At 44.8% G+C, this 57,671-nt stretch carries 51 protein-coding genes and 2 tRNA genes (2 of these 53 only partly in view); 41 read left to right on the top strand and 12 right to left on the bottom strand.

The genetic code is table 11. The features are described from left to right. The 20 genes from mraZ to mutT form a co-directional block, all read left to right on the top strand. Window positions 1-351: the 3' portion of a division/cell wall cluster transcriptional repressor MraZ gene (mraZ, locus tag HF888_RS13120; protein ID WP_007016767.1), read on the top strand. Its footprint begins 105 nt before the window's first position; 351 of the gene's 456 nt are visible here — the last part of the coding sequence; the start codon falls outside the window, past its left edge; it ends in the stop codon at window positions 349-351. Further along, window positions 348-1,274, top strand: coding sequence for a 16S rRNA (cytosine(1402)-N(4))-methyltransferase RsmH (rsmH, locus tag HF888_RS13115; RefSeq protein ID WP_007016766.1), 927 nt, complete (start codon window positions 348-350; stop codon window positions 1,272-1,274). The genes mraZ and rsmH overlap by 4 nt, the downstream gene beginning before the upstream one ends. A 3-nt stretch (window positions 1,275-1,277) precedes the next feature. Then, the gene (gene ftsL, locus HF888_RS13110) at window positions 1,278-1,544 is read left to right on the top strand and encodes a cell division protein FtsL (RefSeq protein WP_007016765.1); all 267 of its coding nucleotides are present in this window, start codon (window positions 1,278-1,280) and stop codon (window positions 1,542-1,544) included. Continuing rightward, window positions 1,534-3,273: a peptidoglycan D,D-transpeptidase FtsI family protein gene (locus HF888_RS13105; RefSeq protein WP_007016764.1), complete on the top strand. Its 1,740-nt coding sequence runs from the start codon at window positions 1,534-1,536 to the stop codon at window positions 3,271-3,273. The genes ftsL and HF888_RS13105 overlap by 11 nt, the downstream gene beginning before the upstream one ends. Then, a complete protein-coding gene (locus HF888_RS13100; RefSeq protein WP_007016763.1) occupies window positions 3,266-4,738 on the top strand; it encodes a UDP-N-acetylmuramoyl-L-alanyl-D-glutamate--2,6-diaminopimelate ligase in 1,473 nt (490 codons plus the stop codon). The genes HF888_RS13105 and HF888_RS13100 overlap by 8 nt, the downstream gene beginning before the upstream one ends. Then, window positions 4,735-6,093, top strand: a complete 1,359-nt coding sequence (locus tag HF888_RS13095) for a UDP-N-acetylmuramoyl-tripeptide--D-alanyl-D-alanine ligase (protein ID WP_007016762.1) — start codon at window positions 4,735-4,737, stop codon at window positions 6,091-6,093. Before HF888_RS13100 ends, HF888_RS13095 begins: the two co-directional genes overlap by 4 nt. 21 nt (window positions 6,094-6,114) lie before the next feature. Continuing rightward, window positions 6,115-7,197: a phospho-N-acetylmuramoyl-pentapeptide-transferase gene (mraY, locus tag HF888_RS13090; RefSeq protein WP_007016761.1), complete on the top strand. Its 1,083-nt coding sequence runs from the start codon at window positions 6,115-6,117 to the stop codon at window positions 7,195-7,197. A gap of 11 nt (window positions 7,198-7,208) precedes the next feature. After that, window positions 7,209-8,549 carry a UDP-N-acetylmuramoyl-L-alanine--D-glutamate ligase gene (murD, locus tag HF888_RS13085; RefSeq protein ID WP_007016760.1) on the top strand — a complete coding sequence of 447 codons (1,341 nt, stop codon included), beginning with the start codon at window positions 7,209-7,211 and terminating at the stop codon, window positions 8,547-8,549. Beyond that, complete coding sequence (gene ftsW / locus HF888_RS13080; RefSeq protein ID WP_007016759.1) at window positions 8,546-9,727, top strand: putative lipid II flippase FtsW; 1,182 nt, start codon at window positions 8,546-8,548, stop codon at window positions 9,725-9,727. Before murD ends, ftsW begins: the two co-directional genes overlap by 4 nt. Beyond that, window positions 9,714-10,799, top strand: a complete 1,086-nt coding sequence (gene murG, locus HF888_RS13075) for an undecaprenyldiphospho-muramoylpentapeptide beta-N-acetylglucosaminyltransferase (RefSeq protein ID WP_007016758.1) — start codon at window positions 9,714-9,716, stop codon at window positions 10,797-10,799. The genes ftsW and murG overlap by 14 nt, the downstream gene beginning before the upstream one ends. Next, window positions 10,792-12,249 carry a UDP-N-acetylmuramate--L-alanine ligase gene (gene murC, locus HF888_RS13070; RefSeq protein WP_007016757.1) on the top strand — a complete coding sequence of 486 codons (1,458 nt, stop codon included), beginning with the start codon at window positions 10,792-10,794 and terminating at the stop codon, window positions 12,247-12,249. The genes murG and murC overlap by 8 nt, the downstream gene beginning before the upstream one ends. Next, window positions 12,242-13,147 carry a D-alanine--D-alanine ligase gene (locus tag HF888_RS13065; protein ID WP_007016756.1) on the top strand — a complete coding sequence of 302 codons (906 nt, stop codon included), beginning with the start codon at window positions 12,242-12,244 and terminating at the stop codon, window positions 13,145-13,147. Before murC ends, HF888_RS13065 begins: the two co-directional genes overlap by 8 nt. A gap of 1 nt (window position 13,148) precedes the next feature. After that, window positions 13,149-13,871 (top strand): cell division protein FtsQ/DivIB, encoded by a 723-nt coding sequence (locus tag HF888_RS13060; protein ID WP_007016755.1) that lies wholly within the window; start codon window positions 13,149-13,151, stop codon window positions 13,869-13,871. 3 nt (window positions 13,872-13,874) lie between these two features. Then, on the top strand, window positions 13,875-15,110 hold the full coding sequence (ftsA, locus tag HF888_RS13055; RefSeq protein ID WP_007016754.1) for a cell division protein FtsA: 1,236 nt from the start codon (window positions 13,875-13,877) through the stop codon (window positions 15,108-15,110). Window positions 15,111-15,191: 81 nt separating this feature from the next. Then, entirely contained in the window at window positions 15,192-16,346 is a 1,155-nt protein-coding gene (ftsZ, locus tag HF888_RS13050) for a cell division protein FtsZ (protein ID WP_168367086.1), read from the top strand. A gap of 118 nt (window positions 16,347-16,464) precedes the next feature. Then, on the top strand, window positions 16,465-17,376 hold the full coding sequence (lpxC, locus tag HF888_RS13045) for a UDP-3-O-acyl-N-acetylglucosamine deacetylase (protein WP_168367069.1): 912 nt from the start codon (window positions 16,465-16,467) through the stop codon (window positions 17,374-17,376). A 153-nt stretch (window positions 17,377-17,529) separates the two neighbouring features. Next, complete coding sequence (locus tag HF888_RS13040; protein ID WP_168367068.1) at window positions 17,530-18,459, top strand: M23 family metallopeptidase; 930 nt, start codon at window positions 17,530-17,532, stop codon at window positions 18,457-18,459. A gap of 103 nt (window positions 18,460-18,562) precedes the next feature. Next, window positions 18,563-21,292 carry a preprotein translocase subunit SecA gene (gene secA, locus HF888_RS13035; RefSeq protein ID WP_007016588.1) on the top strand — a complete coding sequence of 910 codons (2,730 nt, stop codon included), beginning with the start codon at window positions 18,563-18,565 and terminating at the stop codon, window positions 21,290-21,292. An 89-nt stretch (window positions 21,293-21,381) separates the two neighbouring features. Continuing rightward, complete coding sequence (argJ, locus tag HF888_RS13030; protein WP_007016587.1) at window positions 21,382-22,599, top strand: bifunctional glutamate N-acetyltransferase/amino-acid acetyltransferase ArgJ; 1,218 nt, start codon at window positions 21,382-21,384, stop codon at window positions 22,597-22,599. 12 nt (window positions 22,600-22,611) lie between these two features. Beyond that, the gene (gene mutT / locus HF888_RS13025) at window positions 22,612-23,028 is read left to right on the top strand and encodes an 8-oxo-dGTP diphosphatase MutT (RefSeq protein WP_007016586.1); all 417 of its coding nucleotides are present in this window, start codon (window positions 22,612-22,614) and stop codon (window positions 23,026-23,028) included. A 22-nt stretch (window positions 23,029-23,050) separates the two neighbouring features. On the opposite strand, the gene yacG is transcribed toward mutT, so the two are convergent. The 9 genes from yacG to nadC all read right to left on the bottom strand — a co-directional run bounded on the left by yacG (window position 23,051) and on the right by nadC (window position 32,920). Next, a complete protein-coding gene (yacG, locus tag HF888_RS13020; protein ID WP_007016585.1) occupies window positions 23,051-23,251 on the bottom strand; it encodes a DNA gyrase inhibitor YacG in 201 nt (66 codons plus the stop codon). 10 nt (window positions 23,252-23,261) lie between these two features. Beyond that, window positions 23,262-23,867, bottom strand: a complete 606-nt coding sequence (gene coaE, locus HF888_RS13015) for a dephospho-CoA kinase (protein WP_007016584.1) — start codon at window positions 23,865-23,867, stop codon at window positions 23,262-23,264. Window position 23,868: 1 nt separating this feature from the next. Further along, window positions 23,869-24,729 carry a prepilin peptidase gene (locus tag HF888_RS13010; RefSeq protein WP_007016583.1) on the bottom strand — a complete coding sequence of 287 codons (861 nt, stop codon included), beginning with the start codon at window positions 24,727-24,729 and terminating at the stop codon, window positions 23,869-23,871. 38 nt (window positions 24,730-24,767) lie between these two features. Next, window positions 24,768-25,994: a type II secretion system F family protein gene (locus tag HF888_RS13005; protein WP_007016582.1), complete on the bottom strand. Its 1,227-nt coding sequence runs from the start codon at window positions 25,992-25,994 to the stop codon at window positions 24,768-24,770. Window positions 25,995-26,006: 12 nt separating this feature from the next. Further along, window positions 26,007-27,686 (bottom strand): type IV-A pilus assembly ATPase PilB, encoded by a 1,680-nt coding sequence (pilB, locus tag HF888_RS13000; RefSeq protein ID WP_007016581.1) that lies wholly within the window; start codon window positions 27,684-27,686, stop codon window positions 26,007-26,009. A 138-nt stretch (window positions 27,687-27,824) separates the two neighbouring features. Then, on the bottom strand, window positions 27,825-28,289 hold the full coding sequence (locus HF888_RS16675; protein WP_007016580.1) for a pilin: 465 nt from the start codon (window positions 28,287-28,289) through the stop codon (window positions 27,825-27,827). 311 nt (window positions 28,290-28,600) lie between these two features. Continuing rightward, the gene (locus HF888_RS12990; protein ID WP_165837002.1) at window positions 28,601-30,076 is read right to left on the bottom strand and encodes a sulfatase-like hydrolase/transferase; all 1,476 of its coding nucleotides are present in this window, start codon (window positions 30,074-30,076) and stop codon (window positions 28,601-28,603) included. Window positions 30,077-30,527: 451 nt separating this feature from the next. Further along, window positions 30,528-32,081: an O-antigen ligase family protein gene (locus HF888_RS12985; RefSeq protein ID WP_007016578.1), complete on the bottom strand. Its 1,554-nt coding sequence runs from the start codon at window positions 32,079-32,081 to the stop codon at window positions 30,528-30,530. Beyond that, window positions 32,078-32,920 (bottom strand): carboxylating nicotinate-nucleotide diphosphorylase, encoded by an 843-nt coding sequence (nadC, locus tag HF888_RS12980; protein ID WP_007016577.1) that lies wholly within the window; start codon window positions 32,918-32,920, stop codon window positions 32,078-32,080. Before nadC ends, HF888_RS12985 begins: the two co-directional genes overlap by 4 nt. Window positions 32,921-33,062: 142 nt before the next feature. On the opposite strand from nadC, the gene ampD reads away from it, so the two are divergent. Next, window positions 33,063-33,614, top strand: a complete 552-nt coding sequence (gene ampD, locus HF888_RS12975; RefSeq protein WP_007016576.1) for a 1,6-anhydro-N-acetylmuramyl-L-alanine amidase AmpD — start codon at window positions 33,063-33,065, stop codon at window positions 33,612-33,614. Further along, window positions 33,611-34,453, top strand: coding sequence for a regulatory signaling modulator protein AmpE (ampE, locus tag HF888_RS12970; RefSeq protein WP_007016575.1), 843 nt, complete (start codon window positions 33,611-33,613; stop codon window positions 34,451-34,453). The genes ampD and ampE overlap by 4 nt, the downstream gene beginning before the upstream one ends. Before the next feature lie 17 nt (window positions 34,454-34,470). On the opposite strand, the gene HF888_RS12965 is transcribed toward ampE, so the two are convergent. Beyond that, window positions 34,471-35,448: an ROK family protein gene (locus tag HF888_RS12965; RefSeq protein ID WP_007016574.1), complete on the bottom strand. Its 978-nt coding sequence runs from the start codon at window positions 35,446-35,448 to the stop codon at window positions 34,471-34,473. After that, window positions 35,423-35,821, bottom strand: coding sequence for a PilZ domain-containing protein (locus HF888_RS12960; protein ID WP_007016573.1), 399 nt, complete (start codon window positions 35,819-35,821; stop codon window positions 35,423-35,425). Before HF888_RS12960 ends, HF888_RS12965 begins: the two co-directional genes overlap by 26 nt. Before the next feature lie 89 nt (window positions 35,822-35,910). On the opposite strand from HF888_RS12960, the gene cobU reads away from it, so the two are divergent. The 6 genes from cobU to HF888_RS12930 all read left to right on the top strand — a co-directional run bounded on the left by cobU (window position 35,911) and on the right by HF888_RS12930 (window position 44,672). Beyond that, window positions 35,911-36,423, top strand: coding sequence for a bifunctional adenosylcobinamide kinase/adenosylcobinamide-phosphate guanylyltransferase (gene cobU, locus HF888_RS12955; protein ID WP_007016572.1), 513 nt, complete (start codon window positions 35,911-35,913; stop codon window positions 36,421-36,423). A 21-nt stretch (window positions 36,424-36,444) separates the two neighbouring features. Further along, window positions 36,445-37,488 carry a nicotinate-nucleotide--dimethylbenzimidazole phosphoribosyltransferase gene (gene cobT / locus HF888_RS12950; protein WP_007016571.1) on the top strand — a complete coding sequence of 348 codons (1,044 nt, stop codon included), beginning with the start codon at window positions 36,445-36,447 and terminating at the stop codon, window positions 37,486-37,488. Beyond that, complete coding sequence (locus tag HF888_RS12945; protein WP_007016570.1) at window positions 37,485-38,069, top strand: histidine phosphatase family protein; 585 nt, start codon at window positions 37,485-37,487, stop codon at window positions 38,067-38,069. Before cobT ends, HF888_RS12945 begins: the two co-directional genes overlap by 4 nt. A 192-nt stretch (window positions 38,070-38,261) precedes the next feature. Then, complete coding sequence (aceE, locus tag HF888_RS12940; protein WP_007016569.1) at window positions 38,262-40,937, top strand: pyruvate dehydrogenase (acetyl-transferring), homodimeric type; 2,676 nt, start codon at window positions 38,262-38,264, stop codon at window positions 40,935-40,937. Between the two features lie 9 nt (window positions 40,938-40,946). Beyond that, the gene (aceF, locus tag HF888_RS12935) at window positions 40,947-42,590 is read left to right on the top strand and encodes a dihydrolipoyllysine-residue acetyltransferase (protein WP_040297428.1); all 1,644 of its coding nucleotides are present in this window, start codon (window positions 40,947-40,949) and stop codon (window positions 42,588-42,590) included. Window positions 42,591-42,647: 57 nt separating this feature from the next. Then, window positions 42,648-44,672: a methyl-accepting chemotaxis protein gene (locus HF888_RS12930; protein ID WP_007016567.1), complete on the top strand. Its 2,025-nt coding sequence runs from the start codon at window positions 42,648-42,650 to the stop codon at window positions 44,670-44,672. Window positions 44,673-44,707: 35 nt separating this feature from the next. Here the strand turns inward: HF888_RS12930 and HF888_RS12925 are convergent, their stop codons facing one another. Then, a complete protein-coding gene (locus HF888_RS12925; RefSeq protein ID WP_007016566.1) occupies window positions 44,708-45,013 on the bottom strand; it encodes a YhbY family RNA-binding protein in 306 nt (101 codons plus the stop codon). Window positions 45,014-45,464: 451 nt separating this feature from the next. On the opposite strand from HF888_RS12925, the gene ftsH reads away from it, so the two are divergent. From ftsH to rpsO, 13 genes are all read left to right on the top strand, one after another. Continuing rightward, window positions 45,465-47,399, top strand: coding sequence for an ATP-dependent zinc metalloprotease FtsH (ftsH, locus tag HF888_RS12920; protein WP_007016565.1), 1,935 nt, complete (start codon window positions 45,465-45,467; stop codon window positions 47,397-47,399). A 98-nt stretch (window positions 47,400-47,497) separates the two neighbouring features. Further along, window positions 47,498-48,331, top strand: a complete 834-nt coding sequence (gene folP, locus HF888_RS16555; protein ID WP_007016564.1) for a dihydropteroate synthase — start codon at window positions 47,498-47,500, stop codon at window positions 48,329-48,331. Between the two features lie 30 nt (window positions 48,332-48,361). Continuing rightward, a complete protein-coding gene (gene glmM / locus HF888_RS16550) occupies window positions 48,362-49,693 on the top strand; it encodes a phosphoglucosamine mutase (protein ID WP_007016563.1) in 1,332 nt (443 codons plus the stop codon). Window positions 49,694-49,790: 97 nt separating this feature from the next. Beyond that, entirely contained in the window at window positions 49,791-50,543 is a 753-nt protein-coding gene (gene tpiA, locus HF888_RS12910; protein ID WP_007016562.1) for a triose-phosphate isomerase, read from the top strand. A 9-nt stretch (window positions 50,544-50,552) separates the two neighbouring features. Then, complete coding sequence (gene secG / locus HF888_RS12905) at window positions 50,553-50,915, top strand: preprotein translocase subunit SecG (protein ID WP_007016561.1); 363 nt, start codon at window positions 50,553-50,555, stop codon at window positions 50,913-50,915. Between the two features lie 8 nt (window positions 50,916-50,923). Then, window positions 50,924-51,009: transfer RNA gene (locus HF888_RS12900), tRNA-Leu, on the top strand. A gap of 57 nt (window positions 51,010-51,066) precedes the next feature. After that, window positions 51,067-51,143: transfer RNA gene (locus HF888_RS12895), tRNA-Met, on the top strand. 318 nt (window positions 51,144-51,461) lie between these two features. Next, the gene (gene rimP / locus HF888_RS12890; protein WP_040297437.1) at window positions 51,462-51,932 is read left to right on the top strand and encodes a ribosome maturation factor RimP; all 471 of its coding nucleotides are present in this window, start codon (window positions 51,462-51,464) and stop codon (window positions 51,930-51,932) included. A gap of 19 nt (window positions 51,933-51,951) precedes the next feature. Next, entirely contained in the window at window positions 51,952-53,445 is a 1,494-nt protein-coding gene (gene nusA, locus HF888_RS12885) for a transcription termination factor NusA (RefSeq protein ID WP_007016559.1), read from the top strand. 29 nt (window positions 53,446-53,474) lie between these two features. Continuing rightward, entirely contained in the window at window positions 53,475-55,856 is a 2,382-nt protein-coding gene (gene infB, locus HF888_RS12880; RefSeq protein WP_007016558.1) for a translation initiation factor IF-2, read from the top strand. Between the two features lie 150 nt (window positions 55,857-56,006). Continuing rightward, window positions 56,007-56,396 carry a 30S ribosome-binding factor RbfA gene (gene rbfA / locus HF888_RS12875; RefSeq protein ID WP_007016557.1) on the top strand — a complete coding sequence of 130 codons (390 nt, stop codon included), beginning with the start codon at window positions 56,007-56,009 and terminating at the stop codon, window positions 56,394-56,396. Between the two features lie 12 nt (window positions 56,397-56,408). After that, a complete protein-coding gene (truB, locus tag HF888_RS12870; RefSeq protein ID WP_007016556.1) occupies window positions 56,409-57,392 on the top strand; it encodes a tRNA pseudouridine(55) synthase TruB in 984 nt (327 codons plus the stop codon). A gap of 89 nt (window positions 57,393-57,481) precedes the next feature. After that, on the top strand, window positions 57,482-57,671 hold the 5' portion of the coding sequence (rpsO, locus tag HF888_RS12865) for a 30S ribosomal protein S15 (protein ID WP_007016555.1). It continues 80 nt past the right edge of the window; 190 of the gene's 270 nt are visible here — the first part of the coding sequence; its start codon is at window positions 57,482-57,484; its stop codon lies beyond the right edge, outside the window.

Genomic DNA, 57,671 nt, shown 5'->3' with positions numbered 1-57,671 from the left:
GTTACGATTGATACTGAAGAGCGTTGTTTATTAGTGTATCCACTGCATGAATGGGAGCCTATTCAGGCCAAACTAGAAGCCCTTCCCAGTTTTAATCCTGCTGCTCGACGTATTCAGCGTCTAATCATTGGCCATGCCACGGATGTGGATATGGATACAAATGGCCGCATGCTTTTACCTGGTCCACTACGCGAATATGCCGGCCTAAATAAGAAAGTTGTATTGATGGGGCAAGGCAACAAATTTGAACTATGGGATGAAGATCATTGGAATCAGTGTCGCCAAGAGTACTTGGACGCCATGAAAGATGATGCACAAATGCCCGATGAACTGATGAATTTATCCCTATGAGCAAACATATCACGGTTTTATTGCACGAAGCGGTCGAGGCTCTGAATCAGGACCCGGATGGCTTATATGTGGATTGCACATTTGGGCGTGGTGGGCACACCAAGTTATTGCTTGATCAGCTGAGTGAACAAGGTCGTGTTATTGGTATAGACAAAGACCCAAGAGCTATTGCTACGGGTCAAGAGTTAATGGCACAAGATCAGCGTTTTCAGATCTGCCATGGCTCTTTTGCTCAGTTGCGAGAATTCGTGGAAGCTCATGGTCAAGGTAAGGAATTGTCTGGTGTGTTAATGGACTTAGGGGTGAGTAGTCCTCAATTAGATGAGGCCGAACGCGGCTTTAGCTTTATGCAAGATGGTCCCTTAGATATGCGGATGAATACCGAAGCGGGTATCACTGCTCAAGAATGGATTGCTACCGCCAGTGAAGAAGAAATCGCCAATGTGTTTTACGAGTTTGGTGAAGAGCGTGCTAGTCGCCGCTTGGCGCGTGCCATCGTTGAGCGTCGCGCAATTGAACCCTTTACGCGGACGTTAGATTTAGCAGAAGTCATTAAGCATGCACATCCGCGATGGGAAAAAAATAAGCATCCAGCAACTCGTAGCTTCCAAGGTTTGCGCATTTTTCTTAACAATGAATTAGGTGATTTAGAAAGCGTATTAGATGAGACCGTAGAGATGCTTGCCAAAGGTGGTCGCTTGGTCGTGATTAGTTTCCACTCACTAGAAGACCGGATAGTAAAACGCTTCATTCGAGATAAAGAGAAGGGGCCCCAGCTTCCACCTGATTTACCCATTATGGAACAAGACGCTCCGCGTCCGCTGAAACATATTGGTAAGGCAATAAAAGCAAGTAAAGAAGAAGTAGAGCAAAATGTAAGATCTCGCAGTGCCATTATGCGAGTAGCAGAAAAACGGATATAAGTCGTGCTGAAAACGGGAATTGCAGCATTCGTATTGTTTACCAATGCACTGGCGGTCATCTTGGTGAGTTTTGAAAATCGAGAGCTGGCGCATGAATGGCAAGCTCTTGGCGAAGAGCATGATCAGTTGCAGGAAGAGTATGGTCGCTTGATGTTGGAATACAGCACCTTGGCGGCACCAAGTCGGGTTGAGTATATCGCTCGACAAAAATTGAATATGGAATTCCCAGATAAAAATAACACTCAGGTGATCGAATTAAATGAGCAATAAGAACCAATATGCCAACTCACAAGGAGCGCGTGCTTGGCGTCACTATTTAGTGATGACGCTTGGTTTGCTGCTGTTTGTCGTGTTAGCCGGTCGTTTGGTTCAGTTGCAAACATTTGAGCAAGACTTCCTGCAGAGTGAAGGTGAAAAACGAACAGTTCGCGATCAACTAATCCACGCTTATCGTGGCATGATTGTGGACCGCAATAACGAACCCTTGGCTGTTAGTACTCCTGTTAAAAGTATTTGGATCAATCCTAAACAGTTTCTGCAGGACTCCAAAGATATTGAAGGGGATTTACGTCAACTTGCCTTTCATTTGTCACAAAGCTTTTGGCAGTTGAAAAATCGAGTTTTGCTCAATAAACAAAAAGAGTTTATGTACTTAGAGCGCCAGCAAACTCCTTTGCTTGCTAAGGCGATTCAAGCGCTCGAATTACCCGGTGTAGGAGTGCAGCAAGAGTTTAAACGTTTTTACCCTGCTGGTGAGGTTGCTAGTCATGTAGTGGGTTTTACCAATATTGATGAGAGTGGTATTGAAGGCGTTGAGTTAGCCTTTAATGACTATTTAGAAGGCACGCCTGGGGTTGGGAGAATAGTTAAAGATCGCTTGGGGCGTTTGGTTAAAGACTTAGGCGTGGTTGAACCTGCACAAGCCGGTAAAGAGCTTGTATTAAGTTTAGATTTACGTTTGCAATATCAAGCCTATCGCGAATTGAAGGCGTCAGTAACGCAACACGGCGCAAAAGCCGGATCACTTATTATGGTGGATGTTAAAACAGGTGAGATTTTAGCACTTGTCAATCAACCTGCTTTTAATCCAAATAACCGAGTGGAGTTGGTGGCTGATTCTGTGAGGAATCGAGTTGCTACCGATATTTTTGAACCTGGTTCCACTGTCAAGCCATTCACGGTGGCGGCGGCACTGAGCAATGGCATTGTACAAACTGAAAGCATTGTTAACACTCATCCGGGTTTTATGCGTTTAAAAGGCAAAACTATTCGTGATCATCGCGATTACGGACGTTTGGACATCACTGGCATTTTGACCAAGTCTAGCAACATTGGTGTCAGCAAATTGGCCTTGGAAATGGGCGGTAATGCGTTGTGGCAGTTTTATCAAAGTTTAGGATTGGGCCAGCCTGTTGGTTTAGGATTACCCGGTGAACAGGGAGGTAAGATCTCAATACGAGGGGCTCATTGGGATAATTTGCAAACGGCGACCATGTCTTTTGGTTATGGCTTGGCAGTTACACCTTTGCAGTTGGCGCAAGCTTATCAAGTGTTAGCGAACGGCGGTATTAAAATGCCACTCACATTAGTTAAGCAAAACAAGGTTCGTGGTGAACGCATTATTTCAAATAAGGTGGCCAACGATGTAGTGGCCATGTTAGAGACCGTCGTTGGCCCCAAAGGTACCGCACGTCGCGCCCGAGTAGATGGTTATCGGGTGGCAGGTAAAACGGGTACTGTGCACAAGGTGGGCGCGCAAGGTTATAAAGATGAAAGTTATCTGTCTTTGTTTGCGGGTATAGCCCCTGCGGATAACCCAAGAATCGCTACCATCATCGTTGTCGATGAGCCTGCAGGTCGAGAGTATTATGGGGGTGAAGTTGCTGCGCCTGTTTTCTCTCGCGTAGCGCAAGCCAGTTTGCGTTTGCTAAACATAGCTCCCAATGTTTTTTCAGAGAAGGCGCTCGCACAGAATGCGATTGGGAGGGGACATGATTAATATTGGAACCTCTATCGTCAAGTGGCTTGGTAAGCAATGCCCTGCAGAATTACTGGGTCAAGCACAAACTCTGAATCGCATTGTATTTGATAGTCGAGACGTTGAAGACGGGGATGCTTTAATTGTATTGCCATCAGTGGCCGGCGATGAAGCTGCTTACATTGAGCAGGCGCTCGAAAAACGAGCGGTGTTGGTGATTGGTGAAATAGAATATAGCGCGCACAATTATTGTAGAGTATCAGATGTCATGACGTTTGCAGCCAGCGTGCTGAACCATGAATTAGGCTCGCCTAGTCAACACATGGATGTAATTGGTGTCACGGGAACCAATGGTAAATCTTCCATCGTTTTTTACGTAGCCCAGCTGCTGACAGAATTGCGTCACTCTTGCGCAGTAATGGGGACACTTGGTTATGGCTTTTGGAATGATTTAAAGCCAACAGGCATGACCACCTTACCTTTGCCACGTTTGCATCAAGCGTTAGCGGATGTGAAAAAAGACTGTAAAGCGATAGCTATGGAAGTATCCAGTCATGGATTGCATCAAAAACGTTTATCCGGAGTCGCGTTTAATGGTGCTATTTTTACTAATTTAAGCCGCGATCATTTAGATTATCACGGCACCATGGACGCTTATTTTGATGCAAAGCGCTTACTATTCAAAGAGCCAGGTTTGCAATGGGCCGTCATAAATCAAGATGACGACTACGGAAAAAAATTACTATCCGAACCCGTGTCTTACTCATCTTACTCTTATGGTACAGATGAAAAATCGGATTTACATTTTTGCATCACAAGAACCACTGATACTGGTCAGCAATTAGCGCTTCGTTTTCATGGGCAAGAACAAGAAGTCTTTTTGCCGTTACTGGGTGAGTTCAATGCATACAATGCTGCGGCCTCTGTATTGTCGGTTATCGCCATGGGGTTTGACTTTTCTAGTGCGTGCAAGGCTGTCACAGCATTGCGACCAGTGAGTGGTCGAATGGAGTTAATAGATTCTAATGACTCACAGCCAAATGTTCTTGTTGATTATGCGCACACGCCGGACGCAGTTGAGCAAGTCTTGAAGTCTGCTCGAAAGCATTGCAAAGGTAATTTAGTTTGTTTGGTTGGATGCGGCGGTGATCGAGATCGCGGAAAGCGCCCGCTTATGGCTCAGGCCGCTATAAATTTTGCTGACAGTGTACTGCTTACCAGTGATAACCCTCGAAGTGAATCTCCTGAGCAAATATTGGCCGATATGGTACAAGGTCTCAAAAAAGAAGTTCCTTCGGAACTGGACCGAAAACAAGCTATCCAAAGCGCGATATTAAATGCGAAGTCCGACGATTTAATTGTGATTGTGGGTAAAGGACACGAGGATTATCAAGAAATTCATGGTGTTAAATATCCATTTAGTGATCAAGAAACCGCTCGAGAAGCGTTGCAGATAAGGTCTCAGCTGAGGCAGGAGAATACATGATAGGCGCAATTCGTTTAGCGGACGTGGCCGATTTTTTAGACGCCAAACACAGAGGTGCAAATATACCGTTTCAAAGCGTGAGTACGGACACACGCACCCTGCAACCAGGTGATCTGTTTGTTGCTTTGATAGGCGACCGCTTTGATGGTCATGAGTATGTGCAGCAGGCCATTGAAAAAGGGGCGAGCGCCGTACTCATAAGCAAACGCATGGAGGTGACAGTACCGTTTCTGCAGGTTGCTGATACTACAGAGGCTCTCGGGCGTTTAGGTTTGTACAATCGCTTGCGTTTTGAAAATCCTGTTGTCGCCATTACAGGTAGCAGTGGTAAAACCACAGTAAAAGGCATGATGGCCACGCTATTACGTCAGCAAAACGAGGTTTTGGTTACCCGAGGTAATTTAAATAATCACATCGGCGCGCCACTGACTTTACTGCGTTTGAGTGATAGTGATGATTATGCAGTGATTGAATTGGGTGCAAGTGGACTTGGTGAAATTGCTTACACTGCAGAGTTGGCTCGTCCTACCGTTTCGATTTTGACCAATGCTGGTAACGCACACTTGGAAGGTTTTGGTAGCGTTGAAGGAATCGTTAAGACTAAAGGCGAAATCATTGATGCGTTAGCAGATGATGGCGTCGCTGTGTTGAATGCAGATAGCCCTTATTTCGAGGAATGGCAGAAAAGAGCAGGATCCCGTCGCGTTATTAGTTTCGGCGAGACTCTTTCGGCAGATATTCGTGCCACGGATATCCAAAGTAATGCCAATGGATGCTGTGCATTTACTTTGCATATTAATGATGAGCAATCACAGGTTCAGCTTTCGGTGATGGGAAAGCACAATGTATTTAATGCTCTGGCTTGCGCGGCGGCCTGTGTCGCTTTAGATATGCCACCAAAACTTATTGTTAGTGGGTTGCAATTGTTTGAAGGTGTTGAAGGGCGACTACTTGAAAAACAGGGGTTAAATGGTTCGAGAATCATTGACGATAGTTACAATGCTAACCCGGCTTCCGTGCGAGCGGCAGTGGATGTGTTAGCAAGTCGTAGCAGTCACACGATCTTTGTTTTAGGTGATATGGCTGAACTTGGTGTCGAAACACATTTAGCGCATGCTGAAGTTGGTGCTTATGCACGCGAAGCAGGTATTGATGAATTTTTCGCCCTAGGTGAGTTTAGCCGAAAAGCTGCGGATGCTTTTGGTGACAATGCACACTGGTTTGCCAGTCATGATAACTTAATTCGTTTTTTAACAAAGAAACTTAACAAAGACGTTACGGTTCTTGTAAAGGGCTCTCGTAGTTCTCACATGGACCGAGTTGTAAACGATATTGTTGAACATAATCAAGATTAAAAATTATTTGGGGATACACACATGTTGCTTTGGCTAGCAGAGTTTTTACAACAGTTTCATAGCGGATTTGCTGTTGTAAATTACTTGTCTCTAAGAGCAATTTTAGCCACGTTAACGGCGCTTATTATTGGCCTTTGGGCTGGGCCATACGTGATTAGAAAGTTGCAAGAGAAACAAATTGGTCAGTCGGTGCGTGATGACGGTCCTCAATCGCATTTAAGTAAAGCCGGTACGCCTACGATGGGCGGAACGCTGATTCTTTTGGGTATTGCTGTAAGTACTCTATTGTGGGGTGATTTGACCAATCACTATGTATGGATAGTGCTGCTAGTCACAATGTCGACAGGATTGGTCGGTTTTATTGACGATTATCGAAAGGTTGTTCAAAAGAATTCCCGAGGTTTACCTGCTCGTTGGAAAATGTTCTGGCAGAGTATTATCGCTTTAGTTGCTGGCATATTTTTATACGCCAGCGCAGCTACACCAGCGGAAACCACGTTAATAGTGCCATTTTTCAAAGACATCATTATTGATCTTGGTTGGTTTTACATCGTACTGACCTACTTTGTAATTGTAGGGACAAGCAATGCTGTAAACCTAACCGATGGTTTGGATGGATTGGCAATTTTGCCCACGGTAATGGTTGGTGCGGCATTGGGTGCATGTGCGTATTTAGTCGGTAATGTAAATTTTGCTGATTACTTATTCCTACCATACATCGAAGGGGCAGGAGAAGTGGCAATTTTCTGTGCTGCACTGGTTGGTGCAGGTATAGGCTTTTTATGGTTTAACACGTACCCCGCACAAGTATTCATGGGCGATGTAGGTTCATTAGCCTTGGGTGCTGCCCTAGGTGTTATGGCTGTAATAGTACGTCAGGAAATCTTACTGTTCATTATGGGAGGGATCTTCGTAGCAGAAACGGTGAGCGTTATCTTACAGGTTGCGAGCTTCAAGCTGACCGGAAAACGAATTTTTCGTATGGCGCCTTTGCATCACCACTTTGAATTAAAAGGTTGGCCAGAGCCGCGCGTAATTGTTCGCTTTTGGATTATCACTTTGTTTTTAGTTTTATTGGGTATGGCCACGTTAAAAATACGTTGATTAATAAGCATATGAGTCAAGTAAACGCACTAACAAATTATCATGTTGTTATCGGTTTAGGTAAAACGGGTGACAGTGCTGTGCGCCATTTATTGGCTCAGGGTGAGAACGTGATTGCCATGGATACAAGGGAAGAGGCGCCATTTGCGAGTGAGTTACGAGCTACTTATCCTGATCTTCAACTTATTGAAGGTGGCTTGGATGCCTCGGTTTTAATAAATGCAGCAAGAATCATAGCAAGCCCTGGAATTCCTTTAGCGACTGATGAAATTCAACGTGCTATTGATGCCGGTGTACCAGTCGTCAGTGACATTCAGGTGTTTGCAGAAGCTGCTAATGCCCCGATTATTGCGATAACTGGTTCAAATGCCAAAAGCACTGTGACAACACTTGTGGGTGAAATGGCAAAGCAATGCGGTTTAAAAGCCGCAGTTGGAGGTAATCTAGGGACGCCTGCATTGGAGCTGCTAAACAGCGATATTGATGTTTATGTGATGGAGTTGAGCAGTTTTCAATTGGAGGCCACTGAGCATTTAAATGCAAAAGTCGCGACGGTTTTGAACATCAGTCCAGATCATCTTGATCGTTATGATAGTTATGAGGGCTATTATCAAACCAAGTACAAAATATTTAATGGTTGCGAAAAAGCGGTTATTAACCTGGATGATAATTTAGCCCAACCTAAAACACTTAATTGCCCTGAGCAAATTGGTTTTAGTATAGATGGAAAAGGTGCTGATTTTGTTTTGGATCGTACAGCTCAACCGTGGCAATTAATTGTAGAAGGTGATGCCTTGCTGAGTGTTGATCAGTTAAAAATTAAAGGTTTGCACAATTACAGCAACGCCCTAGCTGCTTTGGCACTTGGTCATGGATTTGGTTTAGATATGGATGGAATGTTAAAAGCGCTGAAATCTTTTCCAGGTTTAGATCATCGTTGTCAATGGATTAAGCAAGTTGATGAGGTTGATTTTTATAATGATTCTAAAGGGACGAATGTTGGTGCTACGGAGGCTGCCCTCAAAGGACTCGGACCAGAATATGCTAAGCGTATCGTATTGATGCTAGGTGGTGTTGGTAAAGATGCGGACTTTAAAGTTCTGCGCCCAGTCATTGATCAATACGTTTCGAAAGTGATCGTTTATGGACAGGACCAAGATATTATTGCCAAGGATTTAAGCGGTGTTGATTTAGACAGAGCAGAAAGTTTCGAACAAGCATTCGAAATGGCATATCGTAACGCTGATCATAAAGGTGCCGTGGTTTTCTCACCTGCTTGTGCGAGCTTCGACATGTTTTCTGGTTTTGAGGCTAGAGGTGAGGCCTTTAAATCGATGGTGGAGGCATTATGAGTTCCGCAACACCATTGAGGACATCAACTCCGATTTGGCAAGAGCTGGAGCTCAGCAAGCCAGCACGCTTGCATCATAGCCTTATTTGGGCGGTTTTAATATTGTCGGCTCTTGGTTGGTTGATGGTGACTTCTGCCAGCATGGATTGGGCACAAAAGAATTTTGACAATCGCTTTCACATTAGTATTCGTCATTTCATTTATTTATCGGTGTCAATTGCTGTTGCTTGGTTTGTAATGCGTACACCTTTGAGCGTATTCAGGCGACTAAGTGGTATTGCGATTATTTTGGCGGTAGTGAGCTTGATTCTAGTTTTAATTCCGGGTGTAGGTCGTGAAATTAATGGCAGCACGCGATGGCTTTCATTAGGTATCATGAATGTACAGCCGAGTGAATTTGCTAAGTTAGCAACGGTTTTGTACATGGCAAGTTTTTTAGAGCGTCGTCGAGACGAAGTGCAAAGCAAATGGTCAGGCTTTATTAAGCCATTATTTATTTTATCCCTGCTTGCTATGCTCCTGCTATTAGAACCTGACTTTGGAGCAGTGGTCGTTTTGATGCTTTCAGCTTTAGCGCTGTTATTTTTAGGGGGTGTTAAAGCAGGGCAGTTCTTTTTAACGGCCATCATAGCAGTTTCTGCTTCTGTGTTTATTCTCGCCGGACAGACTTATCGTTTGAAGCGCTTGACCGGTTTTTGGGAACCATGGACGCCAGAAAATGTATATGGTAGCGGCTATCAATTGACACAGAGCTTGATTGCTTTTGGACGCGGTGAATATACCGGTGTGGGACTTGGCGATAGCATTCAGAAATTATTTTACCTACCAGAAGCCCACACTGACTTTGTTTTTGCAATTTGGGCTGAAGAGACTGGTCTTGTAGGTGCATTGTTGATCATTTCGATTTTTGCCTACTTATTTTATTTAGGGATTAAGATTGCGAGAACGGCTTATCAAAAAGAGTTTTATTTTGCCGCATTTATTGCCTACGGCATTACTCTATTGATTGGTTTCCAAGCGTTTATTAATTTAGGTGTGAATATGGGCCTTTTGCCTACAAAAGGTCTTACTTTACCTTTCGTTAGTTTTGGCGGTTCTAGTTTGTTAGCAAGTTTTATAGGTATCGGTTTGTTGCTACGTGTACATCATGAAACAGGAGATCATCATGAGCAAAGGTAATGTGATGATTATGGCTGGTGGTACTGGTGGCCATGTAATTCCTGCGCTGAGTGTTGCAACAGAGCTACGAGAGAAAGGCTACAAGATTCATTGGTTGGGTAGTGAGCATGGTATAGAGAACGATCTAGTGCCAGATGCGGGTTATTCATTACATCGCATTCAAGTAACAGGATTACGAGGAAATGGACTTGTTCGTAAACTGAAGGCGCCTTTTGCGATAGCAAAAGCCGTCGTTCAAGCATACAAATTATTTAAAGATATCAAGCCTGTTGTGGCTTTGGGTATGGGCGGTTTTGCATCTGGGCCGGGTGGTATTGTAGCACGCCTCAGAGGTGTACCTCTGGTATTGCATGAGCAGAATGCTATTCCAGGTTTGACCAATAAAGTATTGAGTAAATTTAGTCGGCAGCTTTTGCAAGCATTTGACGGTACGTTCCCTCATTCCGCTGGTGTGAAAACAGTTGGGAATCCGGTACGGTCCTCTATTGCCAACTTGCCAGATGCAGAAGACCGAATTAGTCAAAAGGATGAGCCTTTAAATGTCCTTGTGGTTGGCGGGAGCTTGGGAGCGGTAGCCTTAAATGATGCGGTGATTGCGGCTTCTGAAAAACTGGTTGCAGACGGGATTATTCAGTTATGGCATCAGGTTGGTAAGCGAAACTATGAAGCGGTGAAAAACGATTATCACGAGAAGGGCATCAAGCATGTCAGAGTGGCTGCTTTCATTGCAGACATGGCTGAGGCTTATCAGTGGGCTGATATTGTTATCTGTCGCAGTGGTGCGCTTACCGTGTCTGAATTAATGGCAGGCGGTGTTGCTAGCATCTTGGTGCCATTCCCATACGCAGTGGATGATCATCAAACAGCCAACGCTCGATTTTTAAGTGAGCATAATGCGGCAGTGTTATGTCCTCAGGCAGAATTAACAACAGAGTTTCTGCAAAGACAATTAACGCACTTTTTTAGTAATAAGCAAGAATTAATCGCTATGGCAAATGCGGCAAGGGAAAAAGCACAGCCGAACGCAGCCAAGGTAGTAGCAAGTATATGTATTGAGGTTGCCAATGGCTGAAAGTAATAAAGCACTAACAAAATGGGAAATTCCCGAAATGAGGCGTATCCGCCGAATCCATTTTATTGGTATCGGCGGTGTTGGTATGTGTGGCATTGCGGAAGTGCTGCTTAATCAAGGCTATGAAATCTCAGGGTCTGATTTACGTCAGAGTGCAGCGACTGATCGCTTGATGTCTTTGGGTGCTACTATCTTTTTTGGTCATCAATCCGAAAATGTTAAAGAAGCCAACGTCGTCGTAGTGTCCACCGCGATTAATGTGGAAAATCCAGAGATTCAATATGCCCAGCAGAATCGCATCCCCATCGTGCGTCGTGCAGAAATGTTGGCCGAGCTGATGCGTTATCGTCACGGTATTGCAGTGGCCGGTACTCATGGAAAAACAACAACAACATCTTTGGTGGCATCTATTTTAGCCGAGGGTGATAAAGATCCAACGTTTGTGATTGGTGGACGCCTGACCAGTGCGGGAACCAATGCGCAACTAGGTGGAAGTCGCTATTTAGTCGCTGAGGCAGATGAATCCGATGCGTCTTTTTTGCATCTGCAACCCATGGTTTCCATTGTTACCAATATCGAAGCAGATCACATGGATACCTATGGTGGCGATTTTAATAGAGTGAAAAAAACCTTTATAGAATTTCTTCATAATCTTCCCTTTTATGGACTGGCTGTATTGTGTATCGAAGATGAAACAATTCGAGAGATTTTGCCGGAAGTGAGTCGTCCTGTGGTGACATATGGCTTTAGTGATTCAGCGGATTACTATGCACAGGAAATTAAACAAGAAGGTATCTATACGTCTTTTACCGTCAAAAGACCGGGGGATAACAAGGACTTGCAGATACGTTTGCGTATGCCTGGGCGGCACAATGTATTAAATGCGTTGTCTGCTATCGCTGTTGCTACCGATGAAGGCATCGCTGATGATGCGATTATTCGAGCATTGGAAAAATTTCAAGGTGTGGGACGCCGCTTCCAAATTTGTGGTGAATATCCATTACAAGATGATTCTGTCATGTTGGTGGATGATTATGGACATCACCCAACAGAAGTTGCTGTCACCATTGATGCCATTCGCAAAGGCTGGCCAGAAAAACGACTGCTTATGGTATTTCAGCCTCATCGCTACACTCGGACACGAGACTTATATGATGATTTCGTACAGATTCTAAGTGAAGTGGATAGCTTGGTTCTGTTGGATGTTTATTCGGCTGGTGAAGATGAAATTCCAGGGGCTGATGGACGCAGTTTGGCGCGCAGTATTCGCGGTCGCGGTCGAGTTGATCCGATATTTGTTCCGCGCAGTGCCAATGTAGGTGATGTACTAAAAGATATTGTGCAGCCTGGAGACATTTTAATTACACAAGGTGCTGGTGATGTTGGTTCAATGGCGATCGATCTAGCAAAGAATTTACCTGCTATTTTGGAGCAAAGAAACCATGGCTAACTTTGGTAAAGTTGCGGTCATCCTTGGTGGGAATAGCGCAGAGCGCGAAGTATCGTTGAGAAGTGGTGAAGCCATTTATCAAGCATTAATTGCACAAGATATTGATGCAGTCAAAATTGATAGTGCGAGAAACCTCATTGGGCAATTGGCAGAGCAGAAAGTTGATCGTGCTTTTATTGCTTTGCATGGTGTGGGTGGTGAGGATGGCACGATTCAAGGTCTGCTGGAGTTTTATGGCATTCCTTATACAGGGAGTGGTGTTAAAGCCAGTGCAATTTGTATGGATAAGTGGCGCAGCAAGCTTATCTGGCAAGGATTGTCTTTGCCGACGCCAAAATTTACATTGGTAGAAAGTCTGTCTGATTTGAAAGAGTTTGCAAACCAAGTAGGTTACCCGCTCATGGTTAAACCGTCACTAGAGGGTTCTAGTATCGGAATTTCAAAAGTAGCAAGCGAAGCACAACTAGAAAGAGCTTTTGTGGATGCTAAACAAACAGGCTCAAGCGTTCTAGCTGAGCAATTTGTAGAAGGGTTAGAGTTCACTGTTGGTATTTTGGATGGAAAAGCATTGCCCGCTATTCAACTAAAAGCAGCCAATGACTTTTACGATTACAACGCTAAATACTTACAGAATGACACTCAGTACATAGTACCCTGTGGCTTAGAGTCTGAAAAAGAAGCGTGTTTACAAAGTCTTGCCTTGCAAGCTTACCAATCATTGGATTGTCATGGTTGGGGTCGAGTGGACGTAATGCAAGATGCAAAAGGTGATTTTTGGTTAATTGAGGTTAATACCATACCAGGAATGACGGATCATTCATTGGTGCCAATGGCTGCCAAAGCACGAGGTATGAGTTTTGAAGCATTGGTGTTAAACATTTTGGAGACAACGCTTTAAAATGAAAGGCGCAACGCGAAACAAAAGCAAACAGGCGATCCCTTGGTCTACTTATATTAAACCTGTTTCCGCTACAGTGACGGCAGCTAGTTTATTGTTGGCCGTTGTGCTTTTGATTACGTACGTTGCGAATAAACCGGTTGAGCAATTGCAAGTGGTTGGCAATCAGTCTCACATTACTAAAGTGGATATAGTAAACCAATTGGGAGAGCTGTTTCCTAGCGGTTATTTAACTTTGGATGTTCATGAGATCGAACAGACATTATTGCGACATCCATTGATTGCCAAAGCAAGTGTGAAAAAAATATGGCCCAATGTTCTATCTGTGGCGTTAACAGAAGAAGTGCCGGTGGCGCGTTGGAATGGCAGCCACATGTTAAGTGAACACGGAGAGGTCATTCCGATAAGTTTGTCTGGTTTATCTTTGCCATCTTTGCGAGGACAGGCGAGTGAGCTGGTTATGGAGCATTATTTGCTTTTTAATCGTTGGAGCAAACGACATAACTTAAATTTGACGGAATTAAGCAAAGGCGCGGGTTGGTTGTTAAGTTACGATAATGGGTTAACGATAAGGCTGGATAGTAACACTGCTATGAAAGAACTAGAAAAACTTGAGTCGGTAATTGATCGTTTCCAAATCGAAAGAGTATCGTCAATCGATATGAGATATGAACAAGGTTTTGCAGTAGCTTGGAAACACGATAGCGAGGATGTGCAGGGATAATTTATGAATGCAGCTACTGATAGCAAATTGATTGTTGGTTTAGATATTGGCACTTCCAAGGTTGTGGCAATTGTGGGTGAGGTTTCGCCAACAGGCAGTATTAAGATCGTGGGTTTGGGAAGCCATCCATCCAGGGGATTGAAAAAAGGTGTTGTGGTTAATATTGAATCCACAGTGCAGTCGATTCAGCGCGCGATCGAAGAAGCTGAACTCATGGCGGGTTGTCAAATTCATAGCGTGTATGCGGGTATTGCGGGTAGTCATATACGCTCTATGAATAGTCACGGTATTGTAGCGATTAAAGATCGTGAAGTTGTGCAATCAGATATCGAACGCGTTTTAGATGCAGCAAAAGCGGTAGCGATTCCTGCTGATCAACGTATTTTGCATGTGTTGCCTCAAGAATATGTGATTGACATGCAAGAAGGTGTGAAAGAGCCAATTGGTATGGCTGGAGTTCGATTAGAGGCAAAAGTACATATGGTAAGTGGTGCACTAAATGCGGCACAAAATATCGAAAAATGTGTACAGCGTTGCGGACTTGCGATTGACGATATTATTTTGGAGCAGTTAGCCTCAAGTTATGCTGTTTTAACGGACGATGAAAAAGAGTTGGGTGTTTGCATGGTGGATATCGGTGGTGGAACTACCGATATTGCCATTTATACCGAAGGTGCTATTCGTCATACCGCGGTAATCCCTATAGCTGGCGACCAAGTAACAAACGACATAGCAATGGCGTTGCGAACACCGACTCAACATGCTGAAGAAATAAAAATTAAATATGCTTGCGCGCTAACACAATTAGCAGGTCCAGAGGAATTGATCAAAGTGCCAAGCGTCGGAGAGCGCGCTCCCAGAAGTTTATCTCGACAAGCACTGGCGGAGGTGGTTGAACCCAGATACGAAGAACTATTCACGTTAATACAAGCTGAGCTTCGACGCAGTGGTTATGAAGATATGATCGCAGCTGGCATCGTTCTCACCGGAGGCACTTCAAAAATGGAGGGAGTTGTTGAATTGGCAGAAGAAATTTTCCACGTGCCAGTCAGGCTGGCTAAGCCATCAGGTGTTGAAGGCTTGACTGATGTAGTTGCAAACCCGATTTATGCAACTTCTGTTGGGCTCTTGATCTATGGCGCGAAGCATCAACTGGGTGAATTAGTGTTTGCTCGAAAGGAAGAAGATCCAATTAGCTTTTATTCACGCGTAAAAAATTGGATAAAAGGGAATTTTTAAGATTAAATAGGCGCTAATATAAAGAAGTAGAGCGCCTGGCGAATAATAAGGAGAAGGGCGATGACTCAAAGAGATGGGGATATGTTCGAATTAGTAGACGAGCCTCAGCACCATGCAGTAATTAAAGTCGTTGGTGTTGGCGGCGGTGGCGGTAATGCTGTAGAGCATATGGTCACGAATGATGTGAACGGTGTTGATTTTATCTGCGCTAACACGGATTCTCAGGCATTAAAAAATATGTCAGCGCGTTCTGTGTTGCAGTTAGGGTCAACGGTAACTAAAGGCTTAGGCGCAGGCGCTAATCCTGAAGTGGGTCGTCAAGCGGCAATGGAAGACCGTGAGCGAATTGCTGAGGCCTTGGCTGGTGCCGACATGGTATTCATCACAGCTGGTATGGGTGGTGGTACTGGTACGGGTGCAGCACCTGTTGTCGCTGAGGTGGCAAAAGAATTAGGAATTCTTACAGTAGCTGTGGTCACTCGACCATTCCCGTTCGAGGGTCGTAAGCGAATCAATGTGGCAGATGGTGGCTTATCTGAGTTAGCAAAGCATGTTGACTCTCTGATTACCATACCAAATGAAAAACTATTGGCCGTTTTGGGTAAAAGCACATCTTTGCTTGATGCGTTCTCGGCTGCTAATGACGTGCTCTTGGGCGCAGTTCAAGGCATTGCAGACCTGATTATTCGCCCAGGTATGATCAATGTGGACTTTGCCGACGTGCGTACCGTCATGTCTGAGATGGGACAAGCTATGATGGGTACTGGTCATTCAACCGGTGAAAATCGTGCTCGTGAAGCAGCAGAAGCCGCCATTCGCAGCCCACTGCTAGAGGATGTGAACTTGCAAGGTGCTCGCGGCATTTTGGTAAACATCACTGCTGGGACTAACTTATCACTAGGTGAGTTCACCGAAGTAGGTGACACAATCGAAGAGTTTTCTTCTGATAACGCCACTATTGTTGTGGGAACAGTTATCGATGAGTCTATGACTGACGAGTTGCGTGTGACAGTTGTTGCCACCGGTCTGGGACAAATTGAATCTTCTCCGAAAAAAGTGGTCGACAATACTGTCTCTAAAGCGGACGGCAGTGTAGATTACAAAAAATTGGACCGCCCAACGGTGATGCGTTCTTCTAACGCGCAGCCAGCAGAGAGCGCGAAACCTGAGTCACACAGCAACAAAGACTTGGATTACCTTGATATTCCAGCTTTTTTGCGACGTCAGGCAGATTAGTTAACAGATCTTAACTCAATGTAAATAAGGGTTACTGATCGATATTAGCAATACTTGGCCATTGTTCTTAATTAAGGTTACAATGGTTAATTGCTATTCAGAATGAAGCGAATGATTGATGATAAAGCAGCGTACACTTAAAAACCCAATTCGTGCCACGGGTATTGGCCTTCACTCAGGTGAGAAGGTCTACCTTACCCTGCGTCCGGCGCCTGTAGACACAGGTATCGTATTCGTGCGTACTGATTTGGAACCTGCTGTTGAGATTCAAGCTAAAGCCACAAATGTGGGCGATACCACGTTATCAACTAGTTTGAGCAACGGTGAGGTTAAGGTTTCCACTGTCGAACACCTTTTGTCAGCTATGGCAGGTTTAGGTATCGATAACGTTTATGTTGAACTTAGCGCCGCTGAAGTACCGATAATGGACGGTAGTGCTGGGCCCTTCGTATTTTTGCTGCAGTCAGCAGGTATAGAAGAGCAAAGTAAAGCGAAGCAATTCATTCGTATCAATAAGCCAGTAACCGTTGAAGATGGCGATAAATCAGCCAGTTTCCAACCTTATGACGGCTTTAAAGTTAGTTTTACAATAGACTTTGACCATCCTCTGTTTGATCCAGAAAATCAAGTTGCGAGCCTAGATTTCTCTACGACATCATTTGTAAAAGAAGTGAGCCGAGCCCGTACTTTTGGCTTCATGCGAGATATTGAGTATTTGCGCAGCCAAAATCTAGCTTTGGGCGGTAGTGTTAACAATGCGATTGTGGTGGATGATTACCGTGTCCTAAACGAAGATGGTTTGCGCTATGAGGATGAGTTTGTAAAACACAAAATTTTAGACGCAGTAGGGGACTTGTATCTACTGGGTCATAGTTTAATTGGTGAATACGTGGGTGTTAAATCAGGTCACGGGCTTAATAATCAGCTTCTACGTGCTTTGTTAGAGCAGCCTGAGTGTTGGGAGTTCGTCTCTTATGACGACGACAAAGTGGCTCCCATTTCATATGCCAAACCAGTTTCAGCCGCGTAATCCTAATAATGGCACATATGTGCCATTATTTATTTTTACCGTATGTAAAGTTAAGTAGCCTTGAGAGATATCTCTCAAATTGTGAGTGAGTTAACGTCTAAACTGTCTAATGAATAACATTTTAGTAATTAACTTGATTTGTAGGATGCTGCCGTGAATATCATTATTGTCGGAAAACGCCACGGACGTTCAAAGACGATATCCTTGGGCCCCATGGCCCGTTGGATGCTCATCTTTATGCTGGCAGTCCTCCCTTTTTCGTTGGGAGCTGCGGGCTATTACCTGTCGATGATGCTTGCTGATGAAGGTCTGTTTAGTCCCGAGACGACTAAGGCTTGGGAGCAAGACTTAGTTCAGCAACGTAAAGAGCTAAAGCAAATTCGTGAACATACTGACGAACAGTTAGTAGGTCTCACACTTCGTATGGCCGAATTGCAAACACGTCTTACGCGCCTAGATGCACTGGGTGAGCGTCTTATTGATCGCTCAGACTTAGACAAGGGGGAATTCGATTTCTCCGGTAACCCTGCAATTGGCGGCCCTTCAGGTCAAATCGGTTCAGTTTACCAAGCACCCGATATCATTTCTGTATTAGATGGTCTTAGCGAGCAAATAGATAGTCGAGAACAGCAACTTGAGGTGCTCGACAGCATCTTGGGTGAAAAGAAAATTACTAGTGATACCTTCGTGGCTGGTTTACCTATTCGTAAGGGCTGGATGTCTTCGCGCTACGGGCAGCGTACGGATCCGTTTACTGGTCGCTTGGCGTGGCACTCAGGTGTCGACTTTGCAGGTAAAACTGGCTCTGACATTATTTCAGTGGCATCTGGTGTGGTGACTTGGGCTAGCAAACGATATGGTTACGGCTTGTTAGTGGAAGTAAATCACGGTAACGGATACAAAACTCGTTATGCCCATTGCGACGAAATTGTCGTGAAAGTTGGCGATGTGGTTCGTAAAGGACAAGTCGTCGCTTTAATGGGGAGCACAGGCCGCTCCACTGGCCCGCACGTTCACTTTGAAGTGTATAAAAACGGTCGCACCGTTGATCCTGCAGCTTATATTCATCGCACTCGCCGATAAATAATTCTCTTCTCTCTAGCCTTCTAGAATATGACCGTACTCGGTCATATTCTTGTATGATTCAAAACTTGTTATTCCAATAATTATTATTAAGAAGTCGCACATGTTGGTTAATGTACTTACAAAAATCCTTGGTAGTAAAAACGAGCGTGAACTCAAGCGTTTGAGAAAAACCGTTCAACAAATCAATGAGCTTGAAGCAAGCTTTCAGGCCCTCTCCGATGAAGACTTGAGCGCAAAGACGCAAGAGTTTAAAGACAGACTACAGAAAGGCGAAACACTAGATGGTATTTTGCCTGAAGCATTTGCCGCATTGCGTGAAGCGAGCCTACGTGTAATGGGCATGCGTCACTTTGATGTGCAAATGATCGGTGGTATGTCACTGCACAACGGCAAAATTGCCGAGATGAAGACAGGTGAAGGTAAAACTCTGGTGGCGACGTTGGCTGTTTACCTTAACGCTCTGAATGGCTTAGGCGTACATGTCATTACTGTGAATGAATACCTTGCTCAACGTGATGCTGATTGGATGCGTCCGTTGTACGAATTTATGGGGCTTACTGTTGGGGTGAGTCTGTCTGGTCAAGACCCGCAGACCAAGCGAGAGGCCTATAATAGCGACATCACTTACGGTACCAACAACGAGTTTGGCTTTGATTATCTGCGCGATAACATGGCTTTGAGTAAAGAAGACCGCGTTCAACGTGGTTTGGCATTCGCTGTTGTAGATGAAGTGGACTCAATCTTAATAGATGAAGCACGCACACCACTTGTGATCTCTGGAGCAGCGCAAGATAGCTCTGAGCTTTATAAGCGTATGAACGTACTCGTACCCCAGTTAGTCGAGCACAAAGAAACAGAAGAAGGTGTTGTCGAGCAGGAAGGTGATTTTGTCATCGACCTCAAAAATCGAAGTGCTGAGCTAAATGAATCGGGCCATGAAAAAGTTGAAGATCTTTTGGTCAAAGAAGGTCTGCTTGAAGAAGGTGATAGTCTATACGCGCCAAGTAATCTTTTGATGCTACATCATATTCATTCCGCGCTGCGTGCCCATGTGTTGTATCACCGCAATGTCGATTATATCGTTAGTAATGGCCAGGTTGTCATTGTTGATGAGCACACTGGCCGTACTATGCCTGGACGACGCTGGGGGGAGGGCTTACACCAAGCGATTGAAGCTAAAGAGGGCGTGAAAATTCAGGCTGAAAGTCAAACACTTGCCTCTACAACGTTCCAGAACTATTTCCGCTTGTACACCAAGTTAGCGGGGATGACAGGTACTGCTGATACCGAGGCGTTTGAATTTCGAGAAATTTATGGCTTGGATGTCGTGGTAATTCCTACTAATCGTCCGATAGCGCGTGTTGATTTCAATGATTTGGTATTCTTATCTGAGCAAGAGAAATATCAGGCTGTTATCGAGGAAATTAAAGAAGTTACTGCACAAAAGCGCCCTGTACTCGTTGGTACAGCAAGTATCGAAAGCAGTGAAATTATTTCTAAAGCCTTGAAAGACGCGAAGATTAAGCACAACGTTCTAAACGCTAAAAACCATGCTAATGAAGCTCAAGTTATCGCAGACGCAGGTTTACCGGGCGCAGTAACCATCGCCACCAACATGGCGGGTCGTGGTACCGATATTAAATTGGGTGGTAACCTTGAGCGCGAATTAGAGAACATCAATAATCCGAACGATGAGAAGTTAGCAAAAGCCAAAGCCGAATGGGAAGAGCGTCATAACACTGTTTTAGAAGCGGGCGGTCTGCATATTATTGGTACTGAGCGTCATGAGAGCCGCCGTATTGACAACCAATTGCGTGGTCGATCTGGACGTCAGGGGGATCCAGGTTCGACACGATTTTTCTTATCACTTGAAGATGGTTTGATGCGAATCTTTGCGAGCGATCGTACTCGGCGTTTGATGCAGGCCCTGGGGATGCGTGATGGCGAAGCGATTGAACATAAGATGGTTTCGAACGCTATTGAGAAAGCTCAGCGCAAAGTTGAAGGTCGTAACTTCGATATGCGCAAGCAGTTGTTGGAATACGATAACGTTGCGAATGATCAACGTCGCGTTATCTACCAACAACGTAACGAATTGTTAGAAGCAGAAACCATAGAGAACACGATAGCTTCTATACGTGAAGACGTTATCAATGACGTGATTAGTGACTATATTCCACCGCAAAGTATGGTTGAACAGTGGGATGTGGAAGGCTTAGAAAAAGAGTTAGCCGCCTCTTTCGCTAAAGAAATGCCTGTTCAACAATGGCTTGATGACGACAAGGCCCTTTACGAAGAAACATTGCGTGAGCGTATCTTTGAAGAGGTTAAATCTGCCTATAAGGAAAAAGAGGAGCAAGTGGGTGAGAAAGCACTACGTGAATTTGAAAAGCGTATTATGCTGCAAATTCTAGATCACCAGTGGAAAGATCACCTAGCCACCATGGATCACCTTCGTCAGGGGATTCATCTACGAGGTTATGCTCAAAAGAACCCGAAGCAGGAATACAAGCGTGAATCCTTCGAGCTTTTCAAGCAATTGCTGCATGATATTAAACACGAAACGATACGCTACCTAAGCCATGTTCAGTTTGTTCGAGATGATGAAATGAAGCGCATGGAAGAACAAGCCCGAGCAGAAGCGGCAAAACAGACCATGCAGTATCAGCACGAATCTGCATCGGCTCTTGCTGAAGGCGAGGGGGCGGACGAGTCTGAGGATGCGACAGCTAAACCATTTGTTCGGGATGGAAAAAAGGTTGGTCGAAACGAACCTTGTCCATGTGGATCAGGTAAAAAATATAAGCAATGCCATGGTAAATTAGATTAAACTCAACAAAGTTTTCTAATTTCTAAAAGCCTAGCCATGCTAGGCTTTTTTAGGTTTGACACTTTTAGAGTGTAAGTAAAGGAACAAAAATGCCAGTCAATCTCAACGTATTAGAACAATTTCATGCGGTCAAAGGTATTGAAATCGCCACTGCTAACGCCGGTATAAAGCAAACTGAACGACCGGATATTGTCGTATTTAAACTGTCTGAGCATACGCGAACAGCTGGCATTTTCACTCAAAACGCATTTTGTGCTGCACCGGTTACGATATGCAAACAGCACCTCCAGCAAACACAAGCAAGAATGCTGTTAATCAATACAGGCAATGCCAATGCGGGCACAGGTCAGACTGGCTTTGATAATGCAATGGAACTTTGCCAAGTATTGGCTGAAGCTAATAGCGTTGCGGTGAATGAAATTCTGCCATTTTCAACAGGTGTGATTGGTGAGCCTTTACCAATGCAAAAGATTTTACCCGTTGTCAAAAGTAACTTGAATTTCAGCGAGTCTATTTGGTTTGATGCCAGCCGTGGGATCATGACAACGGATATACAACCAAAAGGCTTTAGTAAGCAGGTGGAGATTCAAGGGGAAACCATCACGGTTTCTGGTATCTCAAAAGGATCAGGCATGATCAAGCCTAATATGGCAACTATGCTTGGTTTTATCGCTACGGATGCAACTGTTTCACAGGAGATAATAGAACAGCTTTGCTCAGAGCTGGGAGAGCAGTCTTTCAATCGTATTACGGTAGATGGGGATACATCCACCAATGATTCTTGTATCTTGATGGCGACTTGTGAAGCCCAAAACAAGCCGATTGAGTCTGAAAAAAGTGAAGGCTATAGTGAGTTAAAGTCGGTTCTATTAGAAGCCTTCCAGTTTTTGGCCCAAGCGATTGTACGTGACGGTGAAGGCGCCACTAAGTTTGTTACGATACAAGTGGAAGCCGCAAAAACTCAGCGGGAAGCGTTGGATGTTGCCTATACGGTTGCACATAGTCCGTTAGTTAAAACTGCATTGTTTGCAAGTGACGCGAATTGGGGCCGAATTCTAGCGGCAGTTGGCCGTGCTGGAATTGATGATCTAGATCTGCATCATATTGAAATCTATTTAGATGATGTTTGCATTGTTGAAAAAGGAGGTCGTGCTGCTTCATATACAGAAGAGGCAGGTTCGAAAGTCATGGCACAAGATGAAATTCAGATTCGAATTCACTTAGGGCGTGGTAAAGAATCGGAGACGGTTTGGACGACGGATCTTTCCCATGGCTACGTCACGATCAACGCTGAATATCGTACATAAAAGGAAAACTTTATGAAGCGGATTCAAGTTGTTGCTGCTGTAATATTATCTCCTTGCAAGGAGAAAGTTTTTCTAGCAAGGCGAAAAGCGAATGCACATCAGGGCGGGCTCTGGGAGTTCCCCGGGGGTAAGCGAGAAACACAAGAATCAGCACAAGCTGCTTTGATTAGGGAGTTGGATGAGGAGCTTGGTATTCATGTTGCTAGCACTGAGCCGCTCATTTTATTGCAGCACGACTATTCTGATAAATGTATTGAACTGGATGTTTATATCGTTAATGATTTTAGCGGTGAACCTCATGGTGCTGAAGGACAAGAGGTTGAATGGGTGTCATGTAAAGCAATACGCGAGCGTGACTTTCCAGAAGCCAACCGAGCTATACTTGATGCGCTAGAAGACTATTTAGAGCTTTCTAACGCATCTAGTTAACTACTCGTGAAAGTGGTTTCTACTAATGCAGAGAGTGGGGATTAATTTGTTTGAGTTCTTCACTCATCATTTCCTCTTCAACAGACTTACCAGGAATAGCATGCTCCTCTGCAGACCAAGCACCGAGATCTATCATGCGGCATCTTTCACTGCAAAAAGGACGATGTTTTTCCTTCTGAATCCATTCCACCTGTTTATTGCAGGTCGGACACTTTACTTTCATAGTGGATTTCTCAACTTTGCTTAGCTAATGCTAAATACTGCGTGTGTAGTAATTCTACCTGAGAATGTAGATAAGCCAAATCTTGATCATTTTGAATAACATCATCTGCCTTGGACACACGGTCTTGTCTACTCATCTGTACAGCCATTATGGCGCGTACCTGTTGCTCAGAGTTGTCATCTCGCTTGCAAGTTCGCTTTAGTTGGAGCGCTTCAGGTACATCAATCACCAAAGTCCGATTGACCATTTTATATTGATCAGATTCAAATAATAGCGGTGATGCAAGAATCGCATAGGGACTATCAGCACTGGTTAAAGCAGTAATTATTGCTTCTCGAATAAGAGGATGAGTTAAGTGCTCTAGCCAAATGCGTTCATCAGGTGACTCAAAAACAATTTTTCTTAAAGCTGCGCGGTTTAACTCACCCGTATCTAAAATAACATGTTCACCAAAATGTTCGACGATTGTTTCAAGTGCATGGGTCCCTTTAGCGACGACTTGTCTTGATACTATGTCTGCGTCTACGACGGAAATTCCTAGAGTTTCAAAGTGTGCTGTGGCAGCGCTTTTACCACTGCCAATACCGCCAGTCACACCAACAACAAAGCTCGACATATTAGAGTCCAGCGAAACGTAAATAATGATTTAATATTTCTTCACCCCAAAGTGCCGCTAGTAAACCAGCAGCTGCTAAGTAAGGTCCAAATGGAATAGGAATATTTTTATCTCTACCTAGTACAATCATCATACTGATACCAACAATCGCACCAACAAAACTAGAAAGTAGAACCACCACAGGTAATAGCTGCCATCCTATAAATGCGCCAATAGCGGCGAGTAATTTAAAGTCACCGTAGCCCATACCCTCTTTGCCAGTGGCCAATTTGAATAACCAGAAAATACTCCACAGTGACATGTAGCCAAATACAGCACCTAATACTGCATCTTCCAGCGGCACAATAGCGCCATGTAAATTAAACAATAACCCAATCCAAATCAAAGGTAAGGTAAGTTGATCGGGTAATAAAAATTCATCCAAATCAATCATGGTTAAGGCGATGAAAAAGTAACTCATTAATATGAGCGCATAGGCCTCTAATGTAGGACCCAATAGTATGGCAATGCCTAATGGAATGAACCCAGTGATTAATTCGATAATCGGATAGCGTACGCTTATAGATGTTTTGCAATTCGCGCATTTCCCTTTCAACCACAGATAGCTGAGTACTGGAATGTTTTGCCAAGGTTTGATTTTAGAATTGCATTTAGGGCAAGTAGAAGATGGAACCATTAGATTAAAAGGCTCGGGTTGATTCACCTCTTTGCCAATTAATTCATCATGCTCCAATTGTAATTGAGACTTCATCATTACCGGTAAACGGTAAATAACGACGTTGAGAAAACTGCCTACACATAGGCTGACAAAAAATACACCTAGGTAGAAACCTAGGGTATCTTGGAATAGGAAATCAAACATATATCTTACTAAATCTCGAAGTGATTTCAGATAACAGGCTACATCGCATTGCCCATAGAAAAGATTGGTAGGTACATGGCAATCAATAGGCCACCAACAACCACCCCTAAGAAGGCCATTACGATAGGTTCTATCATAGCTGTTAAGCCATCTACTAGATTGTCCACTTCCTCTTCATAGTAGCTTGCTACTTTCTCTAACATGGCATCTAGTGCACCGGATTCTTCACCAATCGCTACCATCTGCGCTACCATATTTGGGAACACCCCTGTCGCGCGAATAGACGCATTCATTTGCGTGCCCGTTGATACGTCATCACGTATCCGCAATATTGCATCTCGATAGACTACGTTACCAGATGCTTCGGCGACGCTCTCGAGTGCATCAACAAGTGGGACCCCCGCAGCGAATGTGGTGGATAATACTCGCCCAAAACGGGCAACGGCACTTTTCTTTAAGATTTCGCCAATAACCGGCATTTTAAGTATGAGTCTGTCTTTTTGCTCTTGAAGTTTGGGGCTGCGCTTGATCGCTTCTTTTGTTCCAAATACAAAGGTAATAATTGCACCGAGCAAAATCAAGTAATTGGCTTGCATCCATTCGGATATATTGACGACCATTTGAGTGGGCGCAGGTAAGTCTCCCCCTAGACTAGAAAACATGCTTTCAAATGTCGGAACAACCTTTACAAGCAGGATTACGGTTACGATCGCTGCGATAATCAGTGTGACAATTGGATATTTTAGTGCTTTAGATACTTTTTGTTTGAGAGCCTCTGATTTTTCTTTGTATAAAGCCACTCTATCAAGCATCTGCTCTAGTGCACCTGACTGCTCTCCGGATTCAATTAATGCGCATGTAAGGGAGTCAAAGTGTTGTGGGTGTTTTTTTAAGCAAGAGGCGAAGTCATTACCAGCCGACACCTCATCTTTAACACTGAGTACGACTTTTTGCATTGCGGGGTTTTCTAAACCATCGGCCACGATTTCTAAGCCTTGCATAAGCGGCACACCAGACTTTGCCATTGTGGCTAATTGACGCATAAATAATGTGACATCTGCGGGTTTTACTTTGCCTTTACCTTGGCCACCGCCAATACCAAACAAACCTTCTTGTTTGCGACGTACTTTTTTGGGGTTAATACCTTGTTTTCGTAATTGGGCTTTTACGAGCGCAGGATTGTCGCCGAGCATTTCCCCATCAACTTTCTGGCCTCGTTTGTTCAGGCCTTCCCACTGAAACGTCACGGTTTTTGTTTTTGCCATAAATGTTTACCTTTATTCAGCGGTCACGCGGTTGGCTTCTTCTAAGCTGGTAACACCTTGGCAAACCTTCTTTAAAGCGGAATTTCTCAGGTTTGCAAAGCCTTCTTTTCGTGCAACATCGGCTATCTGCATCGCATTACCACCTTCCATTATAATACGGGACATGGCATCGGTTATTTTAACCACTTCATAAATACCGACTCGACCTTTATAGCCGCCGGAACAAGCATCGCAACCTACAGGCTTGTAGATCTCGGCTTCCGCTAGCATCTCTTCGGTCATTCCAGCCTTTAATAATACATCTTTTGGGATATCGGCTGGTTCTTTACATTGGCTACATAAGCGCCGACCGAGGCGCTGGGCTATGATCAAGCTGACTGAAGTCGCGATATTGAACGCAGGTACTCCCATATTCATCAAACGAGTCAGGGTTTCTGGCGCGCTATTGGTATGCAGTGTTGATAAAACCAAGTGACCAGTTTGTGCAGCTTTAATGGCAATACCCGCCGTATCCAAGTCTCGAATCTCACCCACCATGACGATATCCGGGTCTTGGCGTAAGAAGGAGCGAAGTGCTTCGGCAAAGTCGAGACCGACTTTGGTATTTACGTTGACTTGGTTAATACCTTCCAGGTTGATTTCTACCGGGTCCTCTGCGGTGGATATATTTGTGCCCTCTTTGTTCAGGATGTTTAGGCCTGTGTAAAGAGATACAGTTTTACCCGATCCAGTCGGTCCTGTGACCAAAATCATCCCTTGTGGTTGTGCTAGAGCTTCCATGTATAGTTGTTTTTGCTCAGGCTCGTAACCCAGTGCATCGATGCCCATTTGTGCACTTGAAGGGTCTAGAATTCGTAATACAATTTTTTCCCCCCACAGTGTTGGCAGAGTATTTACCCGAAAATCAATCGCCTTAGATTTGGAAATTTTCATCTTGATTCGGCCATCTTGCGGCACGCGACGCTCTGAAATATCCATACGTGACATAACTTTGAGACGGGCAGCGATTTTTCCAGATAAATTTATTGGTGGAGATGCAACCTCATGAAGGACACCGTCAGTTCGGAAACGCACGCGATAGCGTTTTTCATAGGGTTCAAAATGCAAATCGGAGCTGCCCATCTTTATCGCATCTAGCAACATTTTGTTTACAAAGCGCACGATAGGGGCGTCATCACCAGTATTATCTTCTTCTTGGGGTTTGTCTTCGGCAGGATCTTCTTCGAGATCTAAGTCATCCCCTAGATCATCAAACGTGCTGTTGCCTGCGAGCAGTTTTTCTAAAATGACATTGAGCTTGTCGTATTCCACTACTACTGCGTCAACTGTCATGCCTGTCGCGAACTTTATGTCGTCCAATGCAGCGATATCAGAGGGGTCTGCTTGAGCAATGTGCAGACGGTTACCGCGTTTAAAAAGCGGAAGTGAACGATGTTTCTCCAACAGGTCCTCAGTGATCAAGTCTGCCGCAAAATGCTCAGGATCCATGGCTGATAGATCAAGATACGGCAAGCCAAACTCATTGCTGACCAACAAGGCAACATCTTTTGATGTACAAGCATTGGACAGAAGGCTTTGAACAATAAATGATTGTCCTTCTTTCTGAGCATCTTTGCTGATTTCTGAGGCTTTTTGTTCGTTAACAAGCCCTTGCTCGACAAACTGGCGGGCGATACCTGTAACTATAGACATATAAACGCAATTCTTATTCTTAAGTTGAGCTAATCATACCGAATTTACCTAAAGAGAACAGTGTCAGGTGGGTCAAAAGCGTGATCCATAGACATAAAAAAACCCGCCGAAGCGGGTTTATTCAAGCAACTGAGTGATTTACTTAAGCTTTGGTAGGTATTTTGCTGGGATAGGACTTGAACCCGCAGCAGAGCTCGCCCAGGTTACTACACCAGTAGAGCTGATAGTTGGTGTCAAACGATAAGTCGTACCAGATAGGCCAGCAGGAACATCTGGGTTGTTAGACGTTGTGTCAAATTGAACCTCTAACACGCCATTGGCGCTAATGGAAATTTGAGATACCTTGCCTGCAGCGTGATCAGTTGCCGTGGTTGAGATGCCAGTATAGTCTGCTAAGGCACTGGTTGTGCCTGGTAGAGCACTGTAGCGAGCCGCATATTCACTAACCGCTAGCTGAACTGGGCGAACCGCGTTCAAAGAGTTAGTTGCGTCAGTACGTAATGTGTAATCTTGGTACTGAGGAATCGCAACAGATGCCAAGATGCCGATGATTGCAATAACAATCATTAATTCAATCAGAGTAAAACCCTTTTGACCTTTCATAGTAGACCGCTCCACTTTTTAAGTTTGAGTTGACTGGGCTCTTGATGTCCCATTTTTGGTTTTGATTAATCTAATCCAACGCTAAAAGCTGAACCATATTAATTGGATGCTTGCCACCTAGGCGGCGTAATCGCTTTGATTACTGCATACCATGTGCCAATCACTGATGGGTAGTATTCATGATTTAAATGACAAAATAAAGACGTCTTTTGCCTGATTTTTTGACATAAGTAGATGTTTTGTGTGAGTTTTCTCACAATCGTACAAAAAACACTCACAATGGTTTTATCTGGGGTGACATTTTTTGTCAGTTATTGACATAGCTGCGGCATACCTACTGCGGCGGTGTTGTGGTAAAGCGCGCAAAATCGAGTTGTTAGAGTCTCTTCAACATGATGGGTTTCTCTGGGATTAATCCATTGATAATGGTTATTTGCGTAATCGATGTGCATGAGCTGTGGTTTTTGATTGTGATGGACTAAAAATAGCCCTTTGTTGTCTACGCGAAGTCCAACTTGCTTGTTTTGGATCATGCTTGGGATCATCGTGTGCTTTAGGCGCAAATAGCCGTTGCCATCGACTTTGAAGCGATGCGCCCCCTCTCGAGCCACAGCTCTTGGGTCTGGGCTGTCTGTATTCGCCGCAGAGAGAATGACGCCAGATTCAAAAGCAAGCTCCGAAGATTGGTTTGCAGGAGCGGTCAAATCTCTACCATCCATTTTCTGGCTGTCGTACGAGCTAGATAGGTTTAGCCCTGACAACAGGGACGGGGCAACGTCCGTCAGCGAGGTAGGTCTGATCATTTGCTGTGGGTCAATTGCGATCCCCTTAAACGCCAACAAAATTTGGTGGCTTGCCGGGCTTAGTATATTCATGCCATGACCATAATCAGATGATTCGTAAGGTATGCCGTGCTTGTCTTTAAATGTTGTTTCAAAATGCCCCCAGCTTTCGCCATGATCACTGAGAAAAACCAGAATGCTATTTTTCAAAATACCTCGTTCTTCCAGATATAGCATTAAGTCTTGAATTTGATTGTCGACAGCTTGCAGATTTGATGGATAGAGTGGTTGTTGTTCATAAGTTTCAACTGGATGACTATTGACAAATGTATAAGGCCAATGGGGCAGGCAAAAATGCGTGGCCAGTAAAATAGGATCATCATGTATCACATGATCTAATTCGTTTGTGAGCAAATTCGAGAAATGCTCTGGGCGATACAAGTGGTCGGCCGCTCGGTTTCCATAAAGTTCGGGCAATAACCATTTACCAACTGGCGTCAATAATAAAAGATTGGTAGTAGGAAAGTCTGCATAGTCGCCCAAGACAAAGTCGCTTACCCCTGTTCTTGGCCCAATTACATGTTGAAATCCTTGAGTCGAACCAAGGTTGCTGAAGCGGCGTTCATCGGCAGCATAGATGGTGGTATATCCGTGTTCTTGTAAGACCTTTGGAAGATACAGGTTGTCTTTTGCAAGCATATCTTCGGGTTGTAAGTTAAAGCGAGCGCCATTATTGGCAGGGTGTCTTCCTGTTATAATGGACATCCAAGCAGGATAAGTTCTCGCAAATGGCGTGTACGCATTGTCGAAAACCATGGCGTCCGATAATTGCTTAGATAGAAATGGCATGTATTCATGGATCAATTCAGGTCGCAGCGAATCTATACCAATGATTAAAACATTCTTTTTATTGTAATCGCTTGTGACGGGGTTGCTGATAAAGCTAAAGATTGCGAGCGCGGCAACCACGCAAGCGACCTTGTAGTGCTTTAATATAGATGCCAATAACAGGCACCCTAGAACGATAAATGAAAGCCACGGCAGAAGATGATACCCCTCAAATAAGGCCAGTTGATACGAGGACTGAGGGTAAAAAAACTGATTGGTTGTTATAAGTGACAAAAAACATATTAGACTCACGAGTGTGATCAGTATGTTTTTGTTTGCTGGGATGACTGATCTGAGTCGCGAGATAAGTAAATGCAAACAGTAAATATAAAATGCTACTGACGCGATAATGACGAGAATGTATTGAATAAAATAGTATTTTGCTTCGCTGTGAAGTATTGAGTTCGTATCAAAATTACTATTGTTTGACAGTGAACTGGTAAGGTTTAGGGCTGTGTAGATTTCATTTAATAATGGTAAAAAAAGCAAAGATACCTGTATCGCATACAATAAAATTAGGGTGGTGTTTTTGCGCGTACCTTTCGTATTTACATGCATATACGGTTAATTACCAGATCGATATTTTACGATTTTCACAGGCGGGCGGGATTATATCATCGATATCTATGCCCATTAATTTTGCCATTACAGCATTTCCACACTGAACATCAGAACGCACAATGGCTAGTTCAAACGCTGCTTTTAATAGATCTGGGTTGTCGGAATTCAACCAATTGTTATTCAGAATAACAGATGGAAAAGACCGTACGGTTTCTATTTGTTGTGTATTTTTAAGAGGGCTTGAGTACGCGATGAATGTTTGCGTGTGTTTGTACATAATGAATAGAAGAGGGATAATCCCGATAAAAATAGCAGTTCGTTTTACTTGAACTCTGCCATGATTATTTTCTTGGCGGCTGTTGATTAGCAATGGCGCGACAAGAGAAATACATAATAAAGAAAAGCTATGGTAGAAATGCCCATCGACGGACGCTGAGAAAAAGAAAGCGCCTAAAATACATAATATGGCGAACCTCTCTTGTTTATTCTCGGCGCATTTTAAGCTCATATTAATAAATCGGTAAAGCAATCCTGCAATAATCAAACTCCCGATGATTCCATACTCGTAGATAATTTGTACTAAAACGCTATGGGGTTGGGTGGGAATCCCGTGGGTGTCTTGCGCAAAACTGTATCGAAAGTTGTCGGCTCCCATACCCAGAAGAGGGGCACTTTGTAATTGTTCTTTAAAAGAACTGATATAAATAGATATGCGATTTGCTGAAATCCGATTTATATCGAGATTGCTGACGGCGTCTAATCGGTCGAGGAAAAAAAGCCTGGCTATCCCTAGGCTACCGTTTTCAACAGGAAGGGCGCTTGCTAAGAAGCCTGCGGCGACTGTGACAAGAATTGTTATGCGATAAGTACGCCACGATATATTGCAAATAAATTTCGCACTAACAATCAGGAACATGGCAGGTATGAAGCTTCCTCGCCCACCACTCCAAAAAATGCAGAATACAGTCAAGAATAATAATATGTAAAGATATTTACTGGTCTGCTCTTTTAAAATTTGACTGTAAATAATACACATCACCAGTATGAGTAAATATCCCCAGTGCCTAATGTTGCTAAACATGGGAAAGTGCGCCACCCAGTCGTAGTTGGTGGGCACAATAGAAAGCAAAAGGGCGACATGAAGTACCGTGTAAATAAATGCGATAATTATACCGATAGTCAGTGTATAGCGAGTAATCGTGTCATTGCATCGTTGGTATATCGATATGCCAAATATAATATGCAATATAATTTCTGCATGTCTTGCTATTGATGCATACGTGTTTTCCGCGTTTATGGATGATAGTGATCCCAAAAGTGCGAATGCACCAACTAACCCGAGCGTTTGCCAGCTAATGTCTCTTACTTTTCCGGGCAGAAATATATGAAGCAATACGAACGAAAGTTCTAACCAAATAATAATTGGACGGTGCTTTAAAGGTGAATCAAATAAGTCACTTTGCTGCCAACCAAGCAAAGCAATAAGGGGGAAGGTAGTGGCGATTAACGCTAGTATATGGTTTACGGTGAAATGACCGTGTTTTGCGAGTAAATTAATCACACCATCCTCATACTTAAATCCACGGCCTTAACATCCTTAGTCAAGGCACCGATCGAAATGTAATCAACACCGGTCTCGGCGATCTTGACTAGGGTGTCATCCGTAATGCCACCACTGGCTTCTAGTTTGGCTTGGTCTTTTGCCATATCGACAGCTTGCTTGGTTTCTTCTATGGAGAAGTTGTCCAGCATAATGATGTCAGCCCCAGCATCTAGAGCTTCCTCTAGCTCGGCAAAGCTTTCAACTTCGATTTCAACCGGCTTTAACGGGGCTATCTCTTGCGCTTTTTCAATAGCTTGTCGAATACCACCACAAGCATGGATATGGTTCTCTTTAATTAGGAAGGCGTCAAACAAACCAATTCTGTGGTTATAGCAGCCTCCTTGACTCACCGCGTATTTCTGAGCCATGCGAAGGCCAGGCAGGGTTTTTCGAGTATCCAGCAGTTTTACTTGAGTGTGTGCCACCTGTTGACTATAAAAGTGACACTTGGTTGCCACAGCAGACAAGGTCTGCAAAAAATTCAATGCTGTACGCTCCCCTGTCAATAAAGAACGAGATGATCCTCTCAGTTCAAAGAGGGTGCTACCAGCCTCAACTTGGTCTCCGTCCTGTACATGCCAAGTGATCTCTACACCGTCGTCGAGTTGCTTAAATGTCTCATTGACCCATGCTTGACCAGCGATAACGGCATCATCGCGAGTAATCACTTTAGCGTGACTCGTGTTTTCTTCCGGGATCAACATAGCAGTAATATCGCCCGTACCTACGTCCTCGCTGAGGGCGCGCGTGACAGCTTGTTCAATATCTTGGTGTAATTGGCTTGGATCTAGATTCATTTTGGCACTACGGGAGCAATAAAAGCGCGTATTTTACACAGAGCGCAGCATGCTTGCATCAATCCTGTGACATAAGCTAGGCCTAGGCCTTGATCTCTGCGAGTGAATTCGTGATGCTTAAGCGATGACGTTATAAAAGTGAGTGAACCAGTTGGAAATTCAAAAACATTGGTTGCAGTCTGCCAAGCATTGCCCCAGCCCTAATCACAATGAGAGACCACAACAGGAGATATCTTTAATTGTCGTTCATAACATCAGCTTACCACCGAATGAGTTTGATAATGATTACGTCGAGGACTTTTTCTGCAATGAGCTTGATTGCAGTAAGCATCCATATTTTCAAAAAATCAAAGACTTAAAAGTGAGTAGTCACTTATTGATTAAGCGAGATGGTAGCTTGGTTCAGTTTGTTGGGTTTGATAAGCGTGCTTGGCATGCAGGGGTTAGCTGCTATGCTGGTCGTGACAACTGTAATGATTTTTCTGTAGGTATTGAGCTACAGGGTACCGACGATATTGCTTATACTGATGCGCAATACCACAAGCTCGTAGATGTCTCCAGATTGCTGTGCGACAGATATGACATTTCTCACTCGGAGATAACCGGTCATAGTGATATTGCGCCCGGACGCAAAACAGATCCCGGCCCAAGCTTTGACTGGTCTTACTTTAAACAACTAATGGAAAATGCATGAAATTTATCGTTCTGCTATTTACCGTACTGTTACAAAGACAAACTCGAAAAGAGGGGTATGAGCGCAATCGCAGATGGTTCAAGCGCTTATTAAGCCCTTTCCATTTTGAGCAGCAAAGTAAAACTATGCAAATCATGATGTATGTAGGGGTTGTTGTTTTGCCGTGTGTAGCACTCTCTGCATTAATTGAGCGTATGGATGGTTTGCTTGGCAGTTTTGTTTCGTTGCTACTTCAGGTGGCGTTGCTTCTCTATATTCTCGGCCGCGATAATGTGAGTCAGAAGTTTAAAGATTATAAAAATCATTGGCACAATCAAGACTATCAAGCCGCATTTTACTGCGCGAGAAACTTTTTAAGCTTGGAGGAGCAAGCTCAAACCAGTCCGTACACCTTACATACCACGGTAAGCAAAGCTCTCATACGTGCTTGGTTTATGCGCTTTTTTGTTTTTGTGTTTTGGTATTTACTTGCAGGCATTGGTGGTGCCATGTTCTGTTTGTTGAGCTATTGGTTCTATAGTGAAAGTAAAATTCCATGGATGAAGAGTGTACTTGACACCATGGAGTGGCTACCTTCAAGGTTGTTGGCTTTGAGTATGTCTTTAGCGGGTGATTTTAATCGAAGCTTTTCTACTGTCTCTAAATTGTGGACGGATTTTCAAACCAATGCAGATCAAGCTCTGGGTCATACACTGGAGACATTCAATCATCAGCAAGAGAAAGGGTTTGACGAAGCGGGTGCAGCCAGAACGATAGACGAAAGTAATCGACTGATGTTGCGCTGTGCTATTCTCTGGTTGTTAGTGGTGGCGTTCTTGACAATTTTTGCGGGGTTTTAGTCAGGTGTATATACATGCTATATCACTTTAGCCCCTAATAATGCAGCGCCGAATACGCCGCTGCTATCACCCAGCTTGTTCTTTAGCAACTGGGTGTTGATTTTAGTCTTTGAGCCTGCGCTAAAAATATAATTTTTCCAAATCTTTGGTACGTCTTCATACAGGGAATCGATGTTAGAAAGCCCTCCACCCAATACGATACAATTCGGGTCCATTATATTAATGACATGGGCAAGACTTTTTGCCAAGCGCAGACAATAGTCTTTGTAGGCTTGTCCGGCAGATGTGTCGTGGTCTTTTTTACTAAATAAAAAGTGTGAGTCGGCAGTAATACCAAATTGTTGTTGAGCCAAATTGGCGTATCCAGGTCCAGATAGATAGGTTTCAATACAGCCTTGTTTACCGCAATAGCAATTTTGTAGAGGTTTGTCTTTTTCGTCGAGCCAAGGTAAGCAGTTATGTCCCCATTCGCCCGCGATTCCATTGGCGCCTGAGATAACTTGACCATTTACAACCCAGGCACCGCCAACGCCAGTGCCAAGAATCACCGCAAATAATGATTCAAATTTGGTTTCCTTTCCTACTCCTAGGTGAGTTTCACTGTAAGCAAAGCAATTAGCGTCGTTCTCAATGGCAATGCGTCGCTTTAGTAGGAACTCAAGATCATCTTGTAAGGGCTGACCTATGAGGCAGACAGTGTTAGCATTTTTTACTCGCTGGGAGTGCTTTTCTATTGTGCCAGGAATCCCCACACCTAACGTTAATCGTGTTTGTTTTAAATCCGTTTCTGCTCGATCTACAAGCTTTGAGATAGACGATAATATTTGTTCGTATTGTGTTTGTTTATTTGGATGCTTTGGGGTTGTGATGCGCTCACGTAAGAGACATTCACCCGTGGAAGTGATTGCAGCGACCTCAATTTTGGTGCCGCCCAAATCTATACCTAGGTGAATCGTTTTGTGAGGGTTCTCATGTGAACTTGTCTGTGGATTCATTCGGGTGTTTTTTTAGTAATGCGTAATATTCGGCATCATAACTTGCAAACATGCTTTGTGCACTCTTGTCACTGGAGATCAACATAAAGCCAACACCATATTGCGTATTGCTGATTTGTTTGCACCAAACACTTTTAATTTTGATATGTCCAATACGTTTTCGGCCAATATTATTGGGGAGATCCATCATTAACACATCATATTCTTTTTCTATTTCCAGTGGCTGGTAGCTGGAGAGCATTAAACCACCTTCACTATAGTCGGCCATTAAGCCAAGACAGGTCATGGAGTTTTGCTCAAATAGCGTAACTTGAGTGTAGAGTGTTTTGCGAACGAACTGGCGTTTTTCGTTGTAATTGGCTTGTTCCTGCATGTTAATCCCAATTTTGATTGAACGCATGGTGCTAGCGAGATGCACGCTTACCTTATAAGATTAGACTTTTGTGTCAGGTTCACCAGCGTATGAGGGAAATTCACTTGGTTTTGGGTGGTGCACGCTCAGGTAAAAGTGCCTATAGCGAGCAGCTAGCCTTAGGCTCCAAGGATACACTGCACTATATCGCTACTGCACAAGCCTTTGACGATGAAATGCAGACTCGGATTCAGCGTCATCAAGCAGACCGCAGTGCGCGATTTCATACGCTTGAAGAGCCCATTGAGTTATCCCGTCGAATCTCGGAGCTAAGTGTTCCAGGCCATACGATTGTAGTGGACTGTTTAACGCTATGGATGAGTAATTTGTTGATGTGTGAGCCTGAGAATATGGCTACACGCTCGCAAACGTTAATTGATGCACTCAAAAGCTCAAAGGGTCGCGTCATTCTGGTCTCTAATGAAATCAGTATGGGGGTCATTCCACTCGGTGAAAGTAATCGTCGGTTTGTGGATGAGCTAGGGCGACTGCACCAAGGTATTGCACGAGAGGCTCAACATGTCACACTCATGGTGGCGGGTATTCCAAGCGTCATCAAATAATGATTAAGGATAAGCAGCATCATGAATTGGTTTGAACAACCCTGTCGTCTCCCTTCTGTTGAATTTTTTGAGCAAGCTCAAGCACATCAGTCAAACCTCACCAAACCCCCCGGGTCATTGGGGCAGTTAGAGCAAGTAGCGTGTCAACTAAGCGCTATGCAAGAGCGACAGTCTCCTTCCCTTGATCGCATTCATATCAGTATTTTTGCCGCAGATCATGGTATTGCTAAGCAAGGGGTTTCTGCATTTCCGCAGTCAGTGACGTTACAAATGATCAGCAATTTCTTGGCAGGTGGCGCGGCGATCTCCGTTTTGGCGCAGCAAATGCAAGCTGAGTTAGAAGTGGTTAACTGTGGATGCAATGGTGAGATATCCGATGCCATTGGTTTAATTAATAAACCTATTGCAAAAGGCACGGCGGATTTTTCAATTCAGCCAGCCATGGCCGAAGATGAGTTGCTTTTGGCGTTGCAACTAGGTCATGAAGCGGCAGATCGTGCCCATCAACAAAACAGTGATTTGTTCATTGGTGGCGAAATGGGCATTGCCAATACCAGTTCAGCTACAGCTTTAGCGGCTTCGCAATTGGGGCTTCCTGTGGCTGACCTCGTGGGGCCGGGTACAGGAGTAGATGCACAGCAATTGCAGCATAAACGTGAGGTCATTGATCGAGCCATCGCACGCTATGACCTGGCAACGCCGTTGCAGCGTTTGCAAACGTTCGGTGGTTTCGAGATAGCAGCTTTGTGTGGCGCCTACATTCGAGCAGCACAAATTGGTATACCTGTGCTGGTGGATGGTTTCATTAGCTCCACTGCAGCATTGATGGCGGTTTCGATTAATAGTAGTGTGCGTCCTTGGTTGATATTTAGTCATGCTGGCGCTGAACCAGGTCACCAAGTGGTGTTGCGTGCATTGGATGCGAGTCCACTGTTAAGTATTGGTATGCGTCTGGGAGAAGGAAGTGGTGCAGCTGTGGTCGTGAGTCTCTTGCGCAGTGCGGTTGAATTACATAATTCCATGGCCACGTTCGCTGATGCTGGTGTGGATGGAAAAGCGTCGTGAAATATAAAACCATTGATTTACTACGCCATGGCGAACCCGAAGGTGGCAATGTGTTCCGTGGTCACACAGATCATGCGCTAACAAGATTGGGTTGGCAGCAGATGCGAGAAGCTTGTGCCAATCAATCATGGGATTTAATCATCACTAGTCCGTTGAAGCGCTGCATGGCGTTTGCTGAAGTATTAGCACAAGAGTTGAATATTGATGTCGTCATTGCGGAGGGGCTAAAAGAATTCCATTTCGGAGTTTGGGAAAACCAAGATATGGAATCTGTGTTCGCTAATGAGTTTGATCAGATAAAAGGTTTGTGGGCTGACCCTATGAACTTTGCCTCTCCAGAAGGCGAGTCGGTTTTAAATTTTGAGGGACGAGTATTAAAAGCTTGGTTTGGATGCTTAGCTCGACCCGAAAGCAAGATTTTGATCATTTGTCATGGTGGCGTCATTCGCATGTTATTGAAAGAGGTATTAGGCTTTCCTTTCACACATTTAAATCGCATGGACGTGCCTTTTGCTAGTCGTACTCAAGTGCAAGTGAGTGAGCAAGAACCGTTTCAATATCAATTGAAGTTTCATGGGTAGAATATCGCCTAATTAAATCCTTGGGTATGCTCAGCGTGGCGAGGTTTTTCCTTAATTTTTGAATTTGTATGCAGCTGGCGCACTTTGCCTTGTTTGTGGCAATCCCTGTTAATACCATCTAATTGTCTATACTGGTTTGTAAGTCAAAAATTTTCTCCATCTTTTGCCATCAAGGTTAAGGAAATACACTATATGGATTCCACTGATCACGATCAGGACCCGGTTGAAACTCAAGAATGGCTCGACGCAATCGATAGCGTTATCCGAGAGGAAGGTATTGAACGAGCCCGATTTGTTTTAGAACGCCTATCAGAGCGTGCCACTAGAAACGGTTTGCCGCTTCCTTATGCATTTGTTACCCCTTATAGAAATACTATACCAGTCGCCGAAGAAGCGAAAATGCCCGGCGATTTATTTGTGGAACGTCGTATTCGCTCTTTGATTCGTTGGAATGCGCTGGCCATGGTTGTGCGTGCTAATCAAAGTGGTGACGAGTTGGGTGGTCACATTGCCAGTTTTGCCTCTAGCGCCACACTGTACGATGTAGGCTTTAACTATTTTTTCCGCGCACCTAATAAAGAAAGTCGAGATTGTCCTAATGGTGATCTGGTTTATTATCAAGGACATATTTCCCCCGGGCTTTATGCGCGCAGTTTCCTTGAAGGCCGCCTCAATACCGAGCAGCTAGATAACTTCCGTCGCGAGGTGGATGGCAAGGGTCTAAGTTCGTATCCACACCCAAGACTCATGCCGGATTATTGGCAATTCCCAACAGTGTCTATGGGCTTAGGTCCCATGCAAGCTATCTATCAAGCGCACTTTATGCGGTATATGTCGGCGCGCGGTTTGGTGCCGCGTCTGGATCGTAAGGTGTGGGCATTCTTGGGTGATGGTGAGTGTGATGAGCCAGAAACCCTAGGTGCGATTAGCTTGGCTGGCCGTGAGAAATTAGAAAACCTAATTTTTGTGGTCAACTGTAACTTACAGCGCTTAGATGGACCGGTGCGCGGTAACGGTAAAATTATTCAGGAGCTTGAAGGTCAATTCCGTGGTGCAGGCTGGAATGTCGTTAAGGTGGTTTGGGGTCGTCATTGGGATCCATTGTTCGCAAAAGATCATAAAGGTTTGATGCAAAAACGCATGGATGAAGTGGTTGATGGTGAGTTCCAAAATTACAAAGCCAAAGGCGGCGCTTATACCAAAGAACATTTCTTCGAAAAATATCCAGAGTTAAAAGAAATGGTGGCAGATATGAGCGATGAAGAAATTTATCGCTTAAACCGCGGTGGTCATGATCCCTACAAGGTTTACGCTGCCTATCATTCTGCCATGAACCATAAGGGCCAGCCTACCGTGATTTTGGCGCATACCATTAAAGGTTATGGTATGGGTGATGCCGCTGAAGGCAAAAACGAAGCCCACGGTGTTAAAAAATTGGATATCGACAATCTCAAAGCATTCCGAGATCGTTTTGATATCCCAATTAGCGATAAGGATCTAGAGCAAGTCCCTTATTATCGTCCGCCGGAAGACAGTCCCGAAATGCAGTACATGCGTAAGCGCCGTGAATCTTTGGGCGGTTATATGCCAGTGCGCACAGAAAACAAAGAACCTTTACCTGTGCCTAAGTTAGATGCATTTAAAGCACAATTAGAAGGTACGGGTGATCGGGAAATTTCTACTACTATGGCGTTTGTTCGAATGCTAACGTCGCTCGTAAAAGATAAAGCCATGGGTGATCGAGTCGTGCCCATTGTGCCAGACGAGGCACGTACGTTTGGTATGGAAGGTTTATTTAGACAGTTGGGTATCTACAGCTCTGAAGGGCAACTTTATGAGCCAGTGGATTTCGGTCAAATGATGTATTACAAAGAAGATAAAAAGGGTCGCATCCTTGAAGAAGGCATTAACGAATCTGGCGCTTTTAGCGCTTGGTTAGCGGCGGCTACATCATACAGTACTTATGATAAAGCCATGGTGCCGTTCTATATCTTCTATTCCATGTTTGGTTTCCAGCGGGTTGGCGATTTATCGTGGGCCGCCGGTGATTGCCAAGCACAAGGTTTCCTCATTGGCGCTACCGCAGGTCGAACCACGTTGAATGGCGAGGGTTTACAGCACCAAGACGGCCATAGTCATATCCTGGCGAATACCATACCAAATTGTATTACCTATGACCCGACGTTTGCTTATGAGCTGGCGGTTATCATGCAAGATGGTTTACGTCGTATGTATCAAGAGCATGAGAGAGTGTTCTATTACATTACTGTCATGAACGAAAACTATGCCCACCCGGCGATGCCAAAAGGCGCCGAAGAAGGCATTATTAAAGGTCTTTACCGATTCAAAGAAACCGCCGACAGTGATTTGAAAGTTCAGCTCATGGGCAGTGGTACGATTCTGCGTGAGGTCATTGCGGCAGCGGATATTCTGCAATCGGAATATGACATCTCAGCGGATATTTGGAGTGCTACCAGCATTAATGAGTTGGCTCGTGAGGGCCGTCAGTGTGAGCGACACAATATGCTTAACCCTGACAGTGTGGCGCGCACCTCTTTCGTCGAGCAATGTTTGAAAGATACGCAAGGCCCTGTGATCTGTGCAACGGATTACATTAAGCAATATAGCGAACAGATTCGCCCTTATCTTCCCAGCGATAAGAGCTTCGTTACGCTTGGGACCGATGGCTTCGGCCGCAGTGATAGTCGAGAAAAACTCCGTGAGTTCTTTGAGGTTGACCGTCACTTCGTTGTAGTGGCCGCGCTCTATGGTTTGATGAAAGAGGGTAAAGTCAAAGCCGATGTGATTGCAGAGGCAATGAAGAAGTTTAATATTTCATCAGACAAACTCGATCCCCTATATCATTAAGGAATGAACATGGCGCAAGTGAATGTAACGGTGCCGGATTTAGGCGGTATCGAAGAAGTTGAAGTAATCGAAATCAGTGTGGGCAAGGGTGATAGTGTCGACGCCGATGATTCCATTGTCGTATTGGAAAGTGATAAAGCGACCATGGAAGTGCCGGCACCCAGTGCTGGGACCATTGCTGAGATTAGTGTTTCCGTTGGAGATAAGGTTTCAACTGGCTCACAAGTTGCGGTAATGGACTCAGACTCAGCCGATGCTGGAGAGAAAAACCCGTCGCCGGAGCAAAAAGACGCAGACGAACCTAAGCCGCAACAAGTAGATCAGCAAGCACAAACGGAAAGTAAGCAAGAATCATCCAGCTCATCTGCAGAACCTCAGGAGATAGAGGTTCGCGTGCCTGATTTGGGCGGTATTGATGAAGTCGAAGTCATAGAAATACCCGTTTCAAAAGGCGATCAATTGCAGCAGGACGACAGTATTCTGGTGCTTGAGAGCGATAAAGCAACCATGGAAGTACCGGCGCCTCAAGAAGGTGAGCTTGTGAGCATCGAAGTGAAAGTGGGAGATAAAGTCTCCCAAGATACTTTGGTTGCAAAAATGAAGGTGGTAGGGTCTTCAGGATCACCGACAGATTCCTCATCAAAAGCCAAGACTCAAGAGCCAGCAGAAAAAACGTCGTCACCGTCGCAAGCAACTCAAAAGTCAGCACCGGCTAAAGCTTCACCGGAACCACAGCAAACGCAAACTACCAGTGGAAAAGTTCATGCCGGGCCTGCGGTACGTAAATTGGCCCGAGAATTCGGTGTCGATTTAACCGATGTATCAGCCACGGGTCCCAAAGGACGCATCCTAAAAGAAGATGTCCAAGCATTTGTTAAGCAGCGCGTGAAACAGCCAGCCGTCGCCTCCGGCGGTCCTATGGGTGTGGTCGGATCCAATGAGGATTTCTCTAAATTTGGTCCTATCACCGAGCAGCCACTCAATAAGATCAAGCAAGCGACCGCCCGCAATATGGTGAAAAGCTGGAGTGAAATTCCTCAGGTCACCCAGTTTGATCAAGCGGATATCACTGAGCTTGAAGCTTATCGCAAAGGGAAAATGCAAAGCATGCTTCCTGAAGGCGTGCGAGTATCACCACTGGCCTTTATTGCGCGTGCATGTGTTAAAGCACTACAAGCTTATCCGACCTTTAATAGTTCTTTGAAGGGACAGGGTGAGTCTCTGGTTCTGAAACAGTACTACAACATTGGTATCGCGGTGGATACGCCTGAAGGCCTGCTGGTTCCAGTGATTAAGGATGCTGATAAAAAAGGCATTGTTGAACTCGCACAAGATAGCAGCGAGTTAGCGAAAAAGGCTCGGGATAAAAAACTGCCCATGGATGCCATGCAAGGTGGTTGCTTCACTATTTCCAGTCTAGGCGGGATTGGCGGTACCAGCTTTACGCCGATCGTCACCGCACCTCAAGTGGCTATTTTGGGGGTGAGCAAGGCAAAAATGGAACCGGTCTGGAATGGCGAAGAGTTTGAGCCGCGTCTGATGTTGCCACTGAGTCTATCCTACGATCACCGAGTGATTGATGGGGCGGAAGCGGCGCGATTTACACGCTATCTATGTGAACTCTTGACTGATGTACGTCATCTTTTACTTTGAGAAAATTTCATTTTTACGTCTACACTAAAAAATAGGACGTAAAAATGAGGTAGTACCGTGCATGGATTGTTAGCCCCGGCCATCGCCCTAATGAATAGACTGAGTTACGCCCAAAAATTTGGCGTGATCAGTCTTACTTTTTTTGTGCCGTTGCTTTTTCTGAGTAGCGTCATCGTCAATGAAACTTATCAAGAGAAGCATAATACGGACTTAGCTCGCGAATCATTGCAGCTTATTGAGAAGGTTCTTGTTACGGTTGATATTGCATCAAAATATCGCGACTTGGCTACAGCTGAGACCTTTTTCCCTCGTCCGGAATTAACTCAAGAAACCGAAAAATATGAAGCACAGTTAAAAGCTCAGTTAACTGAAATGGAGCAAAATCCTGAATTTCAAGAAGTGGTCGAAGATTTAGATCAACGCATTGCTGGTTGGAAAAAAGGTTTTGCTCGCACCGGTGAAAACAAGCAGCCAACAGTTCAGGATCAATATAAAGCTTATAATCGTATTGTTCAGGATATCTTGTTTTTGTCTTATTCGGTTGCGCAGCATTCTGGTGTCGCTCAAGATACTGATGATCGTGTGCAGCTATTATTAAAACTGATTACTAACGACTACCCAAACTATAAAGCGAAGTTAGGTTTTGCACATGCGGTTGGTGTGTATGCAATCATCGAAAAATATATTGGCACGATGACATATAATTTTTTGAATGATACCTATGATGCCTTAGATTTAAGCTTTAAAGCCATGCAGCAAAATCATAATGCCTTACTTGAGGAAAACTCGCTGTTTAAGGATCAGTTTTCAGAGTTATTCTCCAAAGTAGAAAAAAATGCTGAAGACATAAAGTTTAAACTTGATGAAGAGTTGATCGCTGCAGTTTCTGTGGAGACCACATGGCAAGCCTATAGTGACCATTATTCTGAGAGGCTAAAACCGTTTACGACGGTGCGAAATCAATCTTTGAGCATACTTAACGATATTTTGCAGGTTCGTGTTGATGCATTGATGCAGAAGTTGATGACTGTTGTCGTTGCGATCGCGCTCGTTATATTGTTAATCGTCTACCTCTATGCTGCTTTTTTCTGGTCTGTTCGCTCGACTGTAGGGGAGTTCCATGGCGCTGCTAAGAAAATCAGTCGAGGTGACATGCGCATACGCGTCAAGGTAGATAGCCGAGATGAAATGGGTGAATTGTCAGGTGAATTCAATGACATGGTGGATAAAATCCATAGCCTTTTACAAGCAGTACACAAAACGGCTCGAGACGTAGGCAGTGCTATGACGCAAGTTGGTAGCAACGCCGAAAAAAGCAGCACGGCAGCCGAGGAGCAGTTGCGTCAAACTGAGCAAGTTGCATCAGCAGTGACACAAATGTCTGCATCGGCAGAAGAAGTGAATCGTCAAAGCTCTGATGCTTCGAGTTCTGCCGCAAAAGCTACTGACCAAGCCAACAAGGCGAACTCGGTAGTCGGTGATACTTTGGGTCAAATAAATCAACTTGCTGACGAAATCATGCGTAGTACTAATGTCATTAATACGCTTTCTGAAAATAGCGAAAATATAGCGAATATGTTGGCTGTAATTAAAGGGATTGCAGAGCAGACCAATCTACTGGCCCTTAATGCAGCTATTGAAGCTGCGCGTGCAGGCGAACAGGGACGCGGGTTTGCAGTGGTCGCCGATGAAGTGAGAACCCTTGCGAGTCGAACACAATCAAGTGCTCAAGAAATTGATGAGGTGATGACAACTATTCACGAAGGCATCAGCAATGCTGTGGAGGTAATGGGCAATAGCCATATGATGGCACAGGATACGGTTGAGTCCTCTGGTAAAGTAAGAGAAGCTTTGAGTGAGATAATGAATGTTGTACAAGACATTTCTCAAGCCAATAATCAGATTGCAGCTTCAGCGGCAGAACAAACAGATGTTGCTCGAACGATTGATCAAAATGTGGTGAGTATAAGTGATCTTGGTCGTGCGACTGTGGATGATGCAGCGGAAACCGTGGCTGCTATTAGGGAGGTTGTGGGGCTAACGGATTCCCTATTGGAAAAACTAGAGCGTTTTCAGGTTTAACGGTTCAAAAACGCTCTATCTGGCTAATTTCTTTTTTAGTCTTTAAGCAGGTTTGATTTGCGAAGTTGAGGCTCTTTAGCGGGGCGATAGAACAAGCCGATATTGCCGATGCTCTGAACCAACGTGGAACGGGTTACTTTTTCAGTTTCTACCAATAAATCTTTTTTCAAGTCTCTATCGCCCACCGCGAACTTTACTTTGATGAGTTCGTGGTCTTCCAGGGCGCGATCAATTTCAAGAATGACGCTTTCTGATAGTCCATTGCCAGCTACAGTGACAACAGGGTTCAGCTTGTGACCAATGGCTTTAAGGGCTTTTTTGCGCTCTTGTGTTAGCTGCATTAATTTTCAATCTCAGTAAGAATCAGTTATGTGAGTTGTCGAGGGATTATAGCAGCCACTGGCGGGCTAAGAAATGAAGGTTTCATAAATATTATAGCGTCAGTGGCTGGTTTGTACTCTAAGCTTGTTTTTTCAATATACAGCCCCATTTATACACATGTGGCAGGAACTCAAGGCGAAGGTTTTGAGTCAGATGTTGAATATTGCAATCAACTGGTATCTTGGATTAGATACTAGGCTAACTATCGGCACAGTAAGCTCAATAGTTCAGCGCTATCACTGTAATTGCAACAAGTGAAGAGCCAAAGCTCATTTAAACGCGTATAACGGCTACATACGCTCGCGCAATAAGCTTTTTATTGCCAAACTAAGATTATTCGACGAATCGTCTGCAAGTGTAGTAACCTTGGCGGATATGAACGAAAACTATTGGGGTTGGACCTAAAGTAAAATGGCAAAAAATCTGATTTTATGGGTAATTATCGCAGCGGTATTGCTCACCGTCTTTCAAAAACTTGATAGCCCGGTTTCAAATCAAGAAATCGCTTACAGCCAATTTATCGAACGTGTGCAAAGTGGTCAGGTGAAAAAAGTCACCATCGCTGGAGCCTCAATTACAGGCGAATACAACAATGGCCAGCGCTTTGAAACCATTCGTCCAGGGCACGATCCCAAAATGATGGACGATCTACTTGAACATAATGTTGAGGTACAAGGTAAAAAACCTGAGCAGCAAAGCATCTGGACACAACTATTAGTAGCATCATTCCCGATCCTTGTGATTATTGCCGTTTTCATGTTTTTCATGCGTCAAATGCAAGGTGGTGGCGGTGGCAAGAGTGGCCCAATGTCATTCGGGAAATCGAAAGCCAAGCTTTTAGGTGAAGATCAGATCAAAACGACATTCACCGATGTGGCTGGTTGTGATGAAGCTAAAGAAGATGTCCAAGAGCTTGTGGAGTTCTTGCGGGACCCTGCCAAATATCAGCGCTTGGGAGGCCAAATTCCTCGTGGCGTTCTTATGGTGGGTCAACCTGGTACAGGTAAAACCTTGTTGGCTAAAGCCATCGCTGGCGAGGCTAAGGTTCCGTTTTTCTCAATTTCGGGTTCGGATTTCGTTGAAATGTTCGTCGGTGTTGGTGCTAGCCGCGTACGTGATATGTTCGATCAAGCTAAGAAACAAGCCCCATGTATCATTTTCATCGACGAGATAGACGCAGTGGGTCGCAGTCGCGGTGTTGGTATTGGCGGTGGCAATGACGAGCGTGAGCAGACGCTTAACCAGCTTCTAGTTGAAATGGACGGTTTTGAAGGCAATGACGGTATAATTGTAATAGCGGCTACCAACCGTCCGGATGTATTGGATCCAGCGCTAATGCGTCCGGGTCGTTTCGACCGCCAAGTCGTGGTTGGTTTGCCCGATATTCGTGGTCGCGAACAGATCCTAAAAGTCCACATGCGCAAAGTACCTGTGACAGACGATATCGATGCAAAAGTTATTGCCCGAGGCACTCCAGGTTTCAGTGGCGCAGACTTAGCAAACCTCGTAAACGAGGCGGCTCTATTCGCGGCACGTGCTAACCGCACAACTGTGACCATGGAAGAGTTTGAAAAAGCGAAAGACAAGATCATGATGGGCGCCGAGCGCAAGTCTATGGTCATGAGCGATAAAGAAAAAGAAAATACGGCGTATCACGAAGCGGGTCACGCGATCGTTGGTCGCTTGGTTCCAGAGCACGACCCTGTTTACAAAGTGTCGATTATTCCTCGCGGTCGCGCTCTGGGTGTCACTATGTTCTTACCTGAAGAAGACCGCCACTCCATTAGCAAGCGTGGCATCGAGAGTAATATCTGTTCTTTATATGGCGGTCGCATAGCCGAAGAGATGACGCTCGGCAAGGACGGTGTGACCACTGGCGCTTCAAATGATATTGAGCGAGCTACGCAATATGCTCGAAATTATGTGACTAAGTGGGGTTTATCGGAGAAGCTGGGCGCGCAGCTTTATGCTGAAGAAGATCAAAACGCCTACCTTGGTAGTTCCGGTGGCGGTCAGCTGTCTCATTTATCAGATGAAACAGCGAGAACCATTGATGCTGAAGTTAGGGACTTGTTAGATCGTTGTTACAAGACCGCTTATCAGTTGTTGGAAGAGAATCGCGATAAGCTGGAGCTAATGAAAGACGCTTTAATGGAATATGAGACCATTGATACCGACCAAATCGATGACATTATGAACGGCCAGAAGCCTCGCCCACCAAAGTCTTGGAGTGACGATGATGGTGACAAAGGCGGTGCAGGTGCAGATGCCACTGAAGAGACGGAAAGTAAGCTCGACGAAGATTCTAGCGAAGACAACCAAGGCAAGCCGGCCAGCGAGCACTAAATGGTCTTCTCAACTGTCTAAAGAAAAGGCAACCATAGGTTGCCTTTTCTTTTATGTACTCTGTAAAAAACGACCTTTAGATATTTAAGACAAACGACATGAAGCTTCAATATGGACATCAAATCCTTGATCTGAGCCATCCTCACATCATGGGGGTGCTTAACGTAACCCCAGATTCGTTCAGTGATGGTGGTCAATTTAATCAACTGGATTCAGCATTAGCCCATGCACAGCAGATGCAGCAGCAGGGCGCTTCTATTATTGATGTGGGTGGAGAATCTACCCGCCCTGGAGCAGAGCCTGTTTCAGTCCAAGAAGAATTAGATCGAGTCATTCCTGTGGTGACCAAGTTGGCAAACAATATGGATGTCTGCATCAGTGTTGATACCAGTACACCGCAAGTCATGCGTGAAGCAGCACAGGCAGGAGCTCATTTCATTAATGATGTCAGAGCTCTCACTCGAGAAGGTGCCATGCAGGCGGCAAAAGATACAGGTCTACCGATCTGTTTGATGCATATGCAGGGTGATCCCAAGTCGATGCAAAACAATCCTGAATATGCACAAGTGGTGAATGATGTTTATGACTATTTGTCAGAAAGAATTGAAGCCTGTTTGCAGTTTGGTATTGCTCTTGATCAATTATTAATAGATCCCGGATTTGGCTTTGGCAAGACCCTAGAGCATAATTACCAGCTGCTTGCTCAGTTAGATCGATTCTTAGAGTTGAAATTGCCGTTACTGATAGGTTTATCTCGAAAATCCATGATTGGAGGGGTTTTGGATAATCGGCCTCCTCATGAGCGAGTATCCGGCAGTGTCGCTGGAGCGTTAATAGCTGTTATGAATGGCGCACAAATAGTGCGCGTCCACGATGTTCAAGAAACATCTGATGCCTTAAAAGTGTGGCAAGCAGCAAAACAGTTTGCATAGAAATAGAATGGTTAAGAGTTAAGGAAAAACATGTCCCGTAAATATTTTGGTACAGATGGTATCCGTGGACGCGTTGGTGAATCACCAATTACCCCGGAATTTGTCATGAAGCTTGGTTGGGCAGCGGGACGCGTATTTGCTAGCCAAGGCAAAAGGAAGATTTTAATCGGAAAAGATACCCGAATTTCTGGTTATATGTTTGAGTCAGCTTTAGAGGCAGGCTTGTCTGCAGCGGGGGTGGATATTGGTATTTTAGGTCCAATGCCGACGCCTGGTATTGCCTATCTAACGCGTACCTTCCATGCCGATGCAGGTATTGTCATCAGCGCCTCTCATAATCCGTATTACGATAATGGTATTAAGTTTTTCTCTGCAGATGGCAGTAAGTTAGACGATGCTACTGAGCAGCAAATCGAAGAGTTGCTTGATCAACCAATGGAAGTTATGAACTCAGATCGATTGGGCAAGGCTAAGCGAATCGAAGATGCAGCGGGTCGCTATATCGAATTCTGTAAAAGTACTGTTTTTGGTTTATCACTCAAAGGCATGCGAGTGGTATTAGATTGTGCCCATGGTGCTACTTACCAAATAGCGCCCGCGGTTTTTACTGAGTTAGGGGCCGATGTATTTGTTATTGGTAATGAGCCAGATGGCCTTAATATTAATAATCAGGTGGGCTCTACATCTCCTAAATCCCTTCAGCAGAAGGTTGTCGAATTGAGAGCTGATTTGGGTGTTGCCTTTGATGGTGATGGTGACCGCGTAGTTATGGTCGATCACAAAGGTGAAGTGGTTGATGGCGATGAGATTATTTATATGATTGCTCGTCAACAGTATGAAACCGATACCCTGCAAGGTGGTGTTGTCGGAACACTTATGTCGAATATGGGGATGGAGTTGGCGTTAAAAGATATGGGTATTCCTTTCGTTCGCGCGAAAGTCGGTGATCGTTACGTTCTGCAGCAGCTTGCGGAGCACAACTGGTCTTTGGGTGGAGAAAGCTCGGGTCATATTTTGTGCTTAAATTCTACGACTACAGGCGATGGTATTGTGGCTGCATTGCAAGCTTTAAAGTCTTTGCAAAGTCATGGCAAAAACTTGCATGAATATAAGCAAGGTATGTCGAAATTCCCGCAAGTGATGAAAAACGTTAAGGTGGTAGATAAGTCTATTGTAGATAGTGCCGAGGTGTTAAAGGCAGTAGAGCAGGCGGAAACAGAAATGGCAGGTAAAGGCCGCGTATTGTTGCGCCCATCAGGTACTGAGCCTGTCGTACGTGTCATGGTAGAGGGACAAGATAAAACTTTAGTAAACCTGTTAGTCGATCGCCTAGTTCAAATTGTGAGTCAAGCGGCGCAATAAAAAAGGCTGGCAAATCAAGGTGTAAGGCGAGAACTGGCTTGCTCTTAATGGGCTTCTTAGGTAGTATCGCCACCTTCCTGAAGTTGGGGAATAAATCATGCGTCGCACATTTGTGGCAGGAAATTGGAAAATGAACGGCTCAAAGGCCGAGAATCAAAGTCGTTTAGAGGCTTTGGTCGCAGCGCTTGGGCAACGTCAAGACATCGATATGGCGGTATTTCCGAGCATGCCTTACGTGGCGCAGTGTCAGCAAATCCTAGGTGGTAGTACGGTTGCTTGGGGTGCTCAGAACGTCAGTGAACATACTGGTGGAGCTTTCACCGGTGAGACTTCATCTCAGATGCTGAGAGATTTTGAATGCCGCTATGTATTGGTTGGTCATAGTGAACGTCGTGAATTATTCGCTGAATCTAATCAGCAAGTGGCAGAGAAGTTCAAGGCCGCGGTTGATTCTGAGTTGGTGCCTGTTTTGTGTGTGGGTGAAACACTAGAACAACGTGAAGCTGGTGAAACTCAAAGAATTATTTCAGAGCAGATCGAAGCGGTATTGTCGTTAGTCGGTTCTGATGTGTTTGCAAATGGTGTGGTCGCGTATGAACCTGTGTGGGCAATAGGCACAGGTAAAACAGCGTCTCCCGAGCAGGCGCAAGAGGTGCATTCTGCGATAAGAGCGCAATTAGCAGAAGCGAATATAGCAATGGCTGAAGCCATGCAGATCCTCTACGGCGGTAGCGTAAAACCAGAAAACGCTGCTGCAATATTTGCTCAACAAGATGTAGACGGGGCTTTAGTGGGCGGAGCGTCCCTTAAAGCGGAAGATTTTATAGCAATCTGCGATGCAGCAGCTTAGGCAGGACCCATGGAAAGTATCATTCTTATCTTTCATATTATTGTTGCCATTGCCATTATCGGCTTGGTATTGATTCAGCAGGGCAAGGGTGCTGAAGCAGGCGCGAGCTTTGGTGGTGGTGCCTCTCAGACGGTATTTGGTAGCGCCGGCTCGGGTAACTTTTTAACTCGTTCGACTTCGGTTTTAGCTGTTGTGTTTTTTGCAACAAGCTTTGCGTTGGCGTATGTGGCTAAGCAGAAAGCCGATGGTTTGGTTGATGCTGGTTTGCCAAGTGTGCAAGAAGTTCAGCAAATTGAAGACGCTGTGCAGGAGAGTGAAGTTCCTGTCGTTGAAGAGTCTGCTCCTGAAACGGATGCACCGATAGTCGATTAATAGTTTTAGCGGATGTGCTGGAATTGGTAGACAGGCAACGTTGAGGTCGTTGTGTGCTATGCACGTGAGGGTTCAAGTCCCTCCATCCGCACCAAACTATATCGTTCCTTGCTCATTGGAACGAAAAAATCTATAATGAGCGCAGTTTTGACGCGGGGTGGAGCAGTCTGGTAGCTCGTCGGGCTCATAACCCGAAGGTCGTCGGTTCAAATCCGGCCTCCGCAACCATATTGATGGTGTGATTGTTAGAGAAAAAGCCCACGGGCTCGACTCTTTAACCAAGGGAAGGTCACTACTTAAGTCGGCCTCCGCAACCATTTTAGGTCGTTTTGGTAAGCCAAGGCGTAAACCTAGGATCACGGAACCCCTCACGGGACTGCTTTAGTGATGGACTAAGGTGGTTTCCATAAGGGGTTTTTTGTTGGCGTAAAATTCGTTGATAAGCGAGTTTTAGGCGACAAAAAGAATACGCTTAAAAATTGGGCTCGGATGGCTGTACGGTTCAGTTTATCCTTTAGCCCATTTTTTGTATCTGTTGGAGTAAATGTGGCCAGTAAAGATCAGCAGTTAGTTGAATTGCTACAGCCTGTGGTTGAAGCCATGGGGTATGAGTTTTGGGGTCTAGAATATATCGCTAAGGGTAAAGACTCCCTACTTCGTATTTTTATTGACGGTGAAAACGGCGTCAATGTTGATGACTGCGCGGCAGTAAGTCGTCAAGTAAGCGGTGTAATGGACGTAGAAGACCCCATTACCAGTGAATACAACTTAGAAGTATCCTCTCCAGGGTTGGATCGACCGCTATTCACACTAGAACATTTTGAACGTTATGTTGGTGAGTTTGTTGATATAAAGCTGCGTTATGCGTTTGAAGGACGCCGCAAATTTAAAGGCAAGCTGGTTGGTATCGAAGATGGTGAAGATATAGTTGTACATGTGGATAACCACGAGTATCTCTTGCCGATCGATTCCATTGATAAGGCCAACTTAATATACCGAGATAACAAGGATAAATAGGACCACCGAGGGCAGAAATATGAGCAAAGAAATACTGCTGGTTGCCGAAGCCGTCTCTAATGAAAAAGGCGTCGAGAAAGAAGTCATTTTTGAAGCTATTGAGTTGGCTTTAGCGGCTGCTGCGAAAAAACGCTACGAAGACGAAGAGCCTGATATCCGAGTTGCCATTGATCGTCGCTCAGGTGAATACGAGACATACCGTCATTGGACTATTGTAAGCAATGAAGTAGTGCCTGCACTGGGTTCTGAATTGAACATGCAGGAAGCAGCGGATATCGATACGAATCTGAAAGAAGGTGATTCTTACGAAGAGCAGATTGAAAACCCAGAGTTTGGTCGTATCGCAGCACAAGCCGCTAAGCAAATTATTATGCAGAAGGTGCGCGAAGCAGAGCGAGCTAAAATTACTGCAGCTTATGAAGATCGCATCGGCGAACTTGTCCATGGCACAGTGAAGAAAGTAACCCGCGATAATATTATTGTTGACCTAGGCAATAACGCAGAAGGTTTGCTCCCGCGTGAACAACTTGTGGCGCGTGAGGTATTCCGTATCGGCGATCGTTTGCGAGCGGTTTTAACATCGGTAAATCCAGAAAACCGTGGTCCACAGCTTATTTTAAGTCGTGCAGCGGGTTCAATGTTAATTGAATTGTTCCGTATCGAAGTTCCTGAGATCGGTGAAGAAGTTATCGAAATCAAAGCGGCTGCTCGTGATCCTGGCAGTCGAGCAAAAATCGCAGTGAAGTCCAACGATCAGCGTATTGATCCTGTTGGCGCATGCGTAGGTATGCGTGGTGCTCGTGTACAAGCAGTATCAAATGAATTAGGAAACGAACGCGTAGATATTGTGCTTTGGGATGATAACCCAGCACAGTTAGTGATTAATGCTTTGGCCCCTGCAGAAGTGGAATCCATCGTAATGGATGAAGAAACCAATTCTATGGATGTTGCCGTAGCAGAAGATCAATTGGCCATTGCAATCGGTCGCGGTGGGCAAAACGTTAAACTGGCTAGTGAATTAACTGGCTGGGTCATCAATGTAATGACCGAAGAAGAAGCTGGTGAAAAACAGCAACAAGAGCAAGGCAGTCTTGTACAAAAGCTAATGGATGCATTAGACATTGATGAAGATATGGCAGCGGTACTAGTAGGCGAAGGCTTTACTGGTCTAGATGAAGTTGCCTACGTCCCTCGTGAAGAGATGTTGGAAATTGATGGCTTCGATGAAGAAGTGGTCGATGAGCTACAAGCTCGAGCAAAAGATGTACTGTTAACGCAAGCCATCGCCAGCGAGGAAAAACTCGAAGACGCCCAACCAGCAGAAGACCTGCTTAATATGGAAGGGATGGACCAGCACTTAGCCTTAGTACTGGCAAGCCATGGCATTGTTACCATGGAAGACCTGGCGGAACAGGGGGTTGATGACATCTCCAGCCTTGAGGGTCTTGATGAAGAAAAGGCTGCACAGTTGATCATGACCGCAAGAAAGCCTTGGTTTGAAGAGTCTGAGTAATTGGGCCTAGGCGGGAGGAGAATGAATATATGGCAGAAGTTACAGTAAAGCAGTTAGCCCAAGCGGTAGGTTCACCGGTAGAGCGCTTGTTGGCGCAAATGAACGATGCAGGTTTACCGCACACAGACGGTGACGAAAAAGTCAATGACGAACAAAAGCAAGTACTACTGAAGTACCTGAAGAAAAGTCATGGTGAGAATGCAGAGTCTGCATCTCCGAAAAAAATTACCTTAAAGCGTAAAACGACAACGACTTTGAGCACTGGTTCTGGCAAGAAAGCAGTGAACATTGAGGTTCGTAAAAAGCGCACCATTGTTCAAGAAGAGCAAGAGCAGGCAGCTAAAGAAAAAGCAGCGGTTGAAGCCAAAGCGGATGGTAAGCCAAAAGCTAAGCGCAAGCCTGAGAAAAAAGCCGGTGCTCCTACTCATAATCCTGAGCAAGCGGCGCCGCCTGCTTCTCCTGAAAAGGAAGAGCGAGCTAAGAAAAAAGAGTTCCGTAAAAAAGATAAAGAAAAACAAAAAGGCAACGATCGTAAAGGTCGTGGTCGCAAGAGTAAATTTGACGATGAGTTTGGTGGCAAAACCCGCGGTGGTAAGCCATTGCGTCGTGGTCGCGATGATGCAGAGCATAGCTTCCAGCAGCCTACAGCTCCTATTATTCGCGAAGTAGAGCTGAAGGGTGAAACAATCACTGTAGGTGAGTTGGCCCAAGGTATGGCGGTTAAAGCCGGTGAAGTCATCAAAGAACTGATGAAGCTTGGCGTCATGGCAACCATCAACCAAGCTTTGGATACGGATACTGCGATTCTTGTGATCGAAGAGATGGGTCACAAGTACAAGATTGTTAGCGATAACCAGGTGGAAGATAGCTTCCTAGAAGAAGTTAAATACGAAGGTGAAGAAGGCCCTCGTGCTCCAGTGGTAACCGTAATGGGGCACGTTGACCATGGTAAAACCTCGCTACTTGATTACATTCGTAAAACACGTGTTACCAGTGGCGAAGCCGGTGGTATTACACAGCACATAGGTGCATACCATGTGGAAACGGATAATGGCATGGTGACCTTCTTGGATACACCAGGTCACGCCGCCTTCACTGCTATGCGTGCTCGTGGAGCACAATCGACAGACGTTGTTATCCTAGTAGTTGCAGCAGACGATGGCGTTATGCCGCAAACTGAAGAAGCGATTCAGCACGCTAAATCAGCGGGTGTACCTATCGTTGTCGCGATCAACAAAATGGATAAAGAAAGTGCTGATCCTGATCGCGTCAAAAACGAACTGGCAGCTAAAGACGTTATCCCAGAAGACTGGGGTGGTGATATCCAGTTTGTTCCAGTATCAGCGCATACCGGTCAGGGCATCGATTCGTTATTAGAAGCTGTATTGCTTCAGTCTGAAATTCTTGAGCTAAAAGCGATTCAAGATGGCCCAGCGACGGGTACGGTTGTTGAATCTCGTCTTGATAAAGGCCGTGGCCCAGTAGCGACCTTACTCGTGCAAAACGGTCAGCTTAAGAAAGGTGATATCGTATTGGCTGGTACATCTATCGGTCGTGTTCGTGCGCTGCTTGATGAAAACGGTCAGCCAATTGAACAAGCAGGTCCATCAATCCCTGTAGAGATTCTTGGTCTGGATACGCCGCCTGGAGCAGGTGATCACTTCCTTGTTGCGGAAAGTGAAAAGCGTGCTCGTGAAGTAGCCGAGCTACGTCATGCGAAAGAAAAAGAGCAGCATCAAGCTAAACAACAAGCAGCCAAGTTGGATGCCTTGTTTAATTTGAGCGGTGATGCTGATGCATCTAGCTTGAACATCGTTGTTAAAGCGGATGTGCGTGGTTCTCTTGAAGCACTGATTAGTGCGCTAGAGCAACTATCCACAGACGAAGTAAAAGTAACGGTTGTTTCAAGTGGTGTAGGTGGTATTACCGAAACCGACGCCAACCTAGCATTTGCGTCCAATGCGGTGATCTTTGGTTTCAACGTACGTGCTGATGCATCAGCCAAGCGTGTTGTGGAAACCAATGGTTTAGACATGCGTTATTACAGCATCATTTACGATCTAATCGATGATGTTAAGAAAGCCATGTCCGGTCTATTGGCACCTGAACTGCGTGAAGAAATCGTGGGTATCGCCGAAGTACGTGACGTATTCCGCTCTCCGAAGTTGGGTGCGATTGCGGGCTGTATGGTTACCGAAGGCACTGTATACCGCAATAAGAAGATCCGTGTTCTACGTGATAATGTGGTGGTCTTCGAAGGTGAACTTGAATCCTTACGTCGCTTTAAAGATGACGTTCAGGAAGTGCGCCAAGGTATGGAGTGTGGTATCGGCGTGAAGAGCTATAACGACGTGAAAGAAGGCGATCAAATCGAAGTCTTTGACGTTAAAGAGTTCGCTCGTACGATCTAAATCTATAATGTCGATTTAATCGTCAATGCAAAATACAAAAGCCCCGTTTGGGGTTTTTGTGTTTTGCGCTACTTTTAAGTAATACCTTATGCATACGAATGGCTTTTCCCATAGATAGGGAGTGAGAGCGATTCTTTTTGAGAAATAAACATGGCAAAAGATTACAGTCGAACACAAAGACTGGGTGAGCAAATTAAGCGCGAGCTGGCTCACATGCTGCAATTTGACGTGAAAGACCCTCGTTTAGGGATCGTAACGCTTAATGCAGTTAAGGTCGCATCTGATTTGGGTTATGCAGATATTTATTTCACCGTAATGAAGTCTGGCATGGTCGAAGCGGACGATGAGACCGTGGCTGAAACTGAGCAAATCCTAAATGATATGTCTGGTTTTTTACGTACCGAACTCTCTCAGATATTACGTACGCGTATCACCCCCCAACCTAGGTTCCATTATGATGTTGCGCTAGAGCGTGGTCATAAACTGACGAACCTTATCAATCAAGCGGTTAAATCCGATAAACGCGAAGACGATCAATAGCGGAGTAGTAGTTTGGGCCGCCGACGCAAAGGCCGCGATATCAGCGGTATTATTGTTATAGATAAACCTTCAGGCATGACCAGTAATGGCGTATTACAGCAAGTAAAACGCCTTTATGGTGCCGCCAAAGCCGGTCATACCGGTGCCCTTGATCCGATTGCTACTGGTGTTCTGCCCATATGCTTGGGTGAGGCAACCAAGTTCAGCCAGCGATTACTTGAGAGTGATAAGCGCTATATCACAAAGGTTCAGCTGGGTGAGTCCCGCGATACTGCCGATATTGAAGGCGAGATCTTGGATAGGGCAGATGTTCCCGATCTTACTCAGGACAAAATAGAATCCGCTCTGACGCAATTCCGCGGCGAAATCACGCAAGTACCGCCGATGTACAGCGCGCTTAAGCACCAAGGCAAAAAGCTTTATGAGCTGGCACGGGCAGGGGAAGACTTTGATATCCAAAGCAAAGCACGGCAAGTTTCAATTCTGAAACTGGAATTACTCGATTTTGGCGATGATTGGCTAGAACTGGATGTTACCTGTACAAAAGGCACCTATATTCGATCGCTTGCAGAAGACGTTGCCAAGGCACTGGGGACGCTAGGTTTTGTAGCGGTATTGAGACGCCTAGGCGCGGGTCCCTATCATGCCGATATGATGCATGAACTAGAGCAACTTGTTGAAATTAAAGATAAATCCGAGGATTTTTCTAATCTTGACCAGCTCCTAATGCCAACGCAAACGGCGTTACCGGACGTGCCCTTGGTCGAGCTGACATTAAAGCAGGCCCACGACCTGCAATTTGGTCGCGCCATTGAGTTGAATTCGCAGCAATTCAAGGCTGGTGAGCCAGCTATAGCTCAGGTACAATTGCGCTTGCGCTATGCCCAGTGGGATCTACTCTTGGGCATAGGTGAGCTAAGTGCTCAAGGTGTGATTGCACCGAAGCGCTTACTCAAGGTTCCTCAATTAGACGAGCTTTTAAAAGAGCTAGCTTAATTGGGAATTGGCAGTAGGTAGTCCCACTGTTTATATGCACGGTGGAGACCCTTTAAATTTGTTTCGCATATAACAAAGAGGAATATAAAATGGCATTAGATGCACAAACTAAAGCAGCCATCATTAAAGAATATCAAACGGCTGAAGGTGATACCGGTTCTCCTGAAGTTCAGGTTGCATTGTTGACTCATAACATCAACAACCTACAACCTCACTTCAAAGCGAACAAGCAAGATCACCACTCTCGTCGTGGTTTGATTCGCATGGTAAACCAGCGTC

Source organism: Bermanella marisrubri (assembly GCF_012295615.1).
GTDB classification, from domain to species: Bacteria; Pseudomonadota; Gammaproteobacteria; order Pseudomonadales; family Oceanobacteraceae; genus Bermanella; species Bermanella marisrubri.
This window is presented reverse-complemented; position numbering and strand designations above follow the sequence as displayed.

What these genes read in the sequence shown, in the direction of transcription:
- HF888_RS13100 (WP_007016763.1), top strand. Translation starts at nt 3,266, where the DNA reads ATGATTAATATTGGAACCTCTATCGTCAAGTGGCTTGGTAAGCAATGC.
- HF888_RS13065 (WP_007016756.1), top strand. Translation starts at nt 12,242, where the DNA reads ATGGCTAACTTTGGTAAAGTTGCGGTCATCCTTGGTGGGAATAGCGCA.
- ftsH (WP_007016565.1), top strand. Translation starts at nt 45,465, where the DNA reads ATGGCAAAAAATCTGATTTTATGGGTAATTATCGCAGCGGTATTGCTC.
- ftsZ (WP_168367086.1), top strand. Translation starts at nt 15,192, where the DNA reads ATGTTCGAATTAGTAGACGAGCCTCAGCACCATGCAGTAATTAAAGTC.
- aceE (WP_007016569.1), top strand. Translation starts at nt 38,262, where the DNA reads ATGGATTCCACTGATCACGATCAGGACCCGGTTGAAACTCAAGAATGG.
- HF888_RS13010 (WP_007016583.1), bottom strand. Translation starts at nt 24,729, where the DNA reads ATGTTTGATTTCCTATTCCAAGATACCCTAGGTTTCTACCTAGGTGTA.
- aceF (WP_040297428.1), top strand. Translation starts at nt 40,947, where the DNA reads ATGGCGCAAGTGAATGTAACGGTGCCGGATTTAGGCGGTATCGAAGAA.
- murG (WP_007016758.1), top strand. Translation starts at nt 9,714, where the DNA reads ATGAGCAAAGGTAATGTGATGATTATGGCTGGTGGTACTGGTGGCCAT.
- HF888_RS13095 (WP_007016762.1), top strand. Translation starts at nt 4,735, where the DNA reads ATGATAGGCGCAATTCGTTTAGCGGACGTGGCCGATTTTTTAGACGCC.
- nusA (WP_007016559.1), top strand. Translation starts at nt 51,952, where the DNA reads ATGAGCAAAGAAATACTGCTGGTTGCCGAAGCCGTCTCTAATGAAAAA.
- ftsA (WP_007016754.1), top strand. Translation starts at nt 13,875, where the DNA reads ATGAATGCAGCTACTGATAGCAAATTGATTGTTGGTTTAGATATTGGC.
- tpiA (WP_007016562.1), top strand. Translation starts at nt 49,791, where the DNA reads ATGCGTCGCACATTTGTGGCAGGAAATTGGAAAATGAACGGCTCAAAG.
- yacG (WP_007016585.1), bottom strand. Translation starts at nt 23,251, where the DNA reads ATGAAAGTAAAGTGTCCGACCTGCAATAAACAGGTGGAATGGATTCAG.
- secG (WP_007016561.1), top strand. Translation starts at nt 50,553, where the DNA reads ATGGAAAGTATCATTCTTATCTTTCATATTATTGTTGCCATTGCCATT.
- HF888_RS13060 (WP_007016755.1), top strand. Translation starts at nt 13,149, where the DNA reads ATGAAAGGCGCAACGCGAAACAAAAGCAAACAGGCGATCCCTTGGTCT.
- HF888_RS13005 (WP_007016582.1), bottom strand. Translation starts at nt 25,994, where the DNA reads ATGGCAAAAACAAAAACCGTGACGTTTCAGTGGGAAGGCCTGAACAAA.
- cobT (WP_007016571.1), top strand. Translation starts at nt 36,445, where the DNA reads ATGAATTGGTTTGAACAACCCTGTCGTCTCCCTTCTGTTGAATTTTTT.
- mutT (WP_007016586.1), top strand. Translation starts at nt 22,612, where the DNA reads ATGAAGCGGATTCAAGTTGTTGCTGCTGTAATATTATCTCCTTGCAAG.
- lpxC (WP_168367069.1), top strand. Translation starts at nt 16,465, where the DNA reads ATGATAAAGCAGCGTACACTTAAAAACCCAATTCGTGCCACGGGTATT.
- glmM (WP_007016563.1), top strand. Translation starts at nt 48,362, where the DNA reads ATGTCCCGTAAATATTTTGGTACAGATGGTATCCGTGGACGCGTTGGT.
- murD (WP_007016760.1), top strand. Translation starts at nt 7,209, where the DNA reads ATGAGTCAAGTAAACGCACTAACAAATTATCATGTTGTTATCGGTTTA.
- coaE (WP_007016584.1), bottom strand. Translation starts at nt 23,867, where the DNA reads ATGTCGAGCTTTGTTGTTGGTGTGACTGGCGGTATTGGCAGTGGTAAA.
- murC (WP_007016757.1), top strand. Translation starts at nt 10,792, where the DNA reads ATGGCTGAAAGTAATAAAGCACTAACAAAATGGGAAATTCCCGAAATG.
- cobU (WP_007016572.1), top strand. Translation starts at nt 35,911, where the DNA reads ATGAGGGAAATTCACTTGGTTTTGGGTGGTGCACGCTCAGGTAAAAGT.
- ampE (WP_007016575.1), top strand. Translation starts at nt 33,611, where the DNA reads ATGAAATTTATCGTTCTGCTATTTACCGTACTGTTACAAAGACAAACT.
- secA (WP_007016588.1), top strand. Translation starts at nt 18,563, where the DNA reads ATGTTGGTTAATGTACTTACAAAAATCCTTGGTAGTAAAAACGAGCGT.
- HF888_RS16675 (WP_007016580.1), bottom strand. Translation starts at nt 28,289, where the DNA reads ATGAAAGGTCAAAAGGGTTTTACTCTGATTGAATTAATGATTGTTATT.
- HF888_RS12925 (WP_007016566.1), bottom strand. Translation starts at nt 45,013, where the DNA reads ATGCAGCTAACACAAGAGCGCAAAAAAGCCCTTAAAGCCATTGGTCAC.
- argJ (WP_007016587.1), top strand. Translation starts at nt 21,382, where the DNA reads ATGCCAGTCAATCTCAACGTATTAGAACAATTTCATGCGGTCAAAGGT.
- pilB (WP_007016581.1), bottom strand. Translation starts at nt 27,686, where the DNA reads ATGTCTATAGTTACAGGTATCGCCCGCCAGTTTGTCGAGCAAGGGCTT.
- rbfA (WP_007016557.1), top strand. Translation starts at nt 56,007, where the DNA reads ATGGCAAAAGATTACAGTCGAACACAAAGACTGGGTGAGCAAATTAAG.
- HF888_RS12960 (WP_007016573.1), bottom strand. Translation starts at nt 35,821, where the DNA reads ATGCAGGAACAAGCCAATTACAACGAAAAACGCCAGTTCGTTCGCAAA.
- mraY (WP_007016761.1), top strand. Translation starts at nt 6,115, where the DNA reads ATGTTGCTTTGGCTAGCAGAGTTTTTACAACAGTTTCATAGCGGATTT.
- infB (WP_007016558.1), top strand. Translation starts at nt 53,475, where the DNA reads ATGGCAGAAGTTACAGTAAAGCAGTTAGCCCAAGCGGTAGGTTCACCG.
- HF888_RS12965 (WP_007016574.1), bottom strand. Translation starts at nt 35,448, where the DNA reads ATGAATCCACAGACAAGTTCACATGAGAACCCTCACAAAACGATTCAC.
- HF888_RS13105 (WP_007016764.1), top strand. Translation starts at nt 1,534, where the DNA reads ATGAGCAATAAGAACCAATATGCCAACTCACAAGGAGCGCGTGCTTGG.
- ftsW (WP_007016759.1), top strand. Translation starts at nt 8,546, where the DNA reads ATGAGTTCCGCAACACCATTGAGGACATCAACTCCGATTTGGCAAGAG.
- rsmH (WP_007016766.1), top strand. Translation starts at nt 348, where the DNA reads ATGAGCAAACATATCACGGTTTTATTGCACGAAGCGGTCGAGGCTCTG.
- folP (WP_007016564.1), top strand. Translation starts at nt 47,498, where the DNA reads ATGAAGCTTCAATATGGACATCAAATCCTTGATCTGAGCCATCCTCAC.
- nadC (WP_007016577.1), bottom strand. Translation starts at nt 32,920, where the DNA reads ATGAATCTAGATCCAAGCCAATTACACCAAGATATTGAACAAGCTGTC.